The sequence below is a fragment of the Flavobacterium movens genome (assembly GCF_039581425.1).
Taxonomy (GTDB): Bacteria; Bacteroidota; Bacteroidia; order Flavobacteriales; family Flavobacteriaceae; genus Flavobacterium; species Flavobacterium luteolum.
In genome coordinates, this window is sequence record NZ_JBCPXY010000006.1 from 173015 (window position 1) to 230685 (window position 57671).

49 protein-coding genes and 1 pseudogene (2 of these 50 running past the window's edge) are annotated in these 57671 nt (G+C 34.4%); 28 read left to right on the top strand and 22 right to left on the bottom strand.

Going from position 1 to position 57671, the window contains the following annotated elements:
* Together AAYQ05_RS12845 and AAYQ05_RS12850 are read right to left on the bottom strand one after the other, a co-directional pair.
* Nucleotides 1-1901 carry the 5' portion of a metallophosphoesterase gene (locus tag AAYQ05_RS12845; RefSeq protein ID WP_343543823.1) on the bottom strand. It extends 31 nt beyond the left edge of the window, so only the first 1901 of its 1932 coding nucleotides appear in the window; its start codon is at nt 1899-1901; the stop codon falls past the left edge of the window.
* A gap of 394 nt (nt 1902-2295) precedes the next feature.
* Nucleotides 2296-3360: a phosphatidylinositol-specific phospholipase C1-like protein gene (locus AAYQ05_RS12850; protein WP_343543824.1), complete on the bottom strand. Its 1065-nt coding sequence runs from the start codon at nt 3358-3360 to the stop codon at nt 2296-2298.
* A gap of 266 nt (nt 3361-3626) precedes the next feature.
* Between AAYQ05_RS12850 and AAYQ05_RS12855 the strand changes: the two genes are divergently transcribed.
* The 5 genes from AAYQ05_RS12855 (at nt 3627) to AAYQ05_RS12875 (ending at nt 10978) form a co-directional block, all read left to right on the top strand.
* Entirely contained in the window at nt 3627-4151 is a 525-nt protein-coding gene (locus tag AAYQ05_RS12855; RefSeq protein ID WP_343543825.1) for an RNA polymerase sigma-70 factor, read from the top strand.
* 84 nt (nt 4152-4235) lie between these two features.
* On the top strand, nt 4236-5159 hold the full coding sequence (locus tag AAYQ05_RS12860) for a FecR family protein (RefSeq protein WP_343543827.1): 924 nt from the start codon (nt 4236-4238) through the stop codon (nt 5157-5159).
* Between the two features lie 70 nt (nt 5160-5229).
* On the top strand, nt 5230-8514 hold the full coding sequence (locus tag AAYQ05_RS12865; RefSeq protein WP_343543829.1) for a SusC/RagA family TonB-linked outer membrane protein: 3285 nt from the start codon (nt 5230-5232) through the stop codon (nt 8512-8514).
* Nucleotides 8515-8519: 5 nt separating this feature from the next.
* Nucleotides 8520-10289 carry a RagB/SusD family nutrient uptake outer membrane protein gene (locus AAYQ05_RS12870; RefSeq protein ID WP_343543831.1) on the top strand — a complete coding sequence of 590 codons (1770 nt, stop codon included), beginning with the start codon at nt 8520-8522 and terminating at the stop codon, nt 10287-10289.
* A 320-nt stretch (nt 10290-10609) separates the two neighbouring features.
* Nucleotides 10610-10978, top strand: coding sequence for a SpoIIAA family protein (locus AAYQ05_RS12875; RefSeq protein ID WP_281633001.1), 369 nt, complete (start codon nt 10610-10612; stop codon nt 10976-10978).
* Nucleotides 10979-11054: 76 nt separating this feature from the next.
* On the opposite strand, the gene AAYQ05_RS12880 is transcribed toward AAYQ05_RS12875, so the two are convergent.
* The 3 genes from AAYQ05_RS12880 to AAYQ05_RS12890 are packed head-to-tail and all read right to left on the bottom strand — an operon-like array spanning nt 11055 to nt 12293.
* Entirely contained in the window at nt 11055-11327 is a 273-nt protein-coding gene (locus AAYQ05_RS12880; protein ID WP_281633000.1) for a PrgI family protein, read from the bottom strand.
* A 45-nt stretch (nt 11328-11372) separates the two neighbouring features.
* Nucleotides 11373-11771 (bottom strand): hypothetical protein, encoded by a 399-nt coding sequence (locus AAYQ05_RS12885; protein WP_343543835.1) that lies wholly within the window; start codon nt 11769-11771, stop codon nt 11373-11375.
* A 33-nt stretch (nt 11772-11804) separates the two neighbouring features.
* Entirely contained in the window at nt 11805-12293 is a 489-nt protein-coding gene (locus AAYQ05_RS12890) for a hypothetical protein (protein WP_343543837.1), read from the bottom strand.
* A 373-nt stretch (nt 12294-12666) separates the two neighbouring features.
* Here AAYQ05_RS12890 and AAYQ05_RS12895 point away from each other — a divergent pair, with 373 nt between their 5' ends.
* Entirely contained in the window at nt 12667-13140 is a 474-nt protein-coding gene (locus AAYQ05_RS12895) for a CinA family protein (RefSeq protein ID WP_343543838.1), read from the top strand.
* Nucleotides 13141-13411: 271 nt separating this feature from the next.
* On the opposite strand, the gene AAYQ05_RS12900 is transcribed toward AAYQ05_RS12895, so the two are convergent.
* The gene (locus AAYQ05_RS12900; protein WP_343543840.1) at nt 13412-13600 is read right to left on the bottom strand and encodes a hypothetical protein; all 189 of its coding nucleotides are present in this window, start codon (nt 13598-13600) and stop codon (nt 13412-13414) included.
* A 121-nt stretch (nt 13601-13721) separates the two neighbouring features.
* Between AAYQ05_RS12900 and tnpA the strand changes: the two are divergent.
* Nucleotides 13722-14179: pseudogene (gene tnpA / locus AAYQ05_RS12905) on the top strand (IS200/IS605 family transposase).
* A gap of 79 nt (nt 14180-14258) precedes the next feature.
* On the opposite strand, the gene AAYQ05_RS12910 reads toward tnpA, so the two are convergent.
* Nucleotides 14259-15173, bottom strand: coding sequence for a DsbA family protein (locus tag AAYQ05_RS12910; protein WP_343543842.1), 915 nt, complete (start codon nt 15171-15173; stop codon nt 14259-14261).
* A gap of 269 nt (nt 15174-15442) precedes the next feature.
* On the opposite strand from AAYQ05_RS12910, the gene AAYQ05_RS12915 reads away from it, so the two are divergent.
* The 5 genes from AAYQ05_RS12915 (at nt 15443) to AAYQ05_RS12935 (ending at nt 19397) form a co-directional block, all read left to right on the top strand.
* Complete coding sequence (locus AAYQ05_RS12915) at nt 15443-16141, top strand: SMI1/KNR4 family protein (protein WP_343543844.1); 699 nt, start codon at nt 15443-15445, stop codon at nt 16139-16141.
* Between the two features lie 31 nt (nt 16142-16172).
* Nucleotides 16173-17522, top strand: coding sequence for a DUF6138 family protein (locus AAYQ05_RS12920; RefSeq protein ID WP_343543846.1), 1350 nt, complete (start codon nt 16173-16175; stop codon nt 17520-17522).
* A gap of 9 nt (nt 17523-17531) precedes the next feature.
* Nucleotides 17532-18188: an Imm19 family immunity protein gene (locus tag AAYQ05_RS12925; RefSeq protein WP_343543848.1), complete on the top strand. Its 657-nt coding sequence runs from the start codon at nt 17532-17534 to the stop codon at nt 18186-18188.
* Nucleotides 18189-18299: 111 nt separating this feature from the next.
* Nucleotides 18300-18776 (top strand): TlpA family protein disulfide reductase, encoded by a 477-nt coding sequence (locus AAYQ05_RS12930; RefSeq protein WP_343543850.1) that lies wholly within the window; start codon nt 18300-18302, stop codon nt 18774-18776.
* A 6-nt stretch (nt 18777-18782) separates the two neighbouring features.
* Entirely contained in the window at nt 18783-19397 is a 615-nt protein-coding gene (locus AAYQ05_RS12935; RefSeq protein WP_343543851.1) for a thioredoxin family protein, read from the top strand.
* A gap of 127 nt (nt 19398-19524) precedes the next feature.
* Here AAYQ05_RS12935 and AAYQ05_RS12940 read toward each other — a convergent pair whose 3' ends face one another.
* The 4 genes from AAYQ05_RS12940 to AAYQ05_RS12955 form a co-directional block, all read right to left on the bottom strand.
* Nucleotides 19525-20754 carry a PQQ-dependent sugar dehydrogenase gene (locus AAYQ05_RS12940; protein WP_343543853.1) on the bottom strand — a complete coding sequence of 410 codons (1230 nt, stop codon included), beginning with the start codon at nt 20752-20754 and terminating at the stop codon, nt 19525-19527.
* A 345-nt stretch (nt 20755-21099) separates the two neighbouring features.
* A complete protein-coding gene (locus AAYQ05_RS12945; protein WP_281632992.1) occupies nt 21100-21393 on the bottom strand; it encodes a DUF3861 domain-containing protein in 294 nt (97 codons plus the stop codon).
* 24 nt (nt 21394-21417) lie between these two features.
* A complete protein-coding gene (locus tag AAYQ05_RS12950) occupies nt 21418-22149 on the bottom strand; it encodes a LytR/AlgR family response regulator transcription factor (protein ID WP_281632991.1) in 732 nt (243 codons plus the stop codon).
* Complete coding sequence (locus tag AAYQ05_RS12955) at nt 22146-23192, bottom strand: sensor histidine kinase (protein ID WP_343543855.1); 1047 nt, start codon at nt 23190-23192, stop codon at nt 22146-22148. The genes AAYQ05_RS12950 and AAYQ05_RS12955 overlap by 4 nt, the downstream gene beginning before the upstream one ends.
* A gap of 266 nt (nt 23193-23458) precedes the next feature.
* On the opposite strand from AAYQ05_RS12955, the gene AAYQ05_RS12960 reads away from it, so the two are divergent.
* The 4 genes from AAYQ05_RS12960 to AAYQ05_RS12975 all read left to right on the top strand — a co-directional run bounded on the left by AAYQ05_RS12960 (nt 23459) and on the right by AAYQ05_RS12975 (nt 29867).
* Nucleotides 23459-24613, top strand: coding sequence for an efflux RND transporter periplasmic adaptor subunit (locus AAYQ05_RS12960; RefSeq protein WP_281632989.1), 1155 nt, complete (start codon nt 23459-23461; stop codon nt 24611-24613).
* A 5-nt stretch (nt 24614-24618) separates the two neighbouring features.
* Complete coding sequence (locus AAYQ05_RS12965; protein ID WP_343543856.1) at nt 24619-27789, top strand: efflux RND transporter permease subunit; 3171 nt, start codon at nt 24619-24621, stop codon at nt 27787-27789.
* A gap of 18 nt (nt 27790-27807) precedes the next feature.
* The gene (locus AAYQ05_RS12970) at nt 27808-29214 is read left to right on the top strand and encodes an efflux transporter outer membrane subunit (RefSeq protein WP_343543858.1); all 1407 of its coding nucleotides are present in this window, start codon (nt 27808-27810) and stop codon (nt 29212-29214) included.
* Between the two features lie 179 nt (nt 29215-29393).
* The gene (locus AAYQ05_RS12975; RefSeq protein WP_343543860.1) at nt 29394-29867 is read left to right on the top strand and encodes a hypothetical protein; all 474 of its coding nucleotides are present in this window, start codon (nt 29394-29396) and stop codon (nt 29865-29867) included.
* A gap of 359 nt (nt 29868-30226) precedes the next feature.
* On the opposite strand, the gene fucP is transcribed toward AAYQ05_RS12975, so the two are convergent.
* The 7 genes from fucP to AAYQ05_RS13010 form a co-directional block, all read right to left on the bottom strand.
* Nucleotides 30227-31531, bottom strand: coding sequence for an L-fucose:H+ symporter permease (gene fucP / locus AAYQ05_RS12980; protein WP_343543861.1), 1305 nt, complete (start codon nt 31529-31531; stop codon nt 30227-30229).
* Nucleotides 31532-31664: 133 nt separating this feature from the next.
* A complete protein-coding gene (locus AAYQ05_RS12985; RefSeq protein WP_278021249.1) occupies nt 31665-32108 on the bottom strand; it encodes a MaoC/PaaZ C-terminal domain-containing protein in 444 nt (147 codons plus the stop codon).
* Nucleotides 32109-32199: 91 nt separating this feature from the next.
* Entirely contained in the window at nt 32200-33273 is a 1074-nt protein-coding gene (locus AAYQ05_RS12990; protein ID WP_343543863.1) for a Gfo/Idh/MocA family protein, read from the bottom strand.
* A 33-nt stretch (nt 33274-33306) separates the two neighbouring features.
* Nucleotides 33307-34563 (bottom strand): extracellular solute-binding protein, encoded by a 1257-nt coding sequence (locus AAYQ05_RS12995; protein ID WP_343543865.1) that lies wholly within the window; start codon nt 34561-34563, stop codon nt 33307-33309.
* Nucleotides 34563-35702, bottom strand: a complete 1140-nt coding sequence (locus AAYQ05_RS13000) for a CaiB/BaiF CoA transferase family protein (protein ID WP_343543867.1) — start codon at nt 35700-35702, stop codon at nt 34563-34565. The genes AAYQ05_RS12995 and AAYQ05_RS13000 overlap by 1 nt, the downstream gene beginning before the upstream one ends.
* Before the next feature lie 120 nt (nt 35703-35822).
* Nucleotides 35823-36965 (bottom strand): CaiB/BaiF CoA transferase family protein, encoded by a 1143-nt coding sequence (locus AAYQ05_RS13005; protein WP_343543869.1) that lies wholly within the window; start codon nt 36963-36965, stop codon nt 35823-35825.
* Entirely contained in the window at nt 36962-38110 is a 1149-nt protein-coding gene (locus AAYQ05_RS13010) for an ABC transporter substrate-binding protein (protein WP_343543870.1), read from the bottom strand. The genes AAYQ05_RS13005 and AAYQ05_RS13010 overlap by 4 nt, the downstream gene beginning before the upstream one ends.
* Before the next feature lie 399 nt (nt 38111-38509).
* Here AAYQ05_RS13010 and AAYQ05_RS13015 point away from each other — a divergent pair, with 399 nt between their 5' ends.
* The 4 genes from AAYQ05_RS13015 to AAYQ05_RS13030 all read left to right on the top strand — a co-directional run bounded on the left by AAYQ05_RS13015 (nt 38510) and on the right by AAYQ05_RS13030 (nt 42190).
* Entirely contained in the window at nt 38510-39364 is an 855-nt protein-coding gene (locus AAYQ05_RS13015) for a fumarylacetoacetate hydrolase family protein (RefSeq protein WP_343543872.1), read from the top strand.
* Between the two features lie 18 nt (nt 39365-39382).
* Nucleotides 39383-40396, top strand: a complete 1014-nt coding sequence (locus AAYQ05_RS13020) for a zinc-binding alcohol dehydrogenase family protein (RefSeq protein WP_343543873.1) — start codon at nt 39383-39385, stop codon at nt 40394-40396.
* A gap of 153 nt (nt 40397-40549) precedes the next feature.
* A complete protein-coding gene (locus AAYQ05_RS13025; RefSeq protein ID WP_343543875.1) occupies nt 40550-41347 on the top strand; it encodes an SDR family oxidoreductase in 798 nt (265 codons plus the stop codon).
* Nucleotides 41348-41353: 6 nt separating this feature from the next.
* Nucleotides 41354-42190: an amidohydrolase family protein gene (locus AAYQ05_RS13030; RefSeq protein WP_343543876.1), complete on the top strand. Its 837-nt coding sequence runs from the start codon at nt 41354-41356 to the stop codon at nt 42188-42190.
* A 245-nt stretch (nt 42191-42435) separates the two neighbouring features.
* On the opposite strand, the gene pelA is transcribed toward AAYQ05_RS13030, so the two are convergent.
* Nucleotides 42436-43617 carry a pectate lyase gene (pelA, locus tag AAYQ05_RS13035; protein ID WP_343543878.1) on the bottom strand — a complete coding sequence of 394 codons (1182 nt, stop codon included), beginning with the start codon at nt 43615-43617 and terminating at the stop codon, nt 42436-42438.
* A 12-nt stretch (nt 43618-43629) separates the two neighbouring features.
* Nucleotides 43630-45306, bottom strand: coding sequence for a glycoside hydrolase family 28 protein (locus tag AAYQ05_RS13040; RefSeq protein ID WP_343543879.1), 1677 nt, complete (start codon nt 45304-45306; stop codon nt 43630-43632).
* Between the two features lie 431 nt (nt 45307-45737).
* Between AAYQ05_RS13040 and AAYQ05_RS13045 the strand changes: the two genes are divergently transcribed.
* The 5 genes from AAYQ05_RS13045 (at nt 45738) to AAYQ05_RS13065 (ending at nt 52239) form a co-directional block, all read left to right on the top strand.
* Nucleotides 45738-48254, top strand: a complete 2517-nt coding sequence (locus AAYQ05_RS13045; RefSeq protein ID WP_343543880.1) for an L-rhamnose mutarotase — start codon at nt 45738-45740, stop codon at nt 48252-48254.
* A gap of 162 nt (nt 48255-48416) precedes the next feature.
* Nucleotides 48417-49481: a Gfo/Idh/MocA family protein gene (locus AAYQ05_RS13050; protein WP_343543882.1), complete on the top strand. Its 1065-nt coding sequence runs from the start codon at nt 48417-48419 to the stop codon at nt 49479-49481.
* Complete coding sequence (locus AAYQ05_RS13055) at nt 49478-51058, top strand: sodium:solute symporter (RefSeq protein WP_343543884.1); 1581 nt, start codon at nt 49478-49480, stop codon at nt 51056-51058. Before AAYQ05_RS13050 ends, AAYQ05_RS13055 begins: the two co-directional genes overlap by 4 nt.
* Nucleotides 51059-51337: 279 nt before the next feature.
* Nucleotides 51338-51679, top strand: a complete 342-nt coding sequence (locus AAYQ05_RS13060; RefSeq protein WP_343543886.1) for a type II toxin-antitoxin system HigB family toxin — start codon at nt 51338-51340, stop codon at nt 51677-51679.
* On the top strand, nt 51679-52239 hold the full coding sequence (locus AAYQ05_RS13065) for a transcriptional regulator (RefSeq protein ID WP_343543887.1): 561 nt from the start codon (nt 51679-51681) through the stop codon (nt 52237-52239). Before AAYQ05_RS13060 ends, AAYQ05_RS13065 begins: the two co-directional genes overlap by 1 nt.
* A 53-nt stretch (nt 52240-52292) precedes the next feature.
* On the opposite strand, the gene AAYQ05_RS13070 is transcribed toward AAYQ05_RS13065, so the two are convergent.
* Nucleotides 52293-52508, bottom strand: a complete 216-nt coding sequence (locus AAYQ05_RS13070) for a helix-turn-helix transcriptional regulator (protein WP_343543888.1) — start codon at nt 52506-52508, stop codon at nt 52293-52295.
* A 163-nt stretch (nt 52509-52671) separates the two neighbouring features.
* On the opposite strand from AAYQ05_RS13070, the gene AAYQ05_RS13075 reads away from it, so the two are divergent.
* Nucleotides 52672-52875 carry a SymE family type I addiction module toxin gene (locus tag AAYQ05_RS13075; RefSeq protein ID WP_343543889.1) on the top strand — a complete coding sequence of 68 codons (204 nt, stop codon included), beginning with the start codon at nt 52672-52674 and terminating at the stop codon, nt 52873-52875.
* Between the two features lie 364 nt (nt 52876-53239).
* On the opposite strand, the gene AAYQ05_RS13080 is transcribed toward AAYQ05_RS13075, so the two are convergent.
* Complete coding sequence (locus tag AAYQ05_RS13080; protein ID WP_343543891.1) at nt 53240-54454, bottom strand: MFS transporter; 1215 nt, start codon at nt 54452-54454, stop codon at nt 53240-53242.
* A gap of 101 nt (nt 54455-54555) precedes the next feature.
* Between AAYQ05_RS13080 and AAYQ05_RS13085 the strand changes: the two genes are divergently transcribed.
* Together AAYQ05_RS13085 and AAYQ05_RS13090 are read left to right on the top strand one after the other, a co-directional pair.
* Entirely contained in the window at nt 54556-55374 is an 819-nt protein-coding gene (locus tag AAYQ05_RS13085) for an AraC family transcriptional regulator (protein ID WP_343543894.1), read from the top strand.
* A 366-nt stretch (nt 55375-55740) separates the two neighbouring features.
* Nucleotides 55741-57671, top strand: partial view of an alpha-L-rhamnosidase-related protein gene (locus AAYQ05_RS13090; protein ID WP_343543895.1) — the 5' portion only. Its footprint extends 256 nt past the window's final position; only the first 1931 of its 2187 coding nucleotides appear in the window; the start codon lies at nt 55741-55743; its stop codon lies beyond the right edge, outside the window.

Sequence of the window (57671 nt, forward strand, 5' to 3'; positions counted from 1 at the left end):
AAATCAACTGTAAAATGATCTGCAGGAACTTCATGCATGAATTTATTGAAGATAATCAGGAATAATTTCATCTGTTTTTGCAACGGATTATCTTGTGAAAGATCAGCTTTAGAACCTTCTAAAAATAAATTAGACAACACTTTGTATTCTTTCGCTCTCTGAATTCCAACATCGGCAAAAGCCAATTCATCTGCGCTTCTAAAACGATAAAAATCTACCAGAAGATCGTAACCAGTCCAATTGAAGTTTTCTTTTTTGAGATTATTTTGAGCTAGGATTTTTTCCGATTTACCTTCAGCTTCATTCCATTGTTCTTGAAATTGCGCTTTGTTTTTTAGTATGAAATCAAAATCTTTATCAGATTGCATATTGGCTAAAACCAGTAAATCTTTCGCAGAAACATTCAATATAAAATCCTTGAAAGCAGAAGGCCAATCGTCTTTTAGAAATCGAAGACGAACTAATTCTTTTAAATGAAAATCGGTAAAATCATGATAGTTTTTTGTTTTTAAGAGGTCAATATTCCAAATGTCTTGTGCGTTCTGACTTTCCAAAAACTGATATTCCATTTTATACAAATCAAAAAGTTCGTTGTACCTTGAAACATTGTCAATAGTAATAGTTTGAATATCTAGAAGATTATCCTTTTTGAAAGTCAATAATTTGTAAGCAGGAATATAAGCTGCTAAAGATGGTGTTTGAATATTAACCAAAGTATTTCCTTTTGCAGAAGTTCTAACTCCTGTATCGTTGATGTGCATATGTCCGCCAAAATGAATTTTAAGTCCTGCATCTGCAAATACTTGTGCGACTTCCTCAACAGGAACACGATTTAATTGCCATTTGTTAGGACCAAGCAATTCTTTGATTTCTGCCGAAGCATCATCATTAAAATCAATCATTGGAAAATGACTGAAAGCAATTAATGTTTTTCCTTGTTTTTTGGCTTCCGCCGAAATAGCTTCAACCCATTTTATAAGATGTTTTTTATTCGTAAGCACATTGTTGTATCCTGTGCTGGCTTCACTGTAATTCTTAGAATCTTTTTCTGCGGAAGCATTTTTCTTGGGTATATAAACATTTCCATCAATAGCCATTAGCCAAAGTCCGTCAATAGGTTCTACAACATAACTAACATCTGGAACTTCATAACCTGGCGCTACTTCGTACACTCGATTTGCTAATTTCGCACTTTCTAAAGCTTTTTCGAATGTATAATTTTCGCTTGAATAAGTAGAAAATGGTGTTGCCCAGAATTTATATTTTTTATTGGGATAAAAACCAAAATTCTGAAGCTGATCTGTAATTCCTAAATAACCCATTTTAGCAATGTCGGCGGTAACAACTACTGGCTGTTCGATGTTTAGATTTGGCTTATAAAGGCCTTCTTTGCTATAAATGGGTTGACTTTTGCCTTCTTTGCCTAAGAAATCTTCTTTCCCAGATTCTTGCGCAAACGGCCCAACTGGATCATGATTTCCGGTAGTAATGAAGAATTCGATTCCGTATTTTTTGGTGTATTGGTCTAATATTTTGGCTAATCCGCGAACATGAATTGGCTGGCCGTCATCTGTATAATCTCCGGGAAGTGCTGCATATTTGATTTTTCGCTTTGCGATATCTTCTAAAGCGGCTATAAAGGCAAAATAATTTTCATTGAAAATACGTGTAGAGTGAAGCTGAGATGACATGGTTCGTACCAAAACATATTGTCCCGTTTTCGGATTCAAAACGCCTTTATAATCTGAATCTGAAAACTGGCCAAATAAATCCTGTAAATGCACATCGGATAAAAATGCGATTTGTGTTCCGTTGAGGTTTTTTGCTTTTTGTGCGGATGCATTATTGTTGAAAAAAACGACAAAGAACAGTATATGTAAAAATGTATATCTTGAATTCATAGGTTTTGTTTTTTTAGCGCAAATGGCGCAAAGAGTTACGCAAAGTTCGCAAAGGTTTTTGAGCATGATTTATAAAATAAATGAGATCGCAAAGCTTCGTGGATTTTATGTTTTTAAAAAGAATAATTATCAAACATAGCCTGTGGTTTCAACCGCAGGAACACAATGTATATCATCGTCCTCTCTACATTTCTAAACGAACATCATCCATTTTTTTTACCTGAGCGTTCCCGCGGTTGAAACCGCGGGCTATATTCGAAAAGCTTTGCGAACTTTGCGTTTGTAAACGCAATCTTAAATAAAAAATCTTAGCCAACTTTGCGGTTAAAATTATTATTGTTTCAAGTTTCAAGTTCCAGAAATAACTTGAAACTTGAAACCTGAAACAAAAAAACTATTTTCCAGTAACAGGATTATTTCTAACATAACTTCCATCATCATATTTGATTTGATATGGTGAATTAAAGAAAGTACTTGGCAGATAATAATCGGTTGTGATGATTTGTGCTCCTGATTTTTTAGCCGCTTCAAAATGCGAATAATCGTTGGCACGTGCTTCTTTGGTATCAGAATCTGCTCTTGTTCTTATGATGTATCCTTTTTTTACTAAATCTTCAATTTGTGGATCTTCAGAATTGTTTCTAAATAATGCTGCAGCTTCTGGTTTTCCGGGTTCGGCGTTAATAAAAACGGCGCGTCCCCTAAGGGACGGATGATTCAATGCGTACAAATCTCTTTTTACGCCGTTATTATCTAATAAGAATAAAAATCGCCCTTTTGCTTCTTTTAATGTTGGCCAGTTGCCATGCAAAACGGCTTCTTCGAGTGTTTTGTATTTTCCTCGCACCATATCTGGCGTAATCAGTTTGTCTTTTCCTAATTCTTTTCGGATTACTTTGTCCATTTCGTCAAAAACGGCTGCGGTGAAATCTTCTGGTTTTGTTCCGAAGAAATTGGCATCGCCGTCTTTTGGTTCTAAAGTGATAAAAACCGGAACGTGATTTGGATTGGCATCTGACCATTTTTTTAGTTCCTGCAGACAGATTTCGAAAGTATAGCAAGAAGTTCTAAAATCGATATCCTGCATATGGAAAACCTTAAAACCTGGTTTTTTCATTAACCCATCAGGATCGTAAGCTTCTTCAGATTTTGCAATATCTAAACCTTTAGGATGCGCATATTTTCCGCCTTTCGCGTCAGCAAAAATATCGATTTCTAGATTGCGTAGCCCTTTGTTTAATTGATCTGTAATACTAATATGAGTGTATTGCAAACCTTTAAGCGATCGAGAAGTATCTCGTGCCTGAATGGTATTGTATAAGTCTGTTTCGATCGCGTGGCGATAGCTGTTATGCGATCCGATAACCTGAAGCTGGTTTATTTTCAGATTGTCGTTTTGTGCTTGAACGCCAAAATTTACAGCGCTGGCAAATAATAATGTGAACAAAAATGGTTTCATGATTCTAAAATGTAATTAATACTGTTTGACTGGGGACGCATCAAAAGAAAATTGCATTTTTTGAAAGGGACTAAGTTAAAATCTGGTATTGGTTTCTATGTTAGATTAAAAAAAAGAAATCGCAAAGACATTTCTATTTCTGTCTTGAAAAAGTAGTATTAATACAGCAAACGTGTTTATTTTTTAATTTAAAGATAACCTTGACGCAAAAAGCATTGGGTTTTCATTTTATTATTTTACGATATTAAAAAGCCTGTAATTGCAATATGAATAATCCTGAAATTTTTGAACAAACGTATAATCAATATTGGAAAAAGCTTAATGCGTTTTCTTATACGATGATTCAGGATAAAGACTTGGCACAGAACATTGTTCAGGATGTTTTTGTGGATTTATGGGAAAGAAAAGAAGAACTGAATATTAATGCAATTGAACCTTTTTTGTTTCGTGCGGTTAAGAATCAGGTTTTTAAACATTATCAGAACAATCGTTTTGATAAGACGATTTTAGAAGAAAAATTCGAAGACTACATTATAGATAATTTTTCGACTATTGATCCAGAAGTGATGGATCTGCTTTATGCAGCATTAGACAAACTTCCAGAAAAAAGAAAAGAGGTTTTACTAATGTACAAATTTCAAGATATGACAATCGATCAGATTGCAGAAGAACTTGGAATTTCGAAACAAACCGTAAAAAATCAGATTTCATCGGCGGTAAAACAACTTCGAGAAGGCTTAAAAGACTTGGCTTGGCTAGCTCCATTCATTATTTTCAATCAAAAATTTTAAGATAACTTTCGCTTGATGTTTTCATAATATTCGGCGATAGTACGATTTCGTGATTCTGGTACTTATTCATAACAATAAGTATTTATGGTAAAAAGAATCAAACATAGTTTAGAGTTTCTGCTGGATAAAAGTTCGCGAGGAAAAGCTTCATCGGCAGAAGAAAATTTATTACATGATTTTGCTTTCAGCGAATATCAAAAATCAGAATGGGATAATGATCTTATGGGAAATCCAGAAATCGAATCTCAAAATATGTACGACGAAATTCAGTTAAGAATTGGAAGAAAGAGATCTTTCCGTCCTTATTTAAAATATATAGCTGCTGCCAGCATTCTTTTTCTGCTTGGTTTGGGATTTTTCTTGAGACCAAATGTTTTAGACCAAAAACAAATCACATTTAAAACGTCATCGATTCCCAAATCTATCCAATTAAGTGACGGTTCGAAAATTTATCTGGCAGCTAACTCTTTATTTCAGTATCCTGAAAAATTTGCAGGCGATCAAAGAACGGTTTCTTTACTAAAAGGAAATGCGTTTTTTGAAGTCGCCAAAGACAAACAGCATCCTTTTATTATTCATTCTGGCGAAATACAAACCAGAGTTGTAGGAACTTCATTTCACATTCAATTATCAAAATTAAACTGTAAGGTAATTGTGGTCACCGGAAAAGTAAATGTTTCTGGAAAAGGACAGAGCGTTGATTTGGTGCCTAATCAAGAAGCTTTATTTGAAGGTCAAAAATTAACCAAACAAATGGCTGATAAAGCATTTTTGGTGAATTGGTACAATGAAGATGTTACGCTAGATCAAACTACATTAAAACAGGTTATTACCATTTTACAATATAAATACGGAGTTTCATTTAAGTATAATAACGAACACGTATTAGCAACGCCGTTAACGGTATTCATTAAGAAGGACGCGACATTAGAAAATGTTTTGGAACAAATAAATTATATCACAAACCTAAAATTCAAAGTTTATGGCGAAATAGTAAAAGTGGATTAAAAACAAAAAAAGCAGTTGCGGGAACAACTGCCATTAATAATTAAGCATCGTAAAAACAATTACTTAAATCATGTATTTTAAACCTTCTTATTTAAATCTAAAGAGTTTTGTCTTTTTAGTTCTGGCTTTACTTGCCTTTCAGAGCGGCTATAGTAAAACTAATTTGTTAAAAGAGTCAAAAGTAGCAAATAAAATAGAAAAAGCTACTCTTGTTTCTATTTTTTCAAAATTAACACAACAGACTGATTACAAATTCAGTTACGGACAAGCTGTAATTGCTGATAATACAGCCTATACAGTAAATTATAATACAGAGTCTATTACGGCAATTTTGAATGATCTTTCTAAAAAAGCCAATTTCAATTATAACATTAATGGGAAATTAATTTTAATTCAGAAAACAGCTGAACCAAAAGCAGTAAATACAAAAGCAGTTGAGAGAATTAAAGTAAAAGGTAAAGTGGTAGACGAAAATAAATTGCCAATTCCTGGAGCATCTGTAATAGAAACAAGCACTTCAAACTCAACAGTAACTGATTTTGATGGTGTTTTTGAAATTACTGTTGGAGAAGGAAAAACAATCGATGTTTCGTATGTAGGATATAAATCTAAAACGGTTGCTGCACAGAGTGGTTTTATGACAATCCAATTAGAGCCGGCTACTGCAGAATTAAATGAAGTTTTGGTTGTGGGTTATGGAAGACAATCTAAAAAAGACGTTACAGGAGCAGTTACGCAATTGGAAGCGGCAAACTTTAAACAAGGAGTAAGCATTTCGCCAGATAATTTAATTCAAGGAAAAGTTGCCGGTGTTCGTGTGGTGAGTACAAGCGGTGAGCCAGGAGCAGGAGTAAACGTAACCATTAGAGGTGTTGGATCTATTAGAAGCGGAAGCACACCTTTGTTTGTTGTTGACGGAATTCCGTTGTCTAATGACGATGTGAGTCCATCGGGAACGAATGTTGGTTTTGGAAGTTCTCAAGCTAAAAATCCTTTAAACTTTTTGAATAATAATGATATCGAATCTATTACAGTTTTGAAAGATGCATCTGCATCTGCAATTTACGGAGCTAGAGGATCTAATGGAGTTGTTTTGGTAACGACTAAAAAAGGAGCAAAAGGAGACGGAACTCTTACTTTTGATTCGTCTTTAGGGATTTCTACTGTAGCAAACAAACTAGATGTTTTGAGTGCAGATCAATATAGAAATGCAATTAAAGATAAAGCTTTTGATCATGGCGGTAATACAGATTGGCAAGATGTTATTTTTAGAGAGGCTATTACAAAAAGCAATTCGCTGGCATTTTCTAAACAAACAGAATCAGGAAATTATTATGCTTCTGTGTCTCAATTGGATCAAGAAGGTATTATTAGAAATAGCAATTTTAAGCGTTTAACAGGAAGAATTAATGCTGCTGAGTCATTTCTAGACAATAAACGTTTAAAATTAAAATTTAATCTTACTGCTAGTGAAACCAAAGATGATGGTGTTCCTACAAGTGATGACGGAGGTTCTAACGGACAATTGCTGGTGCACACGTTAATGGCAAACCCAACGAGATCGGTTTTTGATGCAAATGGAAATTATACCAATTTTAATATGAATGCGCATTACAATCCAGCGTATCTATTAAGTATTTATACCGATCAAACACGTACTTTGAGAGTTTTAGGAAACTTTGAAGCTTCTTTAAGAATCGTTAACGGATTAGAGTATAAATTAAACCTAGGTATCGATCGTTCGATGTCGGAAAGAAATACGACTATTTTTCCAAACTTGACAGATTTGAATCCCAAAGGGAAATACGTTCAGAACAATTTAGATTCTAAAAACTCTTTGGTAGAGCATTATCTAACTTATAATTTAAATTTAGATAAGCATAAAATTGAAGCTTTGGGAGGTTTTTCATACCAAAAATTTGAAAGATCGGGAACAGCTTTCAGTATTGATGGAATTTCGAATCAAGGAGAAGGTATTCCGCCTTCCATAAATCCTGGTTTCAAAGGAACACAATCTGGAACAACAGGTTATGCGCAAGAGAATGAGCTGCAGTCTTATTTTGGAAGGTTGAATTATGGTTTTGATAATAGATATCTTTTAACAGCTTCTATGAGAGGTGACGGATCGACTCGTTTTGGTAAAAACAATAAGTATGGTTATTTCCCATCATTTGCTTTAGGATGGAATATTGCAAACGAAAGTTTCCTAAAAGACTCTTCGACATTAAACAATTTAAAACTAAGAGCAAGCTGGGGACAAACAGGAAACCAAGAAGTTGAAAATAAAATTACTCAGGCAAGTTATTCATTGTCTGGCGCTGATGGATATTATTTATACGACGATTTAAATTTAGTAAACGGAGTTTCTGTAAATAGAACGCCAAATCCTGATTTGAAATGGGAGGTTGTGACGCAATTTAACGTAGGTTTAGATTTCAATTTATGGAACGACAAATTGTACGGAACATTAGATTATTTCAATAAAACAACTACAGACGCTATTTTGAATGTTCCTTCTCAAGCTTTGAGTCCAACAACTACAATCTGGACCAATATTGACGGTAAAATCATCAATAAAGGTATCGAGTTTATGTTAGGTTCTAAGATAGTGGATACTAAAGATTTTTCTTGGAATATTGATATGAATGGGGCAACCTTACATAACAAAATTGAAGATCTGCCGGTTTCAGAAATCTTAACAGGAACAATTTCAGGGCCTGGACAATCTGGAGTAAATGCAAATATTTACAAAAGCGGATATGCTGCTGGATCATTCTATTTATTGCAGCATATTGGTTTTGATGCCAATGGAGCAAATATCTTTAAAGATCAGAACGGAGATGGTGTAATTGATAATAGTGATAGAATTATTATTGAAGGTGCGCTTCCAACTTTCTATTACGGATTTAATAGTGATATGAGATACAAAAACTTTACATTCTCGTTCTCTATCATTGGGCAAACTGGTGGTTATTTATTGAATAATACAGGTTTGAATGCATTAAACATAAACAATTTGGCATCAGATCGTAACGTGGCAACTGGATATTACGAGTCCGGAGCAAATCCTACAAACTCCCCAATCTTGTCAACTCTTTTCTTAGAAAAATCAGATTTCATCCGATTAAATACAGCTCGTATTGGTTACAATTTTGACTTAAAAGGATTAAACTGGATCAACGGATTAACACTTTATGTAACAGGTCAGAACTTAATTACGATTACAAACTATACAGGTTATGATCCGTTAATCAATAGTCCGAAATCAAACGGAGGAAATCAATCTATCGGTATCGATTATGCAAGTTATCCAACTTCTAGAACATTCAGTTTTGGAGCAACTTTAAAACTATAATTATTATGAAGACAAATACAATTTTTAATATAAAAACATTAGCGATATTTTCTTTTATATGGCTTTTTGCAAGCTGTACTAACCTAGATGAAGTTGTTCTGGACGAGGTTTTAGGAGAAAACGCTTCAAACCCTGCTGGAGCTTTAGCGGCAGCTTACGATCGTTTGGGAGACGGAACTTTTGTAGATCATGGTGGTATTTTTTCGCTACAGGAATACACGACAGACGAAGCAATCCTACCAACTCGTGGAAGTGACTGGGGAGATGGCGGAAAATGGAGAGACATGCACGAGTTTACATGGAAATCTGATAATGCTGTTGTAGTGGATAACTGGAACAAATTGACAAACGGAATTACACGTTCGTTAACCGCAATTCAATCAGTTGAAGAAAGTTCAATTCCAGAGAAAAAATTGTTTTTAGCGGAAGCAAAGGGACTTTTAGCATATTATTTATACACAACATTAGATTTATACGGACAAGCGCCTTATAGAGATCCGATGAACCCGAATGCACCTTTACAGATTTTAAAAGCCGATACTCAAATCGATCAATTAATAAAAGATGTTGAAGCCTTACTGCCAGATTTAGCAGAAATGGGAACACAGCAAACGCACCACGGAAGATTTACAAAAGAAGCGGCATACGGATTCTTAGCAACAATGTATTTGAATCGTGCAGTTTTCAAAGATCGTTTTAATGCATCTTCGAACTTTAATTTTACTGAAGCTGCAGCAACTGGTACAGGAAATGATATGGATCGTGTAATTTATTATACTTCATTATTGATTGATTCTGGAAAGTATTCTTTGGAAAGCGATTATTTCAAAAACTTCGCAAGAGATAATGAAAAAGGAAAAGAGTTGATTTTTGCTATTTCTCAAAAGATAGATTACATCAGAAACGGATCTAACAGTTTTGCTTATGTGTGTATGGAACGTAACCAAAGAACTTCTGCAGCCAATAGAGGAACAAATGCAGCATGTACGACTCCTGAGTTTTTTGCAACATGGGATGGAAATCATGATGATCCGAGATTTCAGCAGAAATACCAATATGCTGACGGAACTTGGTTTAAAAATGATGGTACAGATGTAAGTGTTCCAGCAACAGATATTGTTCCGAAAAGTGCTAATTTACCTTGGTTCCATTTTAATAGAGGAATTGAATTTGGCCCTCAATACGGACCAATCTTATTGTCGTCTGGTTCTTTAGAAATGGTTAACGGACGCATTAAAGTTTCGCCATTATACATGGAGAAAAGTACAACTACAAGAATGGATTTTACACCTTCTTTGACTTTCAAAAATCCAGCTCAGGCAGTTTTTGCTCAGAACGAGATTAATCAAGGAGCACGTATTTTTAAATATGAATTTGATCCAGAAGGAGGAAACGGAAATAGTAATGTTGATATTCCTTTATTCCGTTTAGGAGGAATTTATACGATGAGAGCCGAAGCGTATTTCAGAAAAGGAAATACTGGTCAGGCAATGGAAGACTTGAACAAATTGCGTACAAGCAGAAAAAGAGAATCATTATACGGAAGTACACCTGGTAAAGCTCTGACAGCAATCGATCAGACTGTTTTATATAATGAAATTGGTTTCGAATTATACTGGGAATTATACAGAAGACCACAAATGATTCGTTTTGGGAAATTTGATCTTCCAGGAACCGCAAAACCAGCTTCAGAACCATACAGAAGAGTTTTCCCGATTCCGCAATCTACAATTGATGTAACTAAAGAATTCAAACAAAATCAAGGATACAATTAAGTTTGTGTGTTAGTTTATTTTTTATTTTTTTTCAAAAAGCCTGTTTCAAAAAAAAGCAGGCTTTTTTTTTAAGATACTGAGGTTCTGAGATGCTAAGATTCTAAGTTTTTTTTTAAATCTAGAGATGCACTGCTGTGCATCGAACGTAAAGTACATAAATCTTAGCATCTCAGAAGCTTAGAATCTTAAAAAAATATAATAAACGAATAGTTAAATGTAAGTGGTATCTGATTGATATTGAGTATATTTGAGTGTGTATTGAACATTCTTAAAATGTTTGAAAATGAATAATATTAAATAACTCAAAAAGAATAAAAATCATGATACATCAAATCGACACTACAGATAATATTGTTGCCTTTAGAGCATTGGCAGAAGTGACAAAAGATGATTTTGTAACAGCAGTGGCTCCAGCCGTTGAGCATTTGGTAAAGCAAACAAATGAAATTAATTTTTTACTGGTTTTAGACACAGATATTGAAAATTTTACAACGGGAGCATGGCTTCAAGATGCTCTTCTTGGTTTGAAAAATCTTGGAAAATGGAATAGGGCAGCTATTGTAACTGATACAGACGAAATCATTTCTTTCACAAACGGATTTAGCTATATTGTTCCAGGCGAGTTTCGTGGTTATAAAAAGGTTGATTTTAATAAAGCATTAAATTGGGTTGAAGGGAATATTTCTTAAATCCAATCTTCTTAAAAATAGAAAAGAGCGCTTATAGGTAATAAACGCTCTTTTTTATGATAGTTTATTTAAATGTTTAATGATTGTATTCGATACCGCTGCTTGATTGAGCATCAATTTTCTCTTTAGACACTTGACTGTATTTTTTATAACAAGCCGATGCTAAAATTGGTAATGCAAGACTTCCTACAACAGCACTTGCTTTTTTATGCCCCGTTTTTTTTAAAACAGCCGATGCCAAAAGAGCACCAACGCCAGCACATACCATTTGTTTTACTGACAGATTTAACGGTTTGCTTTCAGGTTTAATTCCGTGTAATAATGGGTCTATAAAATTCAAATTCTCCATAATGCCAATTAATTTTAATTATACTTATTTGTTATTTTTTAATTTTTAATTTTTACTGTTTTCAGTGTCAGTTTCACTTTCAATTTTCTCAATTTCAACCTTTTCCTTTTTTATAGCTTGGCGTAACAGAGCAAAAAGACTCATATAAACATTTGCCATAAAAACCAGAGAAAACCCTGCCAAAAAATATCCTCTCCAGTCATTTAACAAAAGTTTATAATCGCAGATAACCAGAAACACGATAGTGACATAGTGACTAAAGCAATATTCACAAGTGAAGAGATAAAAGAACTTTCTTGACAGAATGTATCTGTCATTTTTTGAATGTCTGACACACCATTCATGTGGTTCTCTAAAAATTTCTTCGTGTGTGACAGTCCAGCTGACACAAGCAATCGGAATTGCTAATATAAAAAGCCAGACAATTTGAACTGCTATAGTCATCAATTAATGCTTTACAATTTACGATAATTTTTGCTATTCTCTAGGATGATTTTCTGGATAATGTTCTGCGTCAAAATCGTCTAATTCTTCATCCTTATCCAAATCTTCCTCTTTTTCTAGGTCGTTTTCGTAATCTAAATCAGGATGATACTCATCGTTTAAATCGTCTTTTGTGCCATCGTTTGTAATGGCATCATCTTCATTAATGATTCTTTCTTGATTTGGAATATTTTCTGCTCGAATAATGGTATTAGGTTCAAAACCTTCATTTGTGTATGAGAGATCTTGAATAAATTCTTCTTGATATTGATACGGATTTTCATCACGTGCATAATTGTCATTATCTATCACGGTATTTTGTTCATAATAATCTGGATCGCTTTCTCCGAATTCATGATTATCATGTTGTTTTAAAACTTGTTTAAACTCCTCTTCGTTAGAATATGTTCCATCAACAAGAGTATTTTGTTCAATATAATCAGGATCAAACTGACCATATTCATGGTTGTGTTGCTTTTCCATAATACTATTTTTTAGATTATTACTTTTCTGTTGGGATTACGTTTTTCTGTGCTTTGCAGAAACAATGCATTATGTTTTTTAATGCATTGTTTTTTTCTGCAATTGTATCATTATTCTACATTTCTATTAATTCAACTTAGTTAATGGCTTTTATTTTATTGAAGGCTAGTATTCATAAGTTTCATTTTTTTGAAAGTACCTATTTTACAAATTTAGCAAGGACATTTGAGCAATGTCTTATAAGAAAATATATTATAGTTGCATAATTAACAGTTACTTATAATGTAAATATTGTAAGAAATTATGTAAGTTTACTAAATCGGAACAATCTACATTTGAGATTGAAATTAATTTATAATTAAATCTAAAACGTATGGCATCAGATAAGGTAACCGCATGCTGTCAAGCTTTGATAGAAAAGAACTTAACGATAGCTTTTGCAGAAAGTGCGTCTGCGGGAAAAATGTGTTATGAATTTTCGACTGTTTTTAATTCGGGACGAATTCTAATAGGAGGAATAGTATGTTATCATTCTTCAATGAAAGAAGATTTGCTTCATATTCCGTGGGGGACTATTGAACAATTTAGTGCCGAATCTGCTGAGGTTACCAAGTTAATGGCACAAAATTTTTATAGATACATTAATTCAGACATTTGTGTTGGCATAACAGGATTAACAACCCCAGGCGGAAGCGAAAGCGAGTCAAAACCTGTTGGAACAATTTTTATACATATTATTTTGCCCGAAAAAGAGATTGCCAAACGATTTGAGTTTAAAGGAAGTCCGGAAAGTATTATAGATCAAGCAATAGATGTTGTGGCCGATTTGATTTTGAGGGAAATTTAATAAACCAATCAATCGTCCCTACGGGACGATAAACGCGCAAACATTTTTTTCTACCGATGAGATGTTCCTAACGGAACATTTTTTTTTCTACCAATGAGATGTTTCTAGCGGAACATTTTTTTTGTCCTAAACTAATACTCTTTGGACTTTTGGGAGTCATGTTAAACACAGGCATTTTTAAAATTTGTATCAGCAGAAAGGAAATGTTCCGTTAGGCACATCTCATCGGTAGTATTTTTAAAATTTGCAGTAGTAAAAGGAAAATGTTCCGTTAGGCACATCTCATGGTAGCATTTTTAAAATTTGCAGTAGCAAAAGGAGAATGTTCCATTAGGAACATCTCATTGGTAGAATTTTTAAAATTTGCATCAGCAGAAAGGAAATGTTCCATTAGGAACATCTCATAGGTAGCATTTTTAAAATTTGCAGTAGCAAAAGGAAAATGTTCCATTAGGAACATCTCATGGTAGCATTTTTAAAATTTGCAGTAGCAAAAGGAAAATGTTCCGTTAGGAACATCTCATCGGTAGAACTTTAAATGATTAATTTTTTTTTTCGTTCTGTAGGAACGTTTGGTTGGTATGGCAAATACGTACACACAATTGCATATACAATTTGTTTTTGCAGTGAAATATAGAAAAGCATTAATTTCAAAGGATTGGAAAGACAAATTACATCAATACATAACGGGTATAATCCAATCTAACAATCACAAAATGTTATGTATTAATAGTATGCCAGATCATATACATATTTTTATAGGAATGCGTCCAACACAATCCATTTCTGCATTAGTTCAAAATGTAAAAACAGAAAGCAGTAAATGGATTAAAGAACAAAAATTGTCACCAGATTTCTTATGGCAAGAAGGTTACGGTATTTTTCATATTCAAGAAGTCATGTTCCGAATGTAATTCGATATATTCAAAATCAAGAACAGCATCATAAAATAGAAACATTTTTAGAAGAATACCAGAAACAACTGAAGGCTTTTGAAATAGAATGTGATAAAGAGTTTATTTTTAAAGAACCCCTTTAGTAATTCTAAATATCATTTTAAGAGACGATATCTTTCCTGCAATCAGATGTTTCAATTGAATATTCTCTCGTTCTTTTAATTATTTTTTGATGTAAAGCGAACCATTTTTTATAGCTTTCTTATTCAATTTCCCTTTACTAAATAATTCTTCCAAAATAGTTTTGGCTTCATTAACCGGAATATCTAATATGACAGCATATTCCTTTGGTGCCAATGTTGGATAAATTTCAAAAATTGACAATGAATTTTTATTTTCAAACTTTTTCTTTTTAGCATCTGGAAATAAGGCTAATAAAGCATTTTCGTAAGCGGCATAAGGTTTAGAACCATAAACAGTTAGCTGATTATTATCTGCATTGACTAAAAATAAAGTTGGAAAACCTCGTACGCCAAGAGTTTTTCCTAAATTTAAGTCATCTTGAAAAAGTTCTTCGGCATCATCATAATCTGCTTTTAGTTTCGGAACATCTAGACCTGCGATTTTTGCAGCTTCTGCTATGTTTTCCCATTTTGCAATGTTCTTTTTATCGAGATAAAGCTTTTCGCGAAGAATACGCATAAAATAAACCGCTTTTTCCTTGTTTTGCATTTGTGCCGCTTTCATAGCAATACAGGACGGATAAGACGAATCTAATGGATCTTCTAGCCACACATTTCCATCAATTGGCATTTCGTAATATAAACTGGCTTCATCCCAATGATGCGCCACATCAGAAGGTTTGCTTATTCCGCCACTGTTATAACTCCAATCTGGCAATAAACCGCCCATTCGGTAATCAATTTCGAAATATTCGCCATATTCTAGTTTTAGTTTTCTTAGCTGAGGTTCGATTCCCCAACAAGAAGAACAAATAGGATCGGTATAGTAAATTATTTTTATCGGTTTATTTTCTGTTGGAATAGCTGTTTTGGTATTTGAATTTTCACCAACAGGCATTTCGCACATTCCGCTTACAGGATCGCATAATAACGGATTTGTTTTATCTTCACTCATTTTAGAATTCGTTTGTGATTGGCAGCTTATATTGCAAATCAAGATTAATAGTATCGACAGTATTTTCATAGTAGTTTTAAAAAAGGGACTCTCGGATTTATGAATTTGCTGCAAAGTTGAGACGAATATCATTGCAAGTCAATTAGTCAAGAAAACATGACTAGAAAATAATGGATTGTTATTTTTAAAAAGTGGGATTATCATTATAAAGTAATTGCAAGCTTGTAATTAATTGTTTATTTTTCACCATATAAAAATAGAAGCCTAAGATGAATTATATTCAAAAAATTAAACGCCTTTATAACCTATCTGAAAATGAAAACTACGGATTTTCAGAAAATGAGATTCTCGATCTTGAGACAAGATTAAATGTAAAACTTCCTTCAAAACTCAAAGAATATTATTTGGAATTAGGGAAAGAGGAAAATCTTAATTACTGCTTTAACAGGCTTTTGAAACCTGAAAATGAAATCGGATTTTCTGATGATGATTTTTTGGTTTTTTATGAAGAAAATCAAAACGTAGCTTTTTGGGGAATTAAAAAAGAAGATTTGTCACAGAACAATCCGCCAGTATATGGCAATTACGACACGATCGAAAAATCAGATTGGGAAATGGAAACCGAGACAACGGAGAACTTTTTTGTTTTAATGGCAGTTTTCAACGGTACTTTGGGCGGACTTCAATTTAATGGAAATTACTTAGGAGAAATTGACTCGCAAATTGTAAAGATTGTAGAAAAGAATTATACGCTTGTTCCCGAAATCAGTAGAGAAAATCAGAAAGTATATACAGATGAGTTTTATGAGGTGATCAGTTTGTCATTCGATCAGGAAAACAATTGTACAGGAGCTTTTATTGGATCAAGTATTCAGGAACGATTTGATGCCATTCTTGATCTTGTTGATATTGATTGGTCTTATCTTTCTTATGATGATGAAGAATATGATGGGGATGATGAAGAATAATCAAATTAAAAATGTGACAATAAAATAGAGAATGAGAGAATTAAATTATTTAGTAAAAATAGAAGGCAACGAAGCGCTTTTAGAAAAATTCATTGAAGCGATTGATAATAATAGCGTTAAAATTGATAAAGCATATCCAAATCCGTATCTATTAGATTCGGGCGAAAAATTTCTGTTATCTCCCATAATTGAATATTTTTTCCAGACGAGACCTTTCTCAAAAGAGTTTTATATTTCGTTTGTTGAAAAACTTAGAAAACTTAATGGATTCGATAGCTACCGTTACACATTAGGATTGCAGGCAGAAGAATTGGTTTTTAATAGTTTTGAAAGAGTAAAGAAGGGGAAATACAAGATTTTTATACCTAAAACAAAAGAAGAACTTCCGAAATCCATATTGACCGAAGAACAAAAAGAGCTATTGAGCTTTATATGTTATATTGCTGTGTCTCATATAAAATACGGCCCAAGTTATGCCACAGTTACAGCAAATGAGTATTTTGATGTCGTGACCGAATTAGGTTCTGATGAAGTAGAACAACTTAAGAAGTACGGAACAGGGAAACTTTCAAAAGAGCTGACAGAATACAAAGACAAAGATTTTGTGGGTAAAGCAAATGATGTTTTTGCTAAAATAAGTCTTAAACTGGCTACTGAAACAGAAGAAAGTTACGCAACAGCATTACACTTCGTAAATAACCTTCTAAAATCTGATTTTCCTAAAAGCTTTGAAATTAGTTTTTCATCAAAAGCAAAAGAATTACTTCCTGTAAAAGGACTTCCAAAATGCGGACAAAATTATTTTTTTGCTGGAGCAGTAAAATATCCAAATCTGTATGATAGTATTTTAGAATATATTGAGCTTACAAAAAAGAAATACGAATGGTATACCAATCTTGAAGCCGAAAACTGTGCTATGCCTTCGACTTTTGCTGTTTTTGCTTTAGGATTACAAGATGAAAAATATTTTGATACGCTGATTGATTATTATCAAACAATTGATGGAGAACATCAGTCTATTCAACAGAAATTTACACCATTGTTTCTGGAGAAATTCGGAATAAGCGAAAAATCAATTAAAGTCTACATAAATGCTGTTTTATCCATGCAAGAACATCCGCATAATAAGGTTTTCACGTCTTATTTTACAAATGAAAATAGCTTGAAGTTATTATTGGATAGTAAAGAGAATTTTGTTTCGTATTATTTTACAGAAGAAGATTTGAAAGAATATTCAGATAGTGGCACGAATGTACAGGAAATGGCAGATTATTGCTGGGAAGGTGTGATGTATACTACGTTTGGACAAAGCAAAGGTTTCGCTAAAATTAGCAAACAACTTTCAGATGTAGAAAGAGAAATCTTTGAAAAACTTTTGTAATGAAGCGTTATGAATAGACAAATACAAATCGATGAACTCAACAATAACACTTTTTTCTGGAAGTATTATTTCTGTTGGTCGAGAGGTTATGATGAAAAAGAAGAACTCAATATTGATGAGGTTTTGGAAGTTGTGGAAACTAATGAAACTGAAGCTTATGAATGGGAATGGAAGTTTTTTAATCAAAATGATATTGAAGAAAATCCCAGATATGTTGCGGGAAAAATAAATGATGATTTGAATTACGCTGTTGAATTTGCCGAATTTGAAATCAATTTTTTTCTGAATGATATTTACATCGGCAATTTAGGAGGACATTTTGAAGCTTGGTTTTTTACTTTGAATGAATTATTGGCTTTTGAAAAATATCCTAATCTGTTTCTTCTTTTTCTTCCAATGACAGGAATACAAGAAAATGAAAAAGCTGTTTTAAAACCCATAATTGTAAAGCATTTAAATGTAATTCCAAAGTTTGAAGCACATTCAGAATATATCTCAGACTGTATTTTAAACGGATTGGTAATGCAGTGTCCATTTCTAGAAATAAAAGATATTGGATTAACAAATATCCAAAATCACAGCATAAGAAATATAACAGATTACCCAAGCTACAAAGAAGATATAATAGAATTAAATAAAATTCTGAAAAACAACTTACAGCCTTAGAACCTTAGTCACTTAGCAACTTAAAAGACTCATTAAACTTTCATTAACAAAAACTAATTTATCATTATTTTATATTTGTAGGAAACAAATTAATTCTAAAGCATTCTTCTCATGAAAATAAAGCCTTTTTTCTATCTATTTTTATTCGGTATTATTTCAGTTTCAGCTTATAGTCAGAATGTGAAACTGATAAATATCAATCAGCTTAATGAGAGAATCAAAAATGGGAAAGACAGTACGTATGTTGTTAACTTTTGGGCGACTTGGTGTGCGCCTTGTATAAAAGAAATGCCGCATTTTGAGAAATTAGGAGCAGAGTATAAGTCAGAAAAATTGGCTGTTTTATTAGTAAGTCTAGATTTTAAATCGAAACTAGAATCAAATGTGATTCCGTTTGTGAAAAGGAAAAATCTAAAGAATGAAGTTTTTCTATTAAACGAAAGTAATCCTCAAGAATTTATTGACCGAATTGATCCGAGTTGGTCGGGAAGTATTCCGGCAACACTTTTTATTAAGAATGATAAACGAAAATTTGTTGAAAGCGAATTTACTTATGAACAATTATTAACTGAATATAAAAAACTGTAAACCATTATGAAAAAAATAATCTTATTACTAGCATTAGCATTTTCTGCTTTTCTTTCGCATGCACAAAGTGGTGTAACGCTAAAAGCAGGCGACACAGCTCCAGATTTCAAACTGAAAAATGTTGACAACAAAGAAGTTTCTTTTGGAACTTTTAAAGATGCAAAAGGATATATTGTTGTTTTTACCTGTAATACTTGCCCTTACGCAATTGGTTACGAACAGAGAATTATTGATTTGGATAAAAAATTCAAGTCGCAAGGATATCCAGTAATTGCAATTAATCCAAATGATCCTGAAGCTTCTACAGCAGATACTTTTGCAAAAATGCAAGATTTAGCAAAAGACAAGAAATATCCTTTCCCATATTTATTTGATCCAGGACAAAAAATTACTGATGAATATGGAGCAAAACGTACGCCTCATATCTTTATCGTTTCTAAAACGGCAAAAGGAAATGTGGTAGAATACGTAGGAGCTATCGATAATGATCCAGAGGGAAATAATCCGCAAAAAACAAAATATGCAGAAGAGGTTATTGCATCATTAAAAAGCGGTCAAAAACCAGCAATTACACAAACTAAAGAAATTGGCTGTACAGTAAAAAGAAAAGCTAAAGCTTAAGTTTTTTGTTTCAAGTTTCAGGTTAAACGTAACGGAATAAAACCTGAAACCTGAAACCTGAAACAAAAAAAAATAAAATATAAACGCCCCATATTTGGGGCGTTTTTGGCATGTATAATGAACAAGTTTACTTTTTATCTATTCTATAAAGTCTTCCTTGATCGGTAACGGCGTATAATGCTTCATCTTTTCCTTGTGTAATATCTCTAAATCTTTGGCCTTCGCCAGCCAATAATCTTTCTTCACCAGCTACTTTATTGTCTTTAAAAGCCAAACGCACAATATGCATACCGCTTAAAGCACCAATAAAAAGATTGTTTTGCCATTCTGGAACACGGTTTCCAGCGTAGAAACTCATTCCGCTTGGTGACACTACAGGGTCCCAGTAATAGACAGGCTGTTCCATTCCAGTTTGTTGTGTAATTCCTTCTCCAATTTTCGTACCACTATATTCGATTCCGTAAGTAATTGTTGGCCAGCCGTAATTTGCTCCCGCTGTAATTCGATTAATTTCGTCACCGCCTCTTGGGCCATGCTCGCTTTGCCATAATTCGCCCGTAGTTGGATGAATTGCCAATCCCTGCGGATTTCTGTGTCCAATGCTATAAAGTTCTGGTAAAGCTCCCGTTTGCGTAAAAGAAGGATTTCCTGGCGCTGCTTGTCCGCTAGTAGTAATGCGAACAACTTTGCCCAAACTGCTGGTAACAGATTGTGCTAAAGGACGCGTTTCTAATACAGATCTTTCGCCAATGCTAACAAATAAATTTCCCGTTTTATCAAATAAAACTCGGCCTCCGTAATGTAGTGTGCTTGCGTTTGGTGTATTAGAACGATAAATAACCGTTACATTTTCTATTGCTTTTTCATCGTCTGAAATTCTGCCTTTCGCGACAGCGGTAATATTTCCGCCAGCAACAACTTCAGAAAAAGCCCAATAAATCATTCGGTTAGTAGCATATGCAGGATCAAGGCATATTCCTAATAAACCACCTTGACTATCAGGATTAACAGCAGGAACACCATTTAAAGCATTGCTGATAACTCCTGCTTGGGTTACGATTTTAATTTTTCCAGCTTTTTCGGTTACCAAAAGACGTCCGTCAGGAAGATAGGCAACTCCCCAAGGAGCGCTTAAGCCATTGGTAATTATTTTAGATTCAATTTCGGTGGTGGTTTGAATGCTTCCTGCTCGTGTTTGTCCAGCAAATGCTGGTTTATAAGTAGTGTTTGCGGTTCCAGTTTCTACAGGAGGTCCTGTTGGTCCTGGATCTGTGCCTCCTTCAGTATTGTCGTTATTAGAACAGCTGCTCAAAGCTAGAATTCCAGCGAGAAGAAATATACTTTTTCGAATTATCATAATGCTTTCATTTTGGTGGTTAAAAATAAATTTTTGCATTACCGAACATTTCTAGAAAGAATAGAGATTCATTAAAAATCGAAATGGTTAGTTTCGAGCGAATACTCTGTTTTATTTTCAATTAAGAATGCCTAAATGCTCATGCCATTTTTTATGAAGCAGATGAATTTCAAAAAACAGAAATTAAACTTCTTTTGGAAAGCATTTAGTGGGACATGCCTTATTGGAACGAAAAATTGCTGCAAAATATTGCCACAAAACAAGGGTTTATTCTTTTCTTAGCAGAAATTTAACGTTCTAAAATTCAAGAAGTATTAAGCTGAGGTCTTGCCTTTAAAGGTGTTTTTAAAGGCTTTTTAATTTTTTCATGAAGACTGGAAAAACTTCATTTAGTTCGTCAAAAAGAGGATTTTTGCGGTTTTTTATTTTGATTTCGCTAAACAATTTTAAACCTAAAGCAAACTGAACAGCTTGCGAATCGTCGGGAAAAATGTTTTTTTCTTTGATGCGTTCTATTATTCCAAAGATTTCATCGTGATTGTCAAATTCTATTCCGAGTTCTTTTGCTGGTTCTGTTTCACCGTTTGCATATTCCTTAAGGCTTAATGTTAAGTAATATTTGTTTGATCTTTTTTCCATGATTTTGTAATTCTTATTCTAAATTTATTTCAGCCATTTATCGACTAATGTCTTAAAGGCTTCTTTATATTGTTCGCCAACCGTTATTTCTATTTTATCAATAAAAATGGAGTTTTTACTAATGGCGCTTATTTTATCTAATGAGACAATGAAAGAACGATGTACACGCATGAATTTTGAGGAAGGCAGTTTTTCTTCTAATGCTTTAAGCGAAATAAGAGACATTAAAGCTTTCTGCGAATCTTCAAGATGTACTTTTACATAATCTTTCAGACTTTCAATATAGGTGATGTCTTTTAGTGAAATTCTTACCCATTGATATTCTACCTTCAAGAAGATAAATTCGTCATCAGCGGTAATAGTAGTAAATGTATTATTGGCTTCTTCGGCTAATTGTAAAACTTTGCTTGAAGCACGCAGAAATTCTTCGTAACTAAAAGGTTTCAAAAGATAATCTACCGCATTAACTTTATAACCTTCAATTGCATAATGATTGTAAGCCGTAGTAAAAATAATTTTTGGCAAAGGTCCAGGCTGATCTTGTATTAATCTTGCCAATTCCATTCCGCTTAAATTAGGCATATTAATATCTAAAAAAACAAGATCTGGTTTTGTTTCCCTGATAAGTCCCATTGCATCGACAGCATTGTCGCAAGTAGAAATTAATTCTAAAAACGGAGTCTGCTCTATAAAGGTTTCTACCAATCTTAAAGCCAATGGTTCGTCATCTACTGCTATACATTTTATTACTGTCATTGCTCTAAATTTATCTTCAATTTAATTTTATATGTTCCGTGGTCGGTAACTCCAAAAGAAATAAAATGCTGATTCGGATAAATCAATTGCAGTCTTCTTTTGGTGTTGGTTAAACCAATTCCGCCTACATCAGAAACTGCTGTTTTTTCAAAATAAGTATTTTCAACTTCAAATTCGAGCTCACTTCCATTTTGTGTAAGCTTAATGTAAATTTCACTTTTATCGGTGGCATGAACACCATGTTTAAAAGCATTTTCTACTAAAGGTAGTAATAACATCGGAACAATTGGGTAATCATGTATTTTTTCGGGAATATCTGTTGTAATAGTCAGTTTACTATTGGCACGAAGTTTCATTAATGCAATGAAATCTCTCATAAATTCAGCTTCTTTCAGCAACGTAGTTTTTTCTTCTGTGCTGTAAAGCAGATAACGCATCATACGGCTCAAAGTGTGAAGCGCATTCCTAGAATCTTCAATATCGGTGTAAGTAAGTGAATAAATGCTATTAAGCGAGTTAAAGAAAAAATGTGGATTGATTTGTGCTTTAAGCATAGCTAGTTCGGCAGCCGTTTTATCCTGTTCTAATTTTTGCTTATGCTGAGCCGCTTTTTGCCAATATTGCAACATAGCCCAGCTTGTGCTTATTCCTAAAACAAGTAAACTGAGCATTAAAACGTAATTGTCGAAATAAGGATTTTTGTATTTTTTGAATCCTAGAATCAAACTTATTTTGGTGTGAAGATCCGTTTGTGAAGTATAAAAATAAGCAATAACCTGCATGGCAAAAATCGTAATAAAAGCCCAAACTAGAAAAGGAGAAGTATTGTCTTTAAAAATGGTTCGGGGAACTATAATTTTTGCATTCGAATAAAAAATGATGATCAGTAAAATCAATAAGACCATTTGCCAAAGCCAGAAGACACCAGGTAGCGTTACATTCCAAGTTAAAGGTATGTAAAATAGCATGATAAAGCCTAATAATACCCAGCTCAGTATGTGTAATCCGGTAAATAAGTAAGGTCTGAAAAAGCTTGGTCCCATTGTAATTTTTGATATTTATGGACAATATTACATTTTATTCAAATACAATTTTTGGGTAATCGCTAAAATGGGATTTAGAGTCTCTAAAAAGCATTTTAGAGCCGATAAGACAAAAATTAAACACTTGTTTAATATTTTAAATAAAACCATCGGTTCTCATCTTGCCTTTATCGATTGTCTCTTGCTGTTCGTCTATTTGAAAAATTTCGTATCTTATATTTTATTTCTTTTGTTCACATATAATCGATAATTACACATTTTTCACAATGACTAAGCAATCATTTTTAAGCATCCTCGCAGCATCACTTATTATCGCTTCTTGCGGTAAAAATGATAAATCGGCTCAAGCCGGAGGTGCGCCGCAGATTAAAGAATATAAGACTGTGACATTACAGCTAAAATCAGCGACATTAAACAGCGATTTTCCTGCTAGTATCCAAGGACAGCAAAATATAGAAATTCGCCCAAGAGTTGAAGGCTATATTGATAAAATTTTTGTTGATGAAGGTGCTGTAGTAAAAGCGGGACAGCCTTTATTTAAGATTAGCGCTCCAGAATATGAGCAGCAAGTTCGTACTGCAACAGCAAGCATTAAAAGTGCTCAGGCAGAAGTTAGTTCAGCAAAATTGGCTGTGAATAAAGTAAAACCATTGGTTGAAAAAGGAATTATCAGCAAATACGATTTAGAGTCGGCTCAATATACTTATGAGTCAGCTGTGGCATCTCTAGCTCAAGCAAATGCAGCTTTAGTAAATGCTAAAGTTAATTTAGGTTATACTACCGTAACAAGTCCCGTAAATGGAGTTGTAGGTTCGATTCCTTTCCGTTTAGGAAGTTTGGTAAGTTCTAATACAGCCGAACCTTTAACAACAGTTTCAAGTATTGGTAATGTATACGCTTATTTTGCAATGAATGAAAAAGTGCTTCTAAATTTCACTAAAGACGCAGGAGGTTCATTAAACCAAAAAATTAAAAGCATGCCAGATGTTTCTTTGGTACTTTCTGATGGTTCGACTTATGATCAAAAAGGAAAAATAGAAACCGTAAACGGATTAATTAATACAGAAACAGGTACTGTAAATTTTAGAGCTCGTTTCCCAAATCCAAAAGGAATTATCAGAAGCGGGAGCAGTACTACAGTGCAAATTCCGAACTACGTTAAAGACGCCATTATAATTCCTCAAAGTGCCACTTTCGAATTACAGGATAAAATGTTTGCAGTTGTTGTAGGAAAAGACAAAAAGACAACAAATGCTAATATCACAGTGTTGGACAACTCAGCAGGAAACTATTATGTGGTAACAAGCGGTTTAAAAGCTGGAGATGAAATCGTATTAGAAGGAGTAGCTTCATTGAAAGAAGGAACTGAAATTAAACCTAATAATCAAAGCCAAGAAGCAGTTTACGCCGATTTAAAATAAAAAAAATGTTTAAAAAATTTATACAAAGACCCGTACTCTCGACGGTAATATCTGTTATTATCGTCATCTTAGGTGTTTTAGGCCTAATTGAGTTACCGATTTCTCAATATCCGGATATCGCGCCACCAACGGTAAACGTTGCAGCAAGTTATACTGGTGCCAATGCAGATGTGGTACTTAAAAGTATCGTAATTCCGCTTGAAGAGCAGATTAATGGTGTAGAAAACATGACTTACATGACTTCTACAGCAACAAATGACGGAAATGCTTCGATCAAAGTTTTCTTTAAAGTAGGAACAAATCCCGATTTAGCAGCGGTAAACGTTCAGAATAGGGTTTCTAGAGCAACAAGTTTATTGCCAGTAGAGGTAACTCAGGCTGGGGTTACAGTAACCAAAAGTCAGAGTAGTAACTTGTTGATTTTCTCTTTATACAGTGATGATAAAGCTTACGATCAGACGTTTCTTCAAAATTATGCAAAGATTAACCTTGTACCGCAAATTCAGCGTGTAGTTGGGGTAGGAGATGTAACCGTTTTTGGTGCCAAAGATTACTCGATGAGAATCTGGCTAAAACCAGACATAATGCAGCAGTATAAACTGATTCCAAGCGATATTTCGGCAGCTTTAGCAGAACAAAATATCGAAGCAGCACCAGGTAAATTTGGTGAAAACGGAAATCAGGCATTTCAATATGTAATTAAATACAAAGGACGTTTAACAAGCGCTCAGGAATTTGGAGACATTGTTATAAAATCTGTTGGAAATGGACAGATGCTTAGACTTAAAGATGTAGCTAAAGTAGAATTAGGATCTTTAAGTTATTCGTCAACGATTAAAACAAACGGAGTAGAATCGGCAGCAATGGCGATTAGCCAGACTCCTGGATCTAATGCTCGTGATGTAATTATCAATTCTAAAAAACTGATTGAAGAAGCAGCAAAAAGTTTCCCAAAAGGAATGAAGTACACTATTATGGTGGACGTTAACGAGAACTTGGATGCTTCTATCGAAAAAGTAATTCACACTTTGGTTGAAGCTTTTATATTGGTTTTCATCGTAGTATTTATTTTCCTTCAAGATTTTAGATCGACTTTAATTCCGGCAATTGCGGTTCCGGTTGCGATTGTGGGTACATTCTTCTTCCTGAATTTATTCGGATTTACGATCAACTTATTGACGCTTTTTGCAATGGTACTCGCCATTGGTATTGTGGTCGATGATGCGATTGTCGTCGTCGAGGCCGTTCACGCCAAGTTGGATCATGGATATAAGTCGGCTAAAAAAGCGACCATTCATGCGATGGACGAAATTTCGGGAGCGATTATTTCGATTACCTTAGTAATGGCTGCGGTATTTATTCCAGTAACCTTTATTAATGGATCAACAGGGGTATTCTACAAACAGTTTGGTATTACACTGGCCGTTGCGATTATACTTTCGGCAGTAAATGCCTTGACTTTGAGTCCAGCTTTATGTGCGCTTTTATTGAAACCACATGCTGATGATCACAAACATAAAAGTTATTTACAGCGTTTTTACACTTCATTTAACGTGGCATTCGACAATGTTACAGCACGATACAAACGTTCTGTAAGTTTCCTTTCTGCGAAAAAATGGATTGCATTGGCTTCAATTGTAATTGCTGGTGCTGCGTTGGTTTATATGATGAAAACTACGCCTTCTGCTTTCGTACCTTCAGAGGATCAAGGAACTGTTTTTGCTAATATTAGTTTGCCGCCATCGGCTTCTATGGAACGTTCGGATATTATTGCTAAAAGAGTAGATAGTATTGCTAAAACAATTCCAGGAGTTAAAAATACACTTCGTATTGTCGGACAGAACTTTACGGCTGGAGCAGGTAGTGCTTACAGTATGGTAATTGTAAAATTATATCCTTGGGATCAGCGTGATCTTAGTGTTGATGATGTAATCGGACAGCTTTTTGCTAAAACAAGCGGTATTCGTGAGGCAAGTATTTTCTTCATTTCGCCTCCAACTATCCAAGGTTTTGGACAAAGTGGTGGATTCGAATTCCAATTGCAGGATAAAGGAGGGCATACGACTTCTGAATTTTATAAAGTGAATAATGAATTCTTAGCGAAATTATCTGAGCGTCCGGAAATTCAATATGCGACAACGCCATTTAACCCTGGTTTCCCTCAGTATATGATGGATATTAATTTAGCGAAAGCGAAAGACGCAGGAGTTTCTGTAAATACGATTTTATCGACGATGCAAGGATATTACGGAGGATTGTATGCTTCGAATTTCAACAAATTCGGAAAACAATATCGTGTAATGGTTCAAGCAGCTCCAGAATTTAGAGCGAATACAGAAGGATTGAATAAAATTTTCGTTCGAAACAGCGCAGGAAATATGGCGCCAATTACAGAGTTTGTAAAAATGACTAGAGTTTTTGGACCAGAATCTATTTCGAGATTTAACTTATTTACGTCAATTTCGATTACAGGAGCACCAAAACCAGGTTATAGTTCTGGAGATGCTATTAAAGCAATTCAAGAAGTGGCTGCAGAAAATCTTCCTGCAGGCTATGGATATGAGTTTTCAGGTTTAACGCGTGAGGAATTAGCTTCAGGAAGTGAAACGATTTTCATTTTCCTTTTATGTTTGGTTTTCGTTTATTTCTTACTGAGTGCACAATACGAAAGTTACATTTTGCCATTTGCGGTATTATTATCAATTCCGTTTGGATTAGCAGGAGCATATTTATTCTCGATTATTTTTAAATTAAATAGTAATATTTACCTGCAGATTTCCTTAATCATGCTTATCGGACTTCTGGCGAAGAACGGTATATTGATTGTCGAATTTGCTTTGGATAGAAGAAGAAAAGGACTTCCAATTGTACAAGCTGCTATTGAAGGAGCAGTAGCGCGTTTACGTCCAATTCTGATGACTTCGTTTGCCTTTATTTTAGGATTAGTTCCGTTGATGTTTGCCAAAGGTGCAGGTGCTGTTGGTAATAAATCTATTGGTACTGGTGCCGTTGGAGGTATGTTAATCGGAACGATTTTAGGAGTATTTGTTATTCCAGTTCTGTTTATCATTTTCCAGACTTTACAAGAAAGAATAAGTGGTCCAGCGAAAGATGGTTATGATGATGACGATGACGATGAAGACGAAATTCATTTAATAGAAGCTCACAAAGAGTAAAATTTAATTACAACAAAAATGACGAATAGTTCTAATAAATATATTTTACTGGTAATAACAGCCGCACTCATTAGTGCGTGCTCTGTTACCAAGAAATACGAACGTCCCACAACTTTAAAAACTGACCAGCTGTATCGTGATCAGTCTACTACAGATTCGACTACAATTGCAGACATGCCATGGAATACTGTTTTTAAAGATGAAAAATTAAATGCATTAATTCAAAAAGGTTTAGAACAAAACTTGAATCTAAAAAATGCAATTGAGAATATTGTTCAGGCAAGAGCTTCTTTGCGTCAGAGTAAATTGGCTTATTATCCAAGCTTGCAGTTGGACGCCAATGTAACGCACAATAAACAATCGCAGGCAGGATTAAACTTTCCAGCAGGAATCAATATTAATACCTTAACAACTACTTACAAATTAGGCGTAAGCAGTTCTTGGGAAATTGATGTTTGGGGAAAATTAAGCAGTTCTAAAAGAGCAGCTTTGGCAACCTACTTAGCTTCAGATGCTGCAAAACAAGCCGTTCAGACGCAATTAATTGCTGATATTGCTAATAATTACTTCTTGCTATTATCGTATGATGAATCGTTAAAAATTACGGAAGAAACATTAAAAAGCCGTATCGAAAACGTTGCAACCATTAAAGCTTTAAAAGAAGGAGCAATTGTAACTGGTGCAGCTGTTGTTCAGAGTGAAGCTAATCAGCATGCAGCTGAAGTTTTAATTCCGGACTTAAAACAAAGCATTCGTGAAACCGAAAATGCTATAAATATTTTACTAGGGCAAGGGCCTGGACCAATTGATAGAGGAGTTCTAGGAACACAGATTATTCCTGAAAAAATCGCAATCGGAATGCCAGCGCAGCTATTAAATAATCGTCCAGATGTCCGTCAAGCGGAATTTAATTTCAGAGTCGCTTTTGAGTCGACTAATTTGGCTAAAACTTATTTTTACCCAAGTTTGACGCTTACAGCAAGTACTGGATTTTCAAATTTAGAGTTGAATGATTTCTTTAGCCATTCTATTTTTTATTCGATTATCGGGGGATTGACGCAGCCAATATTTAATCATGGTGTGAATAAAATGAGATTGACCACAGCGCAATCACAACAATTGCAAGCATACAACAATTTCCAGCAAAGTCTTTTAGTGGCTGGTCAGGAAGTTTCAAATGCTTTGTATGCGTACCAAATGGCTGTTGAAAAAGAAGATTCTAGAGCGAAACAAATCGCAGCTTTAGAAAAAGCAGTAGACTTTACGCAAGAACTTTTAGAATACAGTTCGGCAACTAACTATACAGATGTATTAACATCTCAGCAAAATCTTTTAGCAGCACAATTAAACGGAGTTAATGATAACCTGCAAAAATTACAAGCTGTTATTAATTTGTACAGAGCGTTGGGTGGTGGTTGGAAATAATTGTTTATAATGATAAAAACCGTCTCAAAACCTGAGACGGTTTTTTGAAAAGTACGTCGTTTAAAAAACGCTCTCCGTCGATTAGTTTGGTAATTTTGTATAATGAATGCTTAAATCGTAAAACTTTGGCACTACTTTCGATTAATATCTAATAAGATTAACATTTAAATTTTAAAGACATGAAAAAGTTTATATTCGCCTCAGTGCTTTTTATGAGTGCATTTTTTGCTCAAGCTCAGGTATCAGTAAATGTAAATATTGGTACGCCTCCAAATTGGGGACCGTTAGGTTACGATAACAGCAGATACTATTATTTGCCAGACATCGATGTATATTATGACGTAAATCAAAGCGTATTTATTTATGACAACAGCGGAAAATGGGTTCGTGAAAGAAGACTTCCGTCAAGATATAGAAACTATGATTTGTATTCTGGTTATAAAGTAGTTTTGACAGATTATAGAGGAGATTCTCCGTACTATTATCACACAAAACACAGAGCCGAATATCCGAAAGGTTACCACGGAAAACCTCAAAAAAATAGAGGAGAAAAACCAAAAGGCAACAACGGAAATCATTATGGAAACGATAAAGGAAACAAAGGAAATAAGTCAGACAAGAACCACGATCACGGTAATGGCAAACACCATTAATAAACATGACTAAAAGAAAACGCCTCCAATTGGAGGCGTTTTTGATTATTATATAGCCACTAATTGCACGAATTAGCACGAATTTTTATTTTTATAAAAGAGTGTAATTTATGCTAATTCATGGCTAAAATGAATTGCCTCCAGCTTTAGCTGGAGGTTACTAGATTCTACATTTATTGGCTTTAGCCAAACTAGGCGCAAAAGTTTGGCTAAAGCCTTTTATTTGGATAAACAAAAAACCTCCAGCTAAAGCTGGAGGCAATTGATATTTAAATATTTTTTAAAAATAAATTTGTGCTAATTCGAGTAATTCGTGGCTAAAAGAAATCCTTTTAATCCAAATAATCTGTGGCAAAAAACTATTCAGAGAGAGTTTTTACTTTATGACCAAAAGCCCCAAAAGAAAGAATGATCAAAAAGCAAACTAACGGAATAATATACCCAGACTGAATATCATCGTGATTCATATCGATTAAAGTTCCCATTCCGTACGGAATAATAGCACCACCAACAATTGACATTACTAACCAAGAAGAACCCGTTTCCGTGTTCGATTTTAAGCCTTTAATTCCTAAAGAGAAAATCGTTGGGAACATAATTGACATAAAGAACCCAATTCCTCCAAGGGCATAAATAACCATGATTCCAGAACCGTAAATGGCAACTAAACATAATAAAACGCTCATTACGCAATAGATTGATAATAAAACATAATCTTTTACAAAACGTAAAAAGAAAGTTCCAATAAAACGTCCTGCCATAAAAAGGAAACCATAGATTCCTAAATAATATCCAGCAGTTTTTTCGTCTAATCCAGCACCTTGCTGTGCAATTCTGATAAAGAAACTTGTTATGCAAACTTGTGCACCCACATAGAAAAATTGAGCTACAACGCCCCAGCTTAAATGTCTGAATTTTAAAACAGAGAAAAATCCAGGTTTAATTTCAGCTTCTGCATGAGTTGCTTTCATTGAAGGCAATTGTACGAAATAAAATATAACAGCAACCAAAACTAAGATGCTTCCTAAAACAATATAAGGCATTTTTACAGAAGCCGCTTCGCCCAATAAATAAGCCGCTTTTTCAGCTTCTGGCATTGCCGCCATTTGTTCTTTTGTATGATTGGTTCCAGAAAGAATAAATAGCGAACCCACAATAGGAGCAACCATGGCAGCCAATCCGTTAAAAGAAGCAGCCAAATTCAATCTTTTAGAAGAAGATTCTGCAGGTCCTAAAATCGCTGCGTATGGGTTTGCACTAGTTTCTAAGATCGTTAAACCGCATCCAATTACAAAAAGGGCAAATAAAAACAATTCGTAAGTTCTAGTATTAGCTGCTGGAACGAACAAAAATGCTCCTGCTGCAAAAACTAATAATCCAGTAATGATACTGTTTTTATAACCAAATCTTTTAATCAGCATTCCGGCTGGAATCGCCATAATGAAGTAAGCAAAGAATACAGAAGTATCAATTAGAGTAGACTGGCGATTGTTTAATTCGCACGCTTTTTTCAAGTGCGGAATTAAAACTGAATCTAAGTTGTGGGCCATTCCCCACAGAAAAAATAGGCATGTAACGAGGATAAAAGGCAAAAGATATTGCTTTTGATTTCCTCCTTCTGTTGGCACTTCATGTAGATCGCCGGCTTGGTTTGTAATTTGCATTCGTGTGATAGTTTTTAGTTTATTTTTTTATAGGTTCTAAGGTTCTGAGGTGCTAAGATTCTAAGTTTTTTTTGCCACAAAGGCATTAAGTCGCAAAGTTTTTAAAACCTTAGCACCTTAGAATCTTATCATCTTAGAACCTTTTCTTCACAAGCAATAGATGATCACATACCAAAACGACTTCACCGCGTTGGTTAATGATTTCTACATGTTCGGTTACGGTTCCCATTTCAGGATTTTTGGCTTCGCCTTTTTCAGAAATAGTTACTTCAGAGTGAATAGTATCGCCGATATGAACTGGTTTTACAAAACGCATTTTGTCGTAACCTCTAGAAAAAGCTTCTGGATTTATTTCTGAAGCAGTTAATCCGATTCCAATCGCAAAAACCATAGTTCCATGCGCAATTCTTTGCCCGAATGGTTGTGTTTTGCACCATTCTTCGTCCATATGGTGTGGGAAGAAATCCCCTGTATGTCCGGCATGAACCACAAAATCAGTTTCTGTAATTGTTCTGCCTAAAGTTATACGTTTGTCGTCGATTTGATAATCTTCGAAAAAAGTTGATTTAAAATACATAATTTATTCTTTTTATTCGTGAGCTCAACATCGCGTTTGTTTTGAAGAGGACTTAAATTTTGTTTTTTGGTTTTGAAATATAGTGTTTTAATTACACTTCTTCAAAAGAAATTCCGCCGTTTTTGTTACTTTCATAACAAGCTTCTACAACTTTCATCGTCCCCAAAACATCTTGGACACTTGCAGACAATGTTGAGTCAGAACCTTCTTTGTAACGCATCAGATTAGACATTGCACCAATAAAAGCTTCTGGGAACCAAGAACCTTCCAATTTTACTTCTGTCCATTCATATTCATTTTCATTATCTTTTTTGGGCAATGCATACTCAAAAACGTCAGGAAGACCGTCAGGATAGTTCATTAACAAGCCCATTTTTGCTTTAACAGCGCCTTTTGTTCCTTCCCATTTAATGTAGCTTTCTTCGTGTTTTGGACCAAAATGATGATCGTGATTGGTATTGATCACAACATGTTTATCTTCGCCATAATCCAAAATAATAGTAGATCGGCTTGATGATAATTTTTTAAGCGGATGTTTGGCCGTTTTTGCCAATACACTTTTCGGATTTCCCAGAAAAGATCGAATACAGTCTATATAATGCACACTGTGGAAAAGAATCTCCAATCTTGGATGTTCTTTTATTAAAGGAAACAATTCCCAAGGCGTATTTACGGTAACTTTAAATTCTAAATCGTATAATTCGCCAATAATTCCCTGATCGATTAAATATCTGGCTGCACTTACAAAAGAAGCAAAACGCAATTGGAAATTGATTGCAGCAACCAGATTCTTTCTTTCGCAAACTGCTACAATCTCACGTGCTTGAGCCAAATCATTTCCCATTGGTTTCTGAATCAAAACAGCAGCACCATCAGGCAATTGCTCCAAAATTTCAATGTATTGATCAGGTAAAACGGTAATATCATAAACAGCATTTGATGGCGCATTTTTTACTGCATCGGCTACACTTTCAAAAACATGATCGATTTTGAATTGTTTCTGTAAATCGTATGCTTTCGAAATCGTTCTGTTTGTAATACCAAAAACTTTAAAGCCTGCCATTTCGTAAGCAGGAAGATGCGCATCTTTTACAATACCGCTCGCTCCAATAATCACGATAGGCTGTTCTGTTTGGGGAAGTAAAGGTTTATAGGGAATATTCATTTGTTCTATATTTTGAATTTGAGCCTGCCAAGTTTAATTTTTGACAGAGCTGTGTAATGTTGTTCCTTGACTTAATTTTTTAATTTTTTTCTGAGTTTCTTCTAAAAGTATTTCAGACGAAATATCAGTTTCAATGGCTTTTAAAACAGTGCCGTCAATAAGTTGAGCTACTTTTGGCCAAATTGGGGTTTGAGGCAGTGTTAGGGCATTTTCATGAAGCATTTCCAGTTTATGATAAAACGGAATTAATGTATTGATTTCTTCATCTTTCCAAGTCGATTTTCGGCATCCAATACCGCCTTCAGTAGTTAATAATTTATCACTTTCTGGCGTTGTTGCAAAACGTAAAAAATCATAAGCTAGTTTTTGGTGTTTGCTTCCGGAACCAATGGTATACAACCAATATACATTTAAAGAAGCGGTTTTGTGGCCTGGATCGGATGGGAGGGAAGTGATATCGATTTTTCCTTTCACTTTCGATTCTTCGATCACTTCTGCCATAGAAGCAAATCCGAACCAGTTGATGGCCATTGCGGCTTGTCCTTCGGCGAAAGCCAAACCTGCTTCAACAGAACCAAATTCTCTAGATTTTGGATGAACCGCATTTTTGTTGTTGACCATTTTTCGATAAAAATCTAATGCTTTTATTGCAGCTTCGTTATGAATGTCAATCTGATTTTTGTTGTTTAATAAAGAACCGCCACGTGTCCATAATTGCAGACAGAAGTCAAAAACCATATTATGTCCGTCTGGATAATTGGCAAAAACAGCACCGTATAAATTTTGCTCGGGACGATTAAAAAATGTGGCAATTTCTGAAAATTCCTGCCAAGTTTTTGGTGTTGAAAGTTCGTAACCAAACTGTTTTTTAAAATTCTCTTTCTCCGTTTCGTTTTCGAATAAATCTTTACGGTAAATCAAACATTCTGGGCCGTCGTGAAAAGGAAGTCCGAAAATGCCGTTACTTAGTTTCTGCAAATGCAAAAGCGATTTATGCCATCCAAAAGGATAATTTTCTGGCGGATTTTCTCCAATTAATGGAAATAAATTAAGAACCGCATTTTCGTTTACAGCATCAAAAATCCAATCGGTATTGATATGAGCAATATCCCATTTTCCTTCTTTTAAACCTTTTTCAGAAATGGTAGTTTCATACAAATCATGAAGTTCTAATGCAACCATTTCGGCTTCAATTTTTATATTATTTTGAAGTGAAAATGCATCCCACAACTTTTGAAGTGTACTTTCGAAAGGATCGAATTTACGAACGGCGATTCTAATTTTTTCCATTAACAGTCAATAAATTCTTTAATAATTTTCTCGTTGTCCTGACCTAGTTTCGGCGAACCTTTTCCAGAAGTTAGATATTCGCCGTCGATTTTTATCGGACAGCGAGTTGTTTTATAGGTATAACCGTCAAGCATTTCAACTTGCTGGGTAAAATTCAAAACCTTAAATCCATCTTCAGCAAATAACTGCTGATAGTTTAAAACTCCTGCACACCAAATGTCGGCTGGTTCTAAAATATCCAACCAAAACTGTGTTTCCTGCGTTTGCAAATGATCCGCAAGAATATTTTTGATTTCGTCTCTAAGCGTAAATTTATTTTCAGGAAATTGCAATAAAGCATCACATTTCAGCAGAGAAGCCAAAACAGGAATCGACCCCATTGCCAATGCTAAATAACCGTTTTTCGTTTTGTAAATTCCGTATGGAGCGCCCAAATAAGCGTGTGCATTATTGGTTTTAGTTCGAACAGGCAATTCGCCTCCGTCATTAAAATAAGTCGTAATGGTTTCAAATTGAAAATCAAACGCCGATTCCAACATACTGATTTGAATTTGTGCGCCAATATTATGCGTTGCTTTTCGGTATAAAGCGGCTAAAATTCCTTGCGCTAAATGAGCTCCAGCAAGCATATCTACAATCGACAATCCCATTGGAACTGGACCATCTTCTTGATTACCGCTCAACCAAGTTAAAGCGGTTAATGACTGTAAAAGCAAATCTTGACCCGGCAAATCTTTCAAATCGAGATGTTCTCCAAAACCTGAAATAGATCCATAAATCACATTCGGATTAATGTTTTTTACATCTTCATAACTTAGTCCGATGCGTTCCATAACTCCAGGTCTGAAATTATGCATGACAACATCAGCTTTGGCTAATAATTTTTTTAGTTTTTGAAGTTCTTCAGGCTGTTTAAAATCAATCGCAAAAGATTCTTTGTTTCTGTTGATAGTATGAAAAACAGACGATTCGCCGTTCATAATCAAATCAGAAGTATATAAAGTACGGCAGATATCTCCCGTTCCTGGTTTTTCAATTTTTATTACGCGCGCTCCCAAATCTGCCAAACGCAAACTCGCCGACGGACCCGAAAGAAACTGACTGAAATCTACAATTAAATAATCTTCTAATGGTTTCATTTTTTTATTCGTTTAACCGTTTTTATAATTTAATCGTTTAATCGTTGTATTTGGTTAACCGTTAATTCGTCGATTTGTTTAATACGATTAAACGATTAAACAAATAAACGATTCAACAATCTATCGAATAAACTCTTCGTGTATACTTAAATTATCTTGACCTACTTTTGGCGCTGCTTTTTCGCTTATTAAAATTTCGCCATCTAACTGAATCGGACTTCTGGTTGTTACCAAAGTTTCGCCTTCGGTATTTTTTACGGTTTGTTTTAGCTGTAATTCAGTTACAAAAGGCTGATTGTCTAGTTCTTCGTAATTGAAAACTTTTCCGCACCAAATGCCTTCTTTCTGCAAGATTTCAATCCAATAATCAGATGTTTGGGTTTGAATTCTTTCGCTCAAAATCGTTCTGATTTCGTCGCGTTTTTCAAACCAAAGGTGTTTATCAGCGAAAGCATTTAAATCTAAACCTAAAGTTTTTCCAATAAAAAGTAAATCGCCCATTGCAAGAGATAAATAACCGTCTTGCGTTTGGTAAACTCCGTAAGGAGCACTTAGAAAAGCATGTGCACTTCCTTTAATATCGCCACGCTCAGGTAATTGACCGCCATCATTTAAGAAAGAAGTAATGGCTTCAAATTGCACATCAAGAATTGATTCTAACAGACTTACTTCTACCAAAACGCCTTTTTTAGTTTTAGCTCTTTTTAGAAGTGCTGCTAAAATTCCTTGTACAAAATGATTTCCGCACATTAAATCGGCTACAGCCAAACCAAAAGGAACTGGGCCTTGGCTTTTGCGTCCACTTAACCAGCTTAATCCAGAAAGCGATTGCAATAATAAATCTTGTCCAGGTTTTTTTGCCCACGGGCCTTCATTTCCGTAACCTGTAATGGTTCCGTAAATAATTTGCGGATTAATAGAAAGCGTATTTTCAAAATCTAAACCGATTTTTTCCATCACTCCAGGTCTGAAATTATGCGTCATAATATCAGCCTTTTCGATTAGTTTTTTAATTAAAACCAAATCGTCAGGATTTTTCAAATCGGCAGCAAAAGATTGTTTGTTTCTATTAATCGTATGAAAAAGTAAACTGCTATCGTCTACAAATAAATCTTTGATGCTCAATTGTCTGCAGGCTTCGCCTTTTACAGGACGCTCGATTTTGATGACGCGTGCGCCCAAATCGGCTAGTTTTAATCCTGCCGAAGGCCCTGCCAAAAACTGACAGAATTCCAGAACAATTAATCCTTCTAAAGGTCTCATACGGTCTGAATTTTTAGAGATTCCGCGTAAAGCAAATTCATTTCTTCCAATACTTTTACTTCATCTCCGCCATTCATTAAATAGTTGCGAACCACATCTCCAGCGTGATCTTGGAAATACATGTGACCATAATATCTTGGGCGAAGGAAAGCACGTTCTAAAGCTGGTAAGGTATTTTTGAAATAATCGTGCGTTACGCTATTGATTCGATCACTTTTCCAAGCTTGCAAATGTCCTGGCTGACCGCCATTATCGGTATAAATATTCTGCTGAACTTGTGGCGAACACGTAAATTCAGCATATTTTATGGCTGTATCAATATGTTCACTGAATGAAGAAACCGCTAATCCAGTTCCTCCCAAAGAAGAAATCATCGGATTATCATTCAATTTTACTAAATCATAAAAATGTAAAAGGTTTTGGCTGTAGCCAATGCGAGAATAGTTAGAATAACCATAAGCAAACGGACAATACGCAATTTCGTCTGAATTGACCATCGCTTCGTAAACCTGAATTGGATTACGGTTAAAGTTTTTAGGATCAATTAATTGAGCTAATTCTCTAAACATTTGAAGCGCTTTGATTCCTGTTGTTTCAGAAATCACTTTTTCTTCAGAAAGAAAAGGAGCTTCGCCCAAACTGCAGCAAAACATATAAAAGCTCATTAAAACGTCTACTGGAATTCCAGCAAAGGCAACTAAACCTTTTTTAGCTAATGCCAATAATTCATCATAAGTTTTAGGAACTTCCAAATTGTTTTTCTGTAAAAGATCCAAGCGGGCAGAGGCAACCGGAGTTGCAGCATCAATTGGAAGCGCCCATAATTTATCATGAAAAACATAACTTCCGTATGATTTCCCAACGGTGTTAATTTCTTGATCTTTAATATATTCGTTTGATAAATAATCAGATAACGGAAGAATCGCTTTGGTTTGCGCTCCAAAACCTGTCCAAGGATGATCGATTACCAATAAATCAAATCTTTTGGCTAAATCTTCAATAGAAGCATCTGCAAATTCTTGTAAGCTTCTTTTTTCCCAAGAAATTTCAACATCAGGATGTAGTTCTGTAAAACGCTGTGATGTGGCAACCATTGGTAGTAAACCTCTTGTATGATTCCAAGTTATGCCTTTTAATTTTATCATTTTTATATAGGAATTTTGGGTAGTGAAATCGTTTGAAATAATAAATGTAAAAAATACAATTACAAAAGTAGAAATAAGATTTAAATGCACAAGAAATCCTTTATTTATTAAAGAATCTTTTTGCATAATAGGAGAATTAGTGATATAATTTTTACAAACCGTCTAAAAAATGTTATAAAAATTTAAAGTTTAGTTATTTTAAGAATAGGAAAATGAAATATATCTCGGATATTAATTTTTAAAAAGTATTTTTGTAATTGTATTTTTTACATTTATTAATTCTGCTTTGCTTTTATAAAGGATTTTGAATGAATAATAAGTAGAATTTCTAAGATGATTATGCGATTGATGGATATCTTTCATCAGAAATAATAAACTAACAATTAAAAATATACGATTATGAAATTAATACGTTTTGGAGAAATCGGAAAAGAGAAACCTGGAGTTTTAATTGGAGAAAAGAGATATGATGTTTCTTCGATTGTAACCGATTTTAACGAAAGTTTCTTTGAAGAGAGCGGATTAGAAAAATTACAAAAAGCACTAGAAAATAACCCGACTTTACCAGAAGTTGATGCTTCTGTACGTTTGGGTTCGCCAGTAGCAAGACCTTCAAAAATTATCTGTATTGGATTAAACTATATCGATCACTGTAAAGAAACAAACGCTCCGATTCCGACAGAACCGATTATTTTCTTCAAATCAACAACTTCTTTGTGCGGTCCAGATGATGATTTGATTATTCCAAAAAATAGCGAAAAAACCGACTGGGAAGTAGAATTGGCTTTTATAGTAGGAAAAAAAGCAAGTTATGTTGAAGAAGCAGAAGCTTTAGATTACGTTGCGGGTTATGCTTTATTGAATGATTACAGCGAAAGAGCTTTTCAATTAGAGCGTGGCGGTCAATGGGCAAAAGGAAAAGGAAGCGATACTTTTGCGCCTCTCGGGCCATTTTTGGCTACAAAAGATGAAATCGCTGATGTTGACAATTTAAAGATGTGGCTGACGGTAAACGGTAAAAAATTCCAAGACAGCAATACCTTAAATTTAGTTTTCAAAATTCCTTATTTGGTACATTATTTAAGTCAGTTTATGACTTTACTTCCGGGCGATATTATCAGTACAGGAACGCCTCCGGGAGTTGGCTTAGGAATTAAACCAGATCCGATTTATATTAAAGCAGGCGATGTTGTTGAACTTGGAATTGAAGGTTTAGGAACAAGCAAACAGAAAGCTGTAGCATATCAAAAATAAAAATTAAGAAAGTATAAAATGAAATATATTGTTTGCGAAAAACCTCAGGAATTTCTATTAAAAGAAACCAGTATTCCAGAACCAAAAGAGGGAGAAGTTTTATTGAAAATTAAAAGAATCGGAATCTGCGGAACTGATATTCATGCTTTTGGTGGAACTCAACCGTATTTTGAATATCCAAGAATTTTAGGTCACGAATTGGCTGCAGAATATGTAAAAGGAAATGCTGCAGGTTTTAAACCGGGAGATAAAGTAACTTTTATTCCGTATTTTAACTGCGGAAAGTGTGTTGCCTGCAGAAACGGATTGACAAATTGCTGTGTAAATATCAAAGTTTTCGGAGTTCATATTGATGGCGGAATGGCGGAATATGTTTCGATTCCAGAACAATATTTATTGCACGGTCAAGGTTTAGATTATGATGAATTGGCTTTGGTTGAACCTTTGGCAATTGCGGCGCACGGAGTTAGAAGAGCGGCTGTAAAACCAACTGATACTGTTTTGGTAATGGGAGCAGGACCAATCGGAATTGGATTGATTCAGTTTGCTAAAATCGCTGGAGCAAAAGTAATTGTAATGGATATCAATGATTACAGATTAAATTTCTGTAAAACAGAACTAAATGCTGATGAAACGATTAATCCGTTGAACGATGATGTCGCTCAAAAATTAGCTGAACTAACAAACGGAGATATGGCAAATGTAGTAATTGATGCAACTGGAAATCAAAAAGTAATGAACAGCGCTTTTAATTATATTTCACATGGCGGAAGATTTGTTTTGGTTGGACTTCAAAAGGGAGAATTAAGTTTTAGTCATCCAGATTTCCACAAAAGAGAATCGACTTTAATGAGCAGTAGAAATGCAACAATCGAAGATTTCGAATATGTGATGAAATGTTTGAAAGAAGGCAAAATTGATCCGAAGAAATACATCACGCACAGAACAAGTTTCTCTGAAATGATTACTGATTTCGGGAATTTGATTGATCCGAAAAATAATGTGATTAAGGCGTTAATTGAAATTGATTAATTTGTGAAAAGTGAAAAGTAATATGTGAAATGTGATTTTCATTGCACGAATACAAAGCGATTTAATTTTTAGATTTCACTTTTCACATTTTACATCTCACATATCACTTTTCACAAAAGACATTTTACAAATCACATCTAACACAAAAAAGAAATGGATTTAAACTTAAAAAATAAAATAGTTGTCGTTTCTGGTTCGGCTGGAAAAGAAGGAAGTATTGGAGAAACGATCGTAAACCGATTGGCAGATGAAGGTGCCATTCCGGTTTTAGTTGACAGGAATGCAAGAGGTTTCGAATACGTAGAAAGGCTTCAAAAAAGAGGAGTTAATTCACTATTTGTACAAACTGACGTAACCGATCCTGTTGCGATAGAAAATGCTGTAAATGTAATTGGAGCTAAATATGGGAGAATTGATGCCATAATTAATAACGTTGGTGTAAATGATGGCGCAGGATTAGATTCAAGCTACGAGGATTTTATGAATTCATTGAAATTGAATGTAGTAAGTTATTTTTTATTGGCTAAATATGCACTTCCATACTTAAAAGAATCAAGAGGAAATATTTTAAATATTGGTTCAAAAGTGGCTTTAACAGGGCAGGGAGGAACTTCTGGTTACGCTGCTGCGAAAGGCGGCGTTTTGGGATTGACCAGAGAATGGGCTGTAGATTTGATTCAGTACGGAATTCGTTCAAACGCGATTATTATTGCAGAAAGCTATACGCCAGCTTACGAAGATTGGATAAAAACATTGCCAGACGGACAAACTGTTTTGAATAAAATCAATAAAAGTATTCCGTTAGAAAGCCGTATGACCAAAACAGAAGAAATTGCGGATACGGCTCTTTTTGTCATTTCAGAAAAATCATCGCATACCACAGGACAATTTGTTTTTGTAGATGGAGGTTACGTACATTTAGACCGTGCATTAATCAGCGATGTTAATTAAGAAATTATGAGTAAAAGAATAGATTCCCATCAGCATTTTTGGAAGTTTGATCCCATTAGAGATAGCTGGATTGATGAAACTATGCAGAATATCCAAAGAGATTTTCTTCCTGAAGATCTACAGCCATTATTAAATGCAAATCAGTTTGAAGGTTGTGTTGCTGTTCAGGCTAGCCAATCGGAAGTAGAAACGCATTTTTTATTGGATTTGGCTTCTAAAAATGATTTCATAAAAGGAGTTGTCGGCTGGATCGATTTACGAAATGAGAATATTGTTGAACGTTTGCAATTCTTTTCAGATCAAAAAAAGCTGAAAGGTTTTAGGCACGTAGTTCAAGGTGAAGCAGATGATTTTATGTTTGGAAAGGAATTTAGAAGAGGAATCGCAGCTTTAAAGCCATTCAATTATACTTACGATATACTGATTTTTGAACGTCAATTACCAGCGGCAATTAGTTTAGTTCAAGATTTTCCAAACCAAAAATTTGTAATCGATCATATTGCAAAACCAGATATCAAATCAGGAAGTATTGATTCTTGGAAAAAGGGAATTCAAGAAATTGCAAAGTATGAAAACGTTTGGTGTAAAATCTCAGGAATGGTCACAGAAGCCGACTGGAAAAACTGGAAACCAGAAGATTTAAAGCCGTATTTAGATGTTATTTTTGAGAACTTTTCAGTTAATAAATTAATGTACGGCTCAGATTGGCCAGTTCTAAATGTTGCTTCGGATTATAACGAGGTTGTTAAAATTTTAGAAGATTATATTTCAAAGTTTTCTATTGAAGATCAGAATAAGATTTGGTTTGAGAATGCGAATGCATTTTATGATCTAAATAAATAGAGAATATAAAAAAACAAAAAAGCGTAAATTTAATATTTACGCTTTTTTTTCTTCCTCTTTGTTAAAGTTCAAAACTTTGACAAAGATTCTAATCGCAAACTTGTCTAATATAGCCCGTGGTTTCAACCACGGGAACACAATACAGGACGTTACAATATTGCGTCCCCGTGGTTGAAACCACGGGCTATATTTGAAAATTGGCTTCTTGTATTTCTCCCTTTGACAGAAATACAAAATAGTTTATTTTACTGTTTCAAAACATCATTTTCCGGAGCCCATTTCTTCTGCCATTCAGGATATTTCTTCAGAGCCTTTTCAGGTTTATCGGTGTACCAAGCATAGCCCGTTCTTCTTTCACGGCTTACTTCGGCTAAAGAATATAAAAACTCACTGTCACGATCAGAGAATAAAGGACGATGTGTTTTTAATTCGTAATAACGAGTCCAAATTGGCGGAGCAGTTGTATCGTGTACGACTCTTACGTCATTTTTGATTTTCTTATATTTAGATTCCATTTCTTCAGCAGCAAAACTTTCAACTCTGGTATTATAGATTTTAGAATCCTGAAACCATTTTATTGCGCCTTGCACGGCATTAATAATTTTCTCATTTGGATTATCAATATCCATTAAAAACAAAACAACATCAACACTTTCGGCATTACAGATGCTTGGCGGTTCAAATTTACGTGCCCATGCAGGTTCAAGAGTTATTTCGTCGTGTTGCTGGCACCAAGCAGTCAATTTTCCATTATCTTTAATTTGCATTTTCAAAATACAATCCAATCCTTTTTGGTAAGCATTAGCTACTTTTTTTCTGGTTTTAGCGTCAATAAAAGCATAATCAGGATCATTATTTACAATCTTTTTTAAAAGATTCATGATGCCCATATACGCTCCATCATTAAAAGTAATGTGTCGACTATAACCTTTTTCTAAAGGAAAATATTGTGGCCAGCCTCCATTTGAATATTGTGCTTTTATGACAAAATTAATACCTTTTAAACACCCATCTTTATATTTCGGATCTTTTGTGAGCGTATAAACCTGTGCCAGATAATGAATATGAGTATAAGTCGTTTCATTATCGAAAGTAGTATGTTCTATGTATTTTGTTTTAACTACGCTATCTATTTGCTGTGGCGTTAAAATAGCTTTCATGTCATAATTCTTTGGCCACCCACCATTATCACGCTGGAAATACAGAATATTATCTGCAATTTTAGTATAATCTGTTTCAGCATATTTCGGCTGATTCGGAATCGGATTTATGATATTGGTTTTGTCTTTTATAAAGTACCAATGGTTAGTGCCATCAGTAAAAGGTTTTGTACTGATTTCGCTATTTGACTGTGCATTAGAGCATAAAAATGAAAAAACACAAAACGCAGATGCCAGTAATTTCGAGCTATTTATGGAATTGAACATAGAATCTCGTTTTTAGAATTTAACAGCTTTCTTAGGCACGTTTTTATCGATAGTAGTCGTCTTAGAAAAATTAGCTGAAGAACCGCTTAAATCAATGTTCTTGCTCGCTTCACCATTAATTGTAATCGCATTTGATGAAGAAGGATTAAACTCGATGTTTTTTAGCGAAAGGTTTTTAGTATTGTAAATTTCGAAAGCATTTTTAGCCTCAATATCCAATTGTGCGTTGCTGATTTTAATTCCGTTAGCATCAATTATAGAAAAGCCTTTTTGTGCTTTCGCAATTAGATTTGTGATTTCAATATTTTCTAAATTCATTTCAGGAAGACCTTGTAAAAATACTGCTTGCTGAGCACCTTTAATAGTGATGTTTTTAATCGTAATGTTTTTGAATTGAGGTGTTTCAACCGTTACAGGCATTGCTTTATTAACGATTTTATCGCCACCTTCTTCCAATGTTTCAGCTATTGATTTTCCACCATAATACAAATTAAAAGAAATAGCCTGAGACGGAATATCAGTCATGTATATATCCGAAATAAATATATTTTCTACCACACCGCCTCTTCCGCGCGCACTTTTAAAACGAAGTCCTACATCTGTTCCCATAAAGGTACAATTAGAAACATGAAGGTTTTTTACACCGCCAGACATTTCGCTTCCTACTGTAACGCCTCCGTGACCGTGATATACGATATTGTTTCTCACTATAATGTTTTCGCAAGGAATACCCCTTTCACGTCCGTCTTTATCTTTTCCAGATTTAATACAGATGGCATCGTCTCCTACATCAAAACTAGAATTTTCAATCAATACGTTTTTACAGCATTCTACATCAAGCCCGTCTCCGTTTTGAGAATACCAAGGATTACGGACGCTTACATTTCTAACAATCAAATCTTCTACCATAAAAGGATGGATATTCCATGCTGGCGAATTCTGAAAAACAGGTCCGTCAAATAAAACTCTTTTACTGTTTTGAATGCTTACCATTACTGGACGCAGAAAATCATGAATGGTTTCAAATTCTTCTTTTGTTTTTAAATCTGGGCGCACATTTTGGTCAGCGCCTTTTGAGGCATTCATAAAAACCTCTGAAGGATACCAGCTCGTTTTTTCTTTATTTAAAACACCACCTCTTGAAATTACTTCTTTCCATTGGCTTTCCGTTACTTTACTTTTCTTAACCTGTCTCCATACTTCTCCCGAACCATCCCATACACCATTTCCTGTAAATGCTATATTTTCTAGATTTTTACCGTAGATAGGAGAGATACAACGCCAGGTGTTTAGACCTTCAAAATTGGTTTCAACTAAAGGATACAAAGTTTTGTCTGGAGAAAATTTTATCAGAGCACCCCTTTCAGCATGCATCTCAATGTTGCTTTTTAATATAATTGGGCCTGTAAGCCAGATCCCAGGAGGGATAATTAATTTTCCGCCGCCTTTTTTCGAAAGTGCATCAATGGCATCTGCAAAAGCTTTCGTATTCAAAACATAACCGCCATTTACTGCTCCAAAGTCTTTTAGATTCACACTGTAATTCGGAATTACAGGCTCTTGGATTTCAGCCATTTTAAACTCAATATTTTTATACGTGTCAGCAGTTTTTTGTGCCGAAGCTGTATTGAAACTCAAAGCAAAAGAGGCTAGGGCTACACATAAAAGGTTAATTCGGTTAGTTTTCATTCTTATTTGTATTATAGTTAAAAGTTTTTCAGGAAATCGATTTACTATTAATTCAGTTTTTTATCATGTGAATTTTTATTCAATAAATAAAATTACAGTTTTTTAATTTGAAATATTCAATGTAATCGATTACACAAATCTATTAAAAAAATAATATGAAATGACATTTTAGAAGAGTTTATCACAGATTTTTTATGAATTTAACTTTTTTTGATCGGGAAATTAGAAGATAGTTAAAAGCTAAATTTTCAAAGTTATTGTCTCAAAGTCAATATTACAGGAGGGTACAGGATGCCTGTCATTTTATATTCTTTTAAATTGTCCCAATTATTTGGTAAAAGTGTTAAAAATACATTTATTTGTAAAAATTATAGCGCTTTAAATAAATGCCTCGTAATTTTATCTAAAGAAAAAAATCAATACTATAAATAATGCATTTAATTTCCTTCAACAAATTACTGATTGTTTTTTTACTGGTATTCACACTTTCGGCAAGTGGAGCTGAAATCTGGGTGTCGCCATCAGGAAAAGATTCAAACCTCGGAACAAAATCAAATCCGCTGGCAACGGTTCACATGGCAATGCGAAAAGCCAGAGAGCTTCGTCGTTTAAAAGATCCATCAATAAAAGACGGAATCCGAATCATAGTAATGAATGGAACGTATTATTTAAACGAACCTTTATTTGTACGACCAGAAGATTCTGGAACAGCAGAAAGTCCGACAACAATTGAAGCCGATGTAAATGCAAGACCCATTGTAAGCGGTGGAATTGAAATTAAAAATTGGACAAAATCGACAACCGTTATCAACGGACTTAAAAAAGGATCAGTTTGGGTAGCCGATGCTCCTAAAAAAGCAGGAAGCCTAATTGACTACAGACAATTATGGGTAAACGGTAAAAAAGCGGTGAGAGCCAAAAATACTGCGGGAAGTACTATGGAGCGTATTTTATCATGGAATCATCAGGAACAAACCTGCTGGATTCCGTTTAAGGATAAATCGGTAAAGTTCGAACCGGGAATGGAAATGTTTATTGTGCAATGGTGGTCGAATGCCAACTTGCGTATTAAAAATATCGAAGTACAAAAAGACAGCGCCAAACTTTCGTTTGAAGAACCAGAAAGCCGTATTCAAAGCGAGCATCCGTGGCCTGCTCCGTGGATTTCTAAAAATAACGGAAATTCGGCTTATTTCTTAAACAACGCTTTTTCGCTTTTAAATGAACCTGGTGAATGGTATTTGGACAAGAAAAATGCTAAAATCTATTATATTCCAAGAGCTGGAGAAGAAATTAATTCGGCAATTGTAATTGCGCCTGTTTTAGAAAATCTGGTTGAAGTAAAAGGAACGATCGATTCTCCTGTACATCATTTTCAATTTAAAGGAATTTCGTTTCAATACAGCAATTGGCTTCGTCCATCGCAGCAAGGTCATGTGCCGTTGCAGTCTGGTTTGTATTTGTTGGATGCTTATAAACTGAAACAGCCTGGAACACCAAATCAGACGAATTTAGAAAATCAGGCTTGGGTAGGAAGACCTCGCGGAGCGGTTGAAGTAAATTATGCCAATAATATTCAGTTTGAATCTTGCCGTTTTGAACATCTGTCTTCGACTGGTTTAGATTTAAATAAAGGAACCAATCACAATACTATAAAAGGGAATTTATTTAAAGATATCGGCGGAAGTGCCATTAATGTTGGAATTTTCTCTGAAGAAGCTTTTGAAGCACATTTGCCTTTAATCATAAAAGATGAAAGAGAAATGTGTTCTGATGAAGTGATTTCAGATAATTTGATCACCAACGTAACCAATGAAGATTGGGGAACTCTAGGAATCAGCGCTGGTTTTGTTCGAAATATTACAATTGAACACAACGAAATTTCGGATGTATCGTATTCCGGAATGGCAATGGGCTGGGGTTGGACGCATACGCCAAACGTGATGCAGAACAATAAAATTCTGGGAAATAAAATTCATCATTATGCCAAACACCTACATGATGTTGCTGGAATTTATACGCTTTCGGCTCAACCTGGTAGCCGAATTGAAGAAAATTATATCGACAAGGTTTACAATAGTCCATATGCTCACGATCCGTTTTTATGGCTGTATTTGTATACTGATGAAGGAAGTGAAGGTTTTACGATTAAAAACAACTGGATTGCCGAAAAGAAAATCCTTAAAAACCATAATGGTCCAAAAGGAAATATTTGGGAACACAATGATCCGTATGTAAGCACTAAGATAAAAGATGCTGCGGGAATTAGAGCGCCTTATAAAGATTTAGAAAAAGAAGTCGTAATCGATGAAAAATGGGGATTGCAGGAAATGCCAAAACCGTATGCGATTGAATTGATAGGTTCTAATTTTGATATCGAAAAAATTAAATCAACTTTAACTGGATTTAGAATTGTAGGTCAGGAATTGTACCAATGGAAAAATCATTTGATGATTTACGGAAAAATGAATCAGCCAGAAAGAACGAAGCGAAAATTAGCGGGTGCTTTTCCTTCTTTAGAAATTAAAATCTATGATGATTTGGTTTACGATTTCCAAAATTTCGAAAGATGTAAAGATTCAAAACCAGCATCAGATTGGGAAAATGTGGTTTTAACAGCGAATCTTCCAGCTGATGAAAAACTGCAAAAAGAATATGTAGAGTATCATAAAACACAATTCGAAAAATGGCCAGAAGTAGCCAAAGGATTCTGTAATGCCGATTTCCAGCAATTGCAGGTTTTCAAAAAAGACAGACAATTGATCTTAGTAATCAGTATTCCGAAAGGAGATAGTTTGGATAAACTAAATCCAAAAACAACTGAAAATAATCCTAAAGTAGATCAATGGAACGCCTTAATGAAAAAATACCAATCGGGAATTGAAGGCGCAAAACCAGACGAAACCTGGATTTTCTTAAGTAAAGTAGAAGTAGAAGCAAAAAAATAATACGTATAATAAACCCGACAGGTTTTTAAAACCTGTCGGGTTTAAACGCGAAAAAAATATTTTGCCACAGATTAAAGGATTTCCACAGATTAAAAAATCCATTTAATCCTTTTAATCTGTGGCAAAAAAACTAAAATCAACAATCAAAAATAATAAAATGCCATGTTAAAAATAGCCATTCTGGGACTTGGAGAAGGACGAAGTACAATGTCGGCTGCTATAGAAAGTTCAAAACTAGAACTCGTTAAAATATGCGACCGAAATGAAGAATTGTGTAAACAGCGAGCAAAAGAATTCGATTTTCATTCGTACACGACCAATTACGACGATTTATTGAATGATTCGTCAATTGATATTATCGCGATTTATACACCAGATCATCTTCACGCGCAACATGTAAAACAAGCTTTATTAAGTGGAAAACATGTTGTTTGTACAAAACCTTTTATCGATGATCTTTCGGATGCAAAAGAATTGTTAGAATTAAGCAAATCGACAGGAAAGAAAGTTTTCATTGGGCAAAGTTCTCGTTTCTTCGAACCAGCCAAAAGACAAAGAGCCGATTATGAAGCAGGTTTAATTGGAGATTTGATTACCATTGAAGCACAATATCATGCCGATCACAGATGGTTTTTAAAGAAAGAATGGTCGCTTTTGCAATCGTTTAAATGGTTGTACGGAGGTTTGAGTCATCCCGTAGATTTCATCAGATGGTATTTGCCAAATATTCAGGAAGTGATGGGGTACGGAATGATTAGCAGTAACGGACAAAATGCAGGATTAAAAAATGAAGATACGATGCATTTTATCTTCAAAGCAACTGACGGTAGAATTGCACGTGTAAGTGGTGTTTACACTTCGCCGACTCAGCCAGCACAACGCGACAGCGGAATGAGTACGATTTTAAGAGCTACAGAAGGAGCTAGCCAAGCTGATTATCACGAATTGCGCTATGCCGTTACAGACAAAACAGGCGAAGAAAAAGTGATTACTTGGGGCGACAGTACGATAAAATATTATTTCCGTTTTGAAGGTCAAAGTCACCACGGCGGAGAATATCAGAATTACTTAGAATATTTTACAGATAGTATCGAGCAAGGTTTTGAAGCCTATCCAAACATGGAAGAAGGAATTGGAACCGTCGCTTTGTTACAAGCAATGGATAAATCTTTGCAAACTGGAATGCCGGTTAAAATTGCCGATATTCTTAACGAATACGGACTATGAACAGTATCTACGATAAATTAACCACGCTCGATTTTGTAATTGTTGCGGGTTATTTAGTGGCTTTATTGGTCATTGGATATGTGGTAAGTATGAAACAGAGAAAGAAAAACGAAACACTTTTTCTGGCCGGAAACTCCTTAAACTGGTACAGCATTGGGTTTAATATGTGGGGAACCAATGTTGGACCTTCCTCATTATTGGCTTTTGCGAGTATTGGTTACGCTACGGGAATTGTAGCAGGAAATTTCGAATGGTACGCTTTTGTGTTTTTACTGCTTTTGGCGATGGTTTTTGCACCAAGATATATTGCAAGTAAAGTAAGCACAATGCCCGAATATATGGGAAAACGTTATGGCGACAGTACACAGAATATTTTGGCTTGGTACGCTTTAGTAAAAATATTAGTAAGCTGGTTGTCTTTAGGATTATTTAGCGGAGGCGTTTTAGTACGTCAGATTTTGGGAATTCCAATGTGGCAGAGCGTTACGGTTTTAGTGATTTTCTCTGGAATTTTTACGTTTGCTGGAGGATTAAAAGCAATTGCAAAAGTGAATGTTTTTCAAATGATTCTGCTAATTGTCGTTTCGCTGACACTTTCTTTTTTAGGTTTGCAAAAACTGGGTGGAATAGATGTTTTAATTGCTAAAACACCTTCTAATTTTTGGAATTTAGTCCGTCCTTCAGATGATTCGCATTATCCGTGGCCTGCTATTTTGTTAGGATATCCTGTAGCAGCAGTTGCTTTTTTCTGTACCGACCAATCAATGGTTCAGAGTGTTTTAGGAGCCAAAAATCTGGAACAGGGACAATTGGGTGTAAACTTTATTGGATGGTTAAAAGTTATGGCTTTGCCGTTGTTTATTCTCCCTGGAATTTTGTGTTATGCCTTATATCCAGAATTAGGAAGCAATTCAGATTTAGCTTATATGACAATGGTTACGAATCTTTTCCCAAGTGGAATGAACGGTTTAGTAATCTGCGTGATGATTGCGGTTTTGGTGGGAACAATTGGTTCTTCGTTAAATGCTTTAAGCACCGTTTTTACAAATGATATTTATGTAAAGAAAATAAACCCATCGGCTACGATTCAAGATCAAATTAAAATTGGCCGTTTGACAATTGCTGCTGGATGTGTTTTTGCGATTCTAATTGCCGTTGCGATTGACAATATAAAAGGGCAGAATTTATTCAACATCTTTCAGGCGGTTTTAGGTTTCTTGGCGCCTTCGTTATCTGTTGTGTTCCTTTTGAGTGTTTTCTGGAAACGCACTACTAAAAAAGCCGTAAATGCAACGCTTTCTTGGGGTTCTGCCTTTAGTTTGTTTGTTGGAGTTTTATATCTATGGATTTTCCCTGCCGATAAATATCCAGTTTGGCCTCACTTTTTATTGATTTCGTTTTACATTTTTGCTACGCTTTTAATTGCAGCCGTTATTATTTCGTTAACCGATAAAAACCCTGAAGTTAATATTTCAGATGAAACGGATATTCCTAAAACGAGTAAAAAGGTAAAGCTTTTGTTTGGTTTGCTGGGATTGACAATTTTGGTTTTGTATTTAGTTTTTAATGGGAATTAAATTTTCTTCAAACTTTTATAATTTAAAAACGCTTCTTTGATAAAAGGAAGCGTTTTTTTATGCTTTTAAAAAAAATTACACACAATACAATAATCTTAAAAAGAAAGTAAATACCTGTTAAAAATTAAGATAAAATTGTAAGTTTGCTCTTAGAGATGACTTTTTTGAATTTAAGAAAATAGGAATCTTGCAGTAAAATTTGAATAGATTTAAAATGAACTATAGTTTAAAAGTTCGGTTTATATAAGAACTTTTGATTATCTTTGCTAAGTTGGTATTATGAGGATTATTGGGAAAAAGACAATTTTAAAAATTAAAAAGAAAAACATTGGCAATAAAAAATTATGCGATGAAATTGATAAACTAATTACTGATTTAGAGAAGTTTAATCCTAATCAGGATTCTATTAATGAGATTAGAAACGATGCAGATTGTGTACATAATGACGGTTTTTATTTCTTTAATATTAATATCCACAGAACACTTATATTAATCGAATTTGATGATGATGGAGAAGCTACAATTGTGTGGGCGGGGACGCATCAGGAATATGAGGCAACATTTAAAAACAACAAAACAACTATTGAAAAATGGTTAAGAAAAAATAGCTATATAGAGTAATGAAAACAGATTTTGATATAGAGAAAATAATAGAGAAAGGCATAATCACAAGCGAATTAGATTATGAAAGAGCTCTTATTGCTGACCGAAGATTAAGGCTTCTGGCGAAAGATAATACACATTTTAAAAACTTAAGATCTAATTTGCGTGATATTATTGAGAAGTATGAAAGTTTGGAATGGAATGATGTAAATGAAATTACTGATGAAAAACTTTTGGAAAGTGACAAGTCTGAACGCATAGCAGAACTAGAGAGATTATTTCTTGAAAATAGAAAACAAATAATAAGAAAGAAACTCAAAGAACTTGAATTGACCCAGGAAAACCTGGCTTTAATTTTAGGTCATAAAAGCAAAACTTATATGTCTGAACTTATGAATGGTATTAAACCATTTACGTTGAGAGATTTAATTGTTATAAATCGATTATTAAAAATAGAAATTGCGGTTTTGATTCCAGTATTCCTTTCAAAAGAAGATCAAACTAAAGTACAAGAAGCTGTAATAAAATTAGGTAAACCAAAGGTAAAGCTAGCCAGCGCTGATTTAGCTTTTTCGTAAATTTTTATTTTTAAACTTATAAAAAAGCGCTTTCCTAATAAGAAAGCGTTTTTTTATGATTTATTTCCTGTCGAAATCAGCAACTCCCGAATATCAACCTTCAAATATTTAGAAATCTCATAAAGTGTTTCAATAGAAGGCTGAGCTTCATTTGTACACCAACGTGAAACAGTCGATACAGTTTTCCCCAAATGATTGGCTAATTCCTTGCTAGTTCGATTGTTTTCAACCAAAACAACTTTTATTCTATTTAATTTAAGTTTCGACACAATGTTGATTTATTGATATTTCATGCAAATATCTTATAATTTAAATATAAGAAAAAGAATAATTGAAATCATCAAAGTTGCCCTAAAACGATAATTTAGTGTCTCAAAAATATTATTTGTAGTATAATTTTTACTATTTTTGTTTCAATGAAATAAAGATAAAATGAAACAATCAGCGAAAAGACGATTAAAAATTCAGCCAAAACATATTGCACGATCAGATCATCGATACGTTATATTTCCAGAAATTCGTCTTTGTGGAAAATGGCTTCAGGAAATCGGTTTTAATTTCGGGAATTTCGTAACGATTGAACATCAGCAAAATAAAATCATTATTACAACCAATAATGAAATTGAAACGAAATAAAAATCATCTGTTTAAATATAACCCGTGGTTTCAACCACGGGAACGCAATGTATAATATCCCGTTTATCAAAATACGTTTCCCGTGGTTGAAACCACGGGCTATGTTTTCAAAAATATTTTGTAAATACACAGATAAAATTTTGCTCGCAAAGTCGCTAAGACGCAAAGTTTTTTTATGAGTTGCCTCCAGTTTTAACTGGAGGTGTATGTAATTAAGAATAGAAAAGGCTCTAGCCAAAATTGTATATATTTTGGCTAAAGCCTTTTGAGCTTTGTATTTTTTTGCATCCCGATTTATCGGGACGCAATTAAAATCTTAAATTAAAAATAAAACTTTGCGTCTTAGCGACTTTACGAGATTAAATTATTCCTGAGCCTTCTTTTTCTTCTCTAAATTAGGCAAGAACCCAGTAATAACCCCAATTAAAGGCAGAAATGCACAAATCTTAAATACATATTCAATACTTGTAGCATCGGCAATTTTTCCTAAAATAGCAGAACCTAAACCGCCCATTCCGAAAGCAAATCCAAAGAAAAGACCCGCAACAAGTCCTACTTTTCCAGGCATTAATTCAGTTGCATAAACTAGAATTGCTGAGAATGCCGAAGAAAGAATCAATCCGATAATTACAGATAATGTTCCAACCCAGAATAAAGAAACGTAAGGTAACATCAAGGTAAAAGGCGCAACTCCAAGAATTGAAACCCAGATTACATATTTTCTGCCGTATCTGTCTCCAATTGGCCCTCCAATTAAAGTTCCTGCTGCAACAGCGCCCGAGAACAAGAATAAATATACTTGCGATTGCTGAATCGTAATATGGAATTTATCTATAAGGAAGAAAGTATAATAACTCGTAATACTGCTCATGTAGAAATACTTAGAGAAAATCAGAACCAAAAGAATAATTAACGAAGCAATTACTCGGTTTTTAGACAAATGATGCGTTTCTATTTGGTGAGAAGCTTTATTTGCATTTCTTTCAGATAAATGTGCCGTGTACCAAATCGCAATTTTATATAAAGCAAAAACACCAATTAACGCGATAATACAAAACCAAGCGATATAAGATTGTCCGTGCGGAATAACGATAAAAGCGGCTAATAAAGGTCCGATTGCACTTCCTGCATTTCCTCCTAATTGAAAAATAGACTGCGCCAAACCTCTTTTTCCGCCCGAAGCCAAATGTGCCACACGTGAAGATTCTGGATGGAAAATCGAAGATCCAATTCCGATTAAACTTACTGATAATAATAAGTTTATAAAACTCGAAGCGATCGAAACAAAGAAAAGTCCAACCATTGTAAAACACATTCCAACAATTAGCGAGTATGGTTTTGAGTTTTTATCGGTATACATTCCCACAAATGGCTGTAAAATAGACGCTACCATTTGGTAAGTTAGCGTAATAATACCAATTTGAGTAAAACTTAAACTAAAATTATCTTTTAAAAGCGGATAAATTGAAGGAACAACAGCCTGTAAAAGATCATTAATTAAATGAGAAAAACTAATGATGAATAAGATCGAATAAGTGGTTTTTTTAACTATGTCAGGATTTGCTTTAATAGTGTCCATGTGGTATTTTTTGATTTTTAAATTGGGTTTAAAAACAACAGTTGTATTATTTTTTGCAAAGATTAAAAGAATACTAATGTCAGAATTGCTATATTTGGACAATGAATAGTCAATATCGGACATATAGAGTAGCGACTGATTTTGGATATCAAGTAGATTCCTCGATCCCAGTTATAGGTTATACTGAAACAGTTAACAACGAAATGTGTATCTCGCACTCGCATCCAAGAGCTCAATTGATCTACGCAACTCGTGGTGTAATGAATGTTGTGGTGGGCAATAACATTTGGGTTGTAAATCCGTTGCAAGGCCTTTGGATTCCAAGCGGAGTAGAGCATCAAGTTACTTTTCAGAAAGACGTTAACTATTACAGTGTTTTTATTGACCCTTCTGCAATTGGAGGATTGCCAGAAAAGAGTTTTTCGTTTGATATTCCGATGTTTTTAAAGCAGTTGGTTTTCAAAATCATTTCTTTTGGAACAAGTGGCAACTTAACAGAATCACAATTAAGAATCATTTATGTCTTTTTAGATGAACTGGCTTTAATAATGCCAAGCGCCACTTTTTTGCCGACTACAAATGATGAAAGGCTACAGAAAGTGGTAGAACTTTTAATGAGTGATGTTTCGAGTAAACAAACAATTGATTATTATGCCGAACTTTCTTTTATGAGCAGCCGAACTTTATCGCGATTATTCATAAAAGAATTGGGAATGAATTTCAGCGATTGGCGCACCAGAATGAAATTACTTGAAGCCATTAAAAGATTAGGCGAAAAACAATCCATAAAAGAAATTGCTTTAGATTTAGGTTACGAAACAGCAAGTGCTTTTATTTATATGTTTAAAAAGCATTTGGGCAAAACGCCTTCTAACTATATTTTAGAAGATGAAAATGAATCTGAAAAGATGAGTGCTTAGATTGTAATTTACGCAAAAATAACCGCAATCATTGTCATTTCGACGAAGGAGAAATCTCCACGAGTAGCTCGACAAAGATTGGGCTTTCGTTATGGAGTTACGTGCGAAGAGCTATTCTACGTCGAAATGACAAAAAATACGCAAAATAAAAAATCTGTTTTCATCCGCGTCTTCGCGATAGCGAATCCGTCTCATCCGCGTCCCATAAAATTATAACATCATTTTTTTTAGTACTAAAAAAGTGATAAGTCATAATTTTTCCCTTAAAAATTTATCAAGAATCATAGTTTTTTATGAAATAACAGGATACTACAGGTTGTGAAATGTAAAAATAACACTTATCTTTAGTCCCAAAATAAACTAACTATGCTAAACCGCTTTTCCATTTTTAAGACTTTACTTCTTTTTGTTGCCCTTTTTTGTTGTTCGTTATCATCAGCACAAGAAAAACCAAGAGAAGCGACATGGATCTGGTATCCAGGAGATTTCGAAGTTTGGTTAAGCAATAAAATGCAGGTAAGACGTACAGAGCGTGAAGCAGTATTTCCTCCGCTTTGGCAATATTACAGTCCTTATGCTTTGGTCACTTTTCAGACAGAAGTAGAGATTCCAAAGCCAGACGAAGTGAAAATCTTTTCAGAAGGACCTTTTCAATTACTTTTAGATGGCGTTCAAATTTATGGACAGCCAAAATCAATATCAGTTCCTGCGGGAAAACACAAAATTTCCTTTAAAGTTTACAATCAGGAAGTATTGCCAGCTATTTTTATTATTGGAAAATACGTTAAATCTGATGCTTCTTGGAAAGTAACCAACGAAGATAAACTTTGGATTGACGAAACGGGAAAAGCGCAACAATCGGGTACACCTTGGGTTCCAGTTGGTTCTTGGAATTTTAATTCGCCAGAAAATAAACCTTCGGGTTTTAAACTAACAACTAAACCTTTAACTGCAAAGAAAACAGAGAAAATAGGAACTGGTCAACTAGTAGATTTTGGAAAAGAAACTTTCGGTTACATTAAAATACATGGTTTAAAAGGAAAAGGCAAATTAGCGCTTTATTATGGTGAATCTCGTGAAGAAGCTTTAGATTCTGCTAAATGTGAAACTTTAGATCATTTATCTTTTGATGGAAAACAATCTGAAACTTATACACATGATGGCTCGAAAGCATTCCGTTATGTTCAGGTGCAAGCAGATGCAGGAGTAAAATACGATTCTATTTCGATGCTTTATGAATATTTGCCATTAGATTATCGTGGCTCATTCAAATCTTCGGATGAGCAATTGAATAAAATTTGGGATGTGTCGGCTTATACCATGCATTTAACTTCTCGTGAATTTTTCATAGATGGAATTAAACGTGACCGCTGGGTTTGGTCTGGTGATGCTTATCAGAGTTATTTAATGAATTATTATTTATTCTTTGATTCGGCTTCGGTAGAAAGAACATTGTTAGCACTTCGCGGAAAAGATCCTGTAACGGCTCACGTCAATATCATTATGGATTATTCGCTTTATTGGTTTGTTGGCGTTTACGATTATTACTTACATACAGGCGATACAAAATTCATCAAAACTTTTTATCCAAGAATGAAATCGCTTATGGATTTCTGTTTAGAAAGAAGAAACAAAAATGGATTCCTGGAACCATTAGAAGGCGATTGGGTTTTTATTGATTGGGCAGACGGACTTCCAAAAACGGGAGAAGTGAGTTTTGAGCAAATGCTTTTAGCAAGAAGTTTAGAAGCGATGGCTGTAAGTGCAGAAATTGCTGGTAAAACTGAGGACCAAAAACAATATCAAAAATTAGGAAATGATTTGAAAACGAAATTATTTGATGTGTTTTGGGATAAGAAAGAAAACGTGATGAAACACCAGCGTATCGACGGTAAAATTCAAAATATTGTAACTAGATACGCTAATATGTTCGGTATTTTCTTCAATTATTTTAATGAAGAACAAAAACAAAGTGTAAAAAATAAAGTACTACTAAATAAAGATGTTCTTCAAATTACAACGCCATACATGCGTTTTTACGAATTGGAAGCCTTGTGTGCAATGGGCGAACAGAATTATGTTTTAAAAGAAATGAAAAACTATTGGGGAGGAATGCTGAATGAAGGCGCAACCTCTTTCTGGGAAGAATACAATCCGAACAAAAAAGGAACAGAGCATTTAACGATGTACGGTCGTCCTTACGGAAAAAGCCTTTGTCACGCTTGGGGTGCAAGTCCTATTTACTTATTAGGAAAATATTATTTGGGTGTAAAACCAACGGCTCCTGGTTATTCCCA

What these genes read in the sequence shown, in the direction of transcription:
- AAYQ05_RS12850 (WP_343543824.1), bottom strand. Translation starts at nt 3,360, where the DNA reads ATGAAACCATTTTTGTTCACATTATTATTTGCCAGCGCTGTAAATTTT.
- AAYQ05_RS12855 (WP_343543825.1), top strand. Translation starts at nt 3,627, where the DNA reads ATGAATAATCCTGAAATTTTTGAACAAACGTATAATCAATATTGGAAA.
- AAYQ05_RS12860 (WP_343543827.1), top strand. Translation starts at nt 4,236, where the DNA reads ATGGTAAAAAGAATCAAACATAGTTTAGAGTTTCTGCTGGATAAAAGT.
- AAYQ05_RS12865 (WP_343543829.1), top strand. Translation starts at nt 5,230, where the DNA reads ATGTATTTTAAACCTTCTTATTTAAATCTAAAGAGTTTTGTCTTTTTA.
- AAYQ05_RS12870 (WP_343543831.1), top strand. Translation starts at nt 8,520, where the DNA reads ATGAAGACAAATACAATTTTTAATATAAAAACATTAGCGATATTTTCT.
- AAYQ05_RS12875 (WP_281633001.1), top strand. Translation starts at nt 10,610, where the DNA reads ATGATACATCAAATCGACACTACAGATAATATTGTTGCCTTTAGAGCA.
- AAYQ05_RS12880 (WP_281633000.1), bottom strand. Translation starts at nt 11,327, where the DNA reads ATGGAGAATTTGAATTTTATAGACCCATTATTACACGGAATTAAACCT.
- AAYQ05_RS12885 (WP_343543835.1), bottom strand. Translation starts at nt 11,771, where the DNA reads ATGACTATAGCAGTTCAAATTGTCTGGCTTTTTATATTAGCAATTCCG.
- AAYQ05_RS12890 (WP_343543837.1), bottom strand. Translation starts at nt 12,293, where the DNA reads ATGGAAAAGCAACACAACCATGAATATGGTCAGTTTGATCCTGATTAT.
- AAYQ05_RS12895 (WP_343543838.1), top strand. Translation starts at nt 12,667, where the DNA reads ATGGCATCAGATAAGGTAACCGCATGCTGTCAAGCTTTGATAGAAAAG.
- AAYQ05_RS12900 (WP_343543840.1), bottom strand. Translation starts at nt 13,600, where the DNA reads ATGTTCCTAATGGAACATTTTCCTTTTGCTACTGCAAATTTTAAAAAT.
- AAYQ05_RS12910 (WP_343543842.1), bottom strand. Translation starts at nt 15,173, where the DNA reads ATGAGTGAAGATAAAACAAATCCGTTATTATGCGATCCTGTAAGCGGA.
- AAYQ05_RS12915 (WP_343543844.1), top strand. Translation starts at nt 15,443, where the DNA reads ATGAATTATATTCAAAAAATTAAACGCCTTTATAACCTATCTGAAAAT.
- AAYQ05_RS12920 (WP_343543846.1), top strand. Translation starts at nt 16,173, where the DNA reads ATGAGAGAATTAAATTATTTAGTAAAAATAGAAGGCAACGAAGCGCTT.
- AAYQ05_RS12925 (WP_343543848.1), top strand. Translation starts at nt 17,532, where the DNA reads ATGAATAGACAAATACAAATCGATGAACTCAACAATAACACTTTTTTC.
- AAYQ05_RS12930 (WP_343543850.1), top strand. Translation starts at nt 18,300, where the DNA reads ATGAAAATAAAGCCTTTTTTCTATCTATTTTTATTCGGTATTATTTCA.
- AAYQ05_RS12935 (WP_343543851.1), top strand. Translation starts at nt 18,783, where the DNA reads ATGAAAAAAATAATCTTATTACTAGCATTAGCATTTTCTGCTTTTCTT.
- AAYQ05_RS12940 (WP_343543853.1), bottom strand. Translation starts at nt 20,754, where the DNA reads ATGATAATTCGAAAAAGTATATTTCTTCTCGCTGGAATTCTAGCTTTG.
- AAYQ05_RS12945 (WP_281632992.1), bottom strand. Translation starts at nt 21,393, where the DNA reads ATGGAAAAAAGATCAAACAAATATTACTTAACATTAAGCCTTAAGGAA.
- AAYQ05_RS12950 (WP_281632991.1), bottom strand. Translation starts at nt 22,149, where the DNA reads ATGACAGTAATAAAATGTATAGCAGTAGATGACGAACCATTGGCTTTA.
- AAYQ05_RS12955 (WP_343543855.1), bottom strand. Translation starts at nt 23,192, where the DNA reads ATGGGACCAAGCTTTTTCAGACCTTACTTATTTACCGGATTACACATA.
- AAYQ05_RS12960 (WP_281632989.1), top strand. Translation starts at nt 23,459, where the DNA reads ATGACTAAGCAATCATTTTTAAGCATCCTCGCAGCATCACTTATTATC.
- AAYQ05_RS12965 (WP_343543856.1), top strand. Translation starts at nt 24,619, where the DNA reads ATGTTTAAAAAATTTATACAAAGACCCGTACTCTCGACGGTAATATCT.
- AAYQ05_RS12970 (WP_343543858.1), top strand. Translation starts at nt 27,808, where the DNA reads ATGACGAATAGTTCTAATAAATATATTTTACTGGTAATAACAGCCGCA.
- AAYQ05_RS12975 (WP_343543860.1), top strand. Translation starts at nt 29,394, where the DNA reads ATGAAAAAGTTTATATTCGCCTCAGTGCTTTTTATGAGTGCATTTTTT.
- fucP (WP_343543861.1), bottom strand. Translation starts at nt 31,531, where the DNA reads ATGCAAATTACAAACCAAGCCGGCGATCTACATGAAGTGCCAACAGAA.
- AAYQ05_RS12985 (WP_278021249.1), bottom strand. Translation starts at nt 32,108, where the DNA reads ATGTATTTTAAATCAACTTTTTTCGAAGATTATCAAATCGACGACAAA.
- AAYQ05_RS12990 (WP_343543863.1), bottom strand. Translation starts at nt 33,273, where the DNA reads ATGAATATTCCCTATAAACCTTTACTTCCCCAAACAGAACAGCCTATC.
- AAYQ05_RS12995 (WP_343543865.1), bottom strand. Translation starts at nt 34,563, where the DNA reads ATGGAAAAAATTAGAATCGCCGTTCGTAAATTCGATCCTTTCGAAAGT.
- AAYQ05_RS13000 (WP_343543867.1), bottom strand. Translation starts at nt 35,702, where the DNA reads ATGAAACCATTAGAAGATTATTTAATTGTAGATTTCAGTCAGTTTCTT.
- AAYQ05_RS13005 (WP_343543869.1), bottom strand. Translation starts at nt 36,965, where the DNA reads ATGAGACCTTTAGAAGGATTAATTGTTCTGGAATTCTGTCAGTTTTTG.
- AAYQ05_RS13010 (WP_343543870.1), bottom strand. Translation starts at nt 38,110, where the DNA reads ATGATAAAATTAAAAGGCATAACTTGGAATCATACAAGAGGTTTACTA.
- AAYQ05_RS13015 (WP_343543872.1), top strand. Translation starts at nt 38,510, where the DNA reads ATGAAATTAATACGTTTTGGAGAAATCGGAAAAGAGAAACCTGGAGTT.
- AAYQ05_RS13020 (WP_343543873.1), top strand. Translation starts at nt 39,383, where the DNA reads ATGAAATATATTGTTTGCGAAAAACCTCAGGAATTTCTATTAAAAGAA.
- AAYQ05_RS13025 (WP_343543875.1), top strand. Translation starts at nt 40,550, where the DNA reads ATGGATTTAAACTTAAAAAATAAAATAGTTGTCGTTTCTGGTTCGGCT.
- AAYQ05_RS13030 (WP_343543876.1), top strand. Translation starts at nt 41,354, where the DNA reads ATGAGTAAAAGAATAGATTCCCATCAGCATTTTTGGAAGTTTGATCCC.
- pelA (WP_343543878.1), bottom strand. Translation starts at nt 43,617, where the DNA reads ATGTTCAATTCCATAAATAGCTCGAAATTACTGGCATCTGCGTTTTGT.
- AAYQ05_RS13040 (WP_343543879.1), bottom strand. Translation starts at nt 45,306, where the DNA reads ATGAAAACTAACCGAATTAACCTTTTATGTGTAGCCCTAGCCTCTTTT.
- AAYQ05_RS13045 (WP_343543880.1), top strand. Translation starts at nt 45,738, where the DNA reads ATGCATTTAATTTCCTTCAACAAATTACTGATTGTTTTTTTACTGGTA.
- AAYQ05_RS13050 (WP_343543882.1), top strand. Translation starts at nt 48,417, where the DNA reads ATGTTAAAAATAGCCATTCTGGGACTTGGAGAAGGACGAAGTACAATG.
- AAYQ05_RS13055 (WP_343543884.1), top strand. Translation starts at nt 49,478, where the DNA reads ATGAACAGTATCTACGATAAATTAACCACGCTCGATTTTGTAATTGTT.
- AAYQ05_RS13060 (WP_343543886.1), top strand. Translation starts at nt 51,338, where the DNA reads ATGAGGATTATTGGGAAAAAGACAATTTTAAAAATTAAAAAGAAAAAC.
- AAYQ05_RS13065 (WP_343543887.1), top strand. Translation starts at nt 51,679, where the DNA reads ATGAAAACAGATTTTGATATAGAGAAAATAATAGAGAAAGGCATAATC.
- AAYQ05_RS13075 (WP_343543889.1), top strand. Translation starts at nt 52,672, where the DNA reads ATGAAACAATCAGCGAAAAGACGATTAAAAATTCAGCCAAAACATATT.
- AAYQ05_RS13080 (WP_343543891.1), bottom strand. Translation starts at nt 54,454, where the DNA reads ATGGACACTATTAAAGCAAATCCTGACATAGTTAAAAAAACCACTTAT.
- AAYQ05_RS13085 (WP_343543894.1), top strand. Translation starts at nt 54,556, where the DNA reads ATGAATAGTCAATATCGGACATATAGAGTAGCGACTGATTTTGGATAT.